Origin of the sequence: Phytopseudomonas straminea, assembly GCF_900112645.1 — a bacterium.
In the GTDB taxonomy this organism is placed as follows: domain Bacteria; phylum Pseudomonadota; class Gammaproteobacteria; order Pseudomonadales; family Pseudomonadaceae; genus Aquipseudomonas; species Aquipseudomonas straminea.
The window spans coordinates 385,926-438,077 of the sequence record NZ_FOMO01000005.1 but is presented as its reverse complement, the minus strand read 5'-3'; the positions used below and the strand labels follow the sequence as shown (position 1 = coordinate 438,077).

The 52,152-nt window shown below is 62.0% G+C and carries 67 protein-coding genes, 3 tRNA genes and 1 pseudogene; 24 read left to right on the top strand and 47 right to left on the bottom strand.

Features of this window, described 5'->3' with window-relative positions:
* The first annotated feature begins 26 nt into the window (after positions 1–26).
* Positions 27–404, top strand: coding sequence for a hypothetical protein (locus tag BM279_RS15190; RefSeq protein ID WP_093504998.1), 378 nt, complete (start codon positions 27–29; stop codon positions 402–404).
* 96 nt (positions 405–500) lie between these two features.
* A complete protein-coding gene (locus tag BM279_RS15185) occupies positions 501–1,007 on the top strand; it encodes a cupredoxin domain-containing protein (protein ID WP_093504996.1) in 507 nt (168 codons plus the stop codon).
* A 119-nt stretch (positions 1,008–1,126) separates the two neighbouring features.
* Here the strand turns inward: BM279_RS15185 and BM279_RS15180 are convergent, their stop codons facing one another.
* Entirely contained in the window at positions 1,127–1,495 is a 369-nt protein-coding gene (locus BM279_RS15180) for a glutaredoxin family protein (protein WP_013791333.1), read from the bottom strand.
* Positions 1,496–1,660: 165 nt separating this feature from the next.
* On the opposite strand from BM279_RS15180, the gene BM279_RS15175 reads away from it, so the two are divergent.
* On the top strand, positions 1,661–1,894 hold the full coding sequence (locus tag BM279_RS15175; protein WP_013791334.1) for a DUF3820 family protein: 234 nt from the start codon (positions 1,661–1,663) through the stop codon (positions 1,892–1,894).
* Here BM279_RS15175 and BM279_RS15170 read toward each other — a convergent pair whose 3' ends face one another.
* Positions 1,895–2,758: a universal stress protein gene (locus BM279_RS15170; RefSeq protein WP_093504994.1), complete on the bottom strand. Its 864-nt coding sequence runs from the start codon at positions 2,756–2,758 to the stop codon at positions 1,895–1,897.
* A 197-nt stretch (positions 2,759–2,955) separates the two neighbouring features.
* Between BM279_RS15170 and BM279_RS15165 the strand changes: the two genes are divergently transcribed.
* A complete protein-coding gene (locus BM279_RS15165) occupies positions 2,956–3,627 on the top strand; it encodes a MiaE family protein (RefSeq protein ID WP_013791336.1) in 672 nt (223 codons plus the stop codon).
* Positions 3,628–3,688: 61 nt separating this feature from the next.
* Here BM279_RS15165 and lpxH read toward each other — a convergent pair whose 3' ends face one another.
* Entirely contained in the window at positions 3,689–4,411 is a 723-nt protein-coding gene (gene lpxH / locus BM279_RS15160; protein WP_093504992.1) for a UDP-2,3-diacylglucosamine diphosphatase, read from the bottom strand.
* Complete coding sequence (locus BM279_RS15155) at positions 4,408–4,902, bottom strand: peptidylprolyl isomerase (protein ID WP_075930369.1); 495 nt, start codon at positions 4,900–4,902, stop codon at positions 4,408–4,410. The genes lpxH and BM279_RS15155 overlap by 4 nt, the downstream gene beginning before the upstream one ends.
* Before the next feature lie 179 nt (positions 4,903–5,081).
* Between BM279_RS15155 and BM279_RS15150 the strand changes: the two genes are divergently transcribed.
* From BM279_RS15150 to BM279_RS15140, 3 genes are all read left to right on the top strand, one after another.
* Positions 5,082–6,746, top strand: a complete 1,665-nt coding sequence (locus BM279_RS15150; protein ID WP_093504990.1) for a glutamine--tRNA ligase/YqeY domain fusion protein — start codon at positions 5,082–5,084, stop codon at positions 6,744–6,746.
* Positions 6,746–8,131 carry a cysteine--tRNA ligase gene (cysS, locus tag BM279_RS15145; protein WP_093504988.1) on the top strand — a complete coding sequence of 462 codons (1,386 nt, stop codon included), beginning with the start codon at positions 6,746–6,748 and terminating at the stop codon, positions 8,129–8,131. The genes BM279_RS15150 and cysS overlap by 1 nt, the downstream gene beginning before the upstream one ends.
* 67 nt (positions 8,132–8,198) lie before the next feature.
* Positions 8,199–10,124 carry a UvrD-helicase domain-containing protein gene (locus BM279_RS15140; protein WP_093504986.1) on the top strand — a complete coding sequence of 642 codons (1,926 nt, stop codon included), beginning with the start codon at positions 8,199–8,201 and terminating at the stop codon, positions 10,122–10,124.
* A 49-nt stretch (positions 10,125–10,173) separates the two neighbouring features.
* On the opposite strand, the gene folD is transcribed toward BM279_RS15140, so the two are convergent.
* Positions 10,174–11,028, bottom strand: a complete 855-nt coding sequence (folD, locus tag BM279_RS15135; RefSeq protein WP_093504984.1) for a bifunctional methylenetetrahydrofolate dehydrogenase/methenyltetrahydrofolate cyclohydrolase FolD — start codon at positions 11,026–11,028, stop codon at positions 10,174–10,176.
* A gap of 267 nt (positions 11,029–11,295) precedes the next feature.
* Between folD and BM279_RS15130 the strand changes: the two genes are divergently transcribed.
* From BM279_RS15130 to BM279_RS15120, 3 genes are all read left to right on the top strand, one after another.
* Positions 11,296–11,372, top strand: a tRNA-Arg gene (locus BM279_RS15130).
* Positions 11,373–11,410: 38 nt separating this feature from the next.
* Positions 11,411–11,486, top strand: a tRNA-His gene (locus BM279_RS15125).
* Between the two features lie 61 nt (positions 11,487–11,547).
* Positions 11,548–11,632 (top strand) — tRNA-Leu (locus tag BM279_RS15120).
* Between the two features lie 133 nt (positions 11,633–11,765).
* Here the strand turns inward: BM279_RS15120 and BM279_RS15115 are convergent.
* From BM279_RS15115 to BM279_RS15075, 9 genes are all read right to left on the bottom strand, one after another.
* Positions 11,766–12,932 (bottom strand): Arm DNA-binding domain-containing protein, encoded by a 1,167-nt coding sequence (locus tag BM279_RS15115; protein WP_093504982.1) that lies wholly within the window; start codon positions 12,930–12,932, stop codon positions 11,766–11,768.
* A 108-nt stretch (positions 12,933–13,040) separates the two neighbouring features.
* The gene (locus BM279_RS15110) at positions 13,041–13,295 is read right to left on the bottom strand and encodes a hypothetical protein (RefSeq protein WP_093504980.1); all 255 of its coding nucleotides are present in this window, start codon (positions 13,293–13,295) and stop codon (positions 13,041–13,043) included.
* A gap of 74 nt (positions 13,296–13,369) precedes the next feature.
* Positions 13,370–13,723, bottom strand: a complete 354-nt coding sequence (locus BM279_RS15105) for a hypothetical protein (protein ID WP_093504978.1) — start codon at positions 13,721–13,723, stop codon at positions 13,370–13,372.
* 175 nt (positions 13,724–13,898) lie between these two features.
* Positions 13,899–14,726 carry a hypothetical protein gene (locus BM279_RS15100; RefSeq protein WP_093504976.1) on the bottom strand — a complete coding sequence of 276 codons (828 nt, stop codon included), beginning with the start codon at positions 14,724–14,726 and terminating at the stop codon, positions 13,899–13,901.
* A 51-nt stretch (positions 14,727–14,777) separates the two neighbouring features.
* Positions 14,778–17,489: a toprim domain-containing protein gene (locus BM279_RS15095; RefSeq protein ID WP_093505117.1), complete on the bottom strand. Its 2,712-nt coding sequence runs from the start codon at positions 17,487–17,489 to the stop codon at positions 14,778–14,780.
* A 5-nt stretch (positions 17,490–17,494) separates the two neighbouring features.
* On the bottom strand, positions 17,495–17,725 hold the full coding sequence (locus BM279_RS15090; RefSeq protein WP_093504974.1) for a hypothetical protein: 231 nt from the start codon (positions 17,723–17,725) through the stop codon (positions 17,495–17,497).
* A gap of 57 nt (positions 17,726–17,782) precedes the next feature.
* Complete coding sequence (locus BM279_RS15085; RefSeq protein WP_093504972.1) at positions 17,783–17,995, bottom strand: hypothetical protein; 213 nt, start codon at positions 17,993–17,995, stop codon at positions 17,783–17,785.
* Positions 17,992–18,285, bottom strand: a complete 294-nt coding sequence (locus tag BM279_RS15080; RefSeq protein WP_093504970.1) for an Ogr/Delta-like zinc finger protein — start codon at positions 18,283–18,285, stop codon at positions 17,992–17,994. Before BM279_RS15080 ends, BM279_RS15085 begins: the two co-directional genes overlap by 4 nt.
* A 124-nt stretch (positions 18,286–18,409) precedes the next feature.
* Positions 18,410–18,604 (bottom strand): hypothetical protein, encoded by a 195-nt coding sequence (locus tag BM279_RS15075; RefSeq protein ID WP_093504968.1) that lies wholly within the window; start codon positions 18,602–18,604, stop codon positions 18,410–18,412.
* 76 nt (positions 18,605–18,680) lie between these two features.
* Between BM279_RS15075 and BM279_RS23395 the strand changes: the two genes are divergently transcribed.
* Positions 18,681–18,821: a hypothetical protein gene (locus BM279_RS23395; RefSeq protein ID WP_167363151.1), complete on the top strand. Its 141-nt coding sequence runs from the start codon at positions 18,681–18,683 to the stop codon at positions 18,819–18,821.
* 4 nt (positions 18,822–18,825) lie between these two features.
* Here BM279_RS23395 and BM279_RS15065 read toward each other — a convergent pair whose 3' ends face one another.
* Positions 18,826–19,332, bottom strand: a complete 507-nt coding sequence (locus BM279_RS15065; RefSeq protein WP_208604539.1) for a YmfL family putative regulatory protein — start codon at positions 19,330–19,332, stop codon at positions 18,826–18,828.
* Positions 19,332–19,532, bottom strand: coding sequence for a DNA-binding protein (locus BM279_RS15060; RefSeq protein WP_093504964.1), 201 nt, complete (start codon positions 19,530–19,532; stop codon positions 19,332–19,334). The genes BM279_RS15065 and BM279_RS15060 overlap by 1 nt, the downstream gene beginning before the upstream one ends.
* Before the next feature lie 84 nt (positions 19,533–19,616).
* On the opposite strand from BM279_RS15060, the gene BM279_RS15055 reads away from it, so the two are divergent.
* From BM279_RS15055 to BM279_RS15015, 9 genes are all read left to right on the top strand, one after another.
* Entirely contained in the window at positions 19,617–19,976 is a 360-nt protein-coding gene (locus tag BM279_RS15055) for a helix-turn-helix domain-containing protein (RefSeq protein ID WP_167363154.1), read from the top strand.
* Between the two features lie 68 nt (positions 19,977–20,044).
* Positions 20,045–20,419 carry a hypothetical protein gene (locus BM279_RS15050; RefSeq protein ID WP_093504960.1) on the top strand — a complete coding sequence of 125 codons (375 nt, stop codon included), beginning with the start codon at positions 20,045–20,047 and terminating at the stop codon, positions 20,417–20,419.
* Positions 20,420–20,530: 111 nt separating this feature from the next.
* The gene (locus BM279_RS15045; RefSeq protein ID WP_093504958.1) at positions 20,531–21,475 is read left to right on the top strand and encodes a hypothetical protein; all 945 of its coding nucleotides are present in this window, start codon (positions 20,531–20,533) and stop codon (positions 21,473–21,475) included.
* 3 nt (positions 21,476–21,478) lie between these two features.
* A complete protein-coding gene (locus tag BM279_RS15040; RefSeq protein ID WP_093504956.1) occupies positions 21,479–22,045 on the top strand; it encodes a hypothetical protein in 567 nt (188 codons plus the stop codon).
* A gap of 96 nt (positions 22,046–22,141) precedes the next feature.
* Positions 22,142–22,633 (top strand): hypothetical protein, encoded by a 492-nt coding sequence (locus BM279_RS15035; RefSeq protein ID WP_093504954.1) that lies wholly within the window; start codon positions 22,142–22,144, stop codon positions 22,631–22,633.
* Between the two features lie 125 nt (positions 22,634–22,758).
* On the top strand, positions 22,759–23,172 hold the full coding sequence (locus tag BM279_RS23770; RefSeq protein WP_093504952.1) for a DUF1761 domain-containing protein: 414 nt from the start codon (positions 22,759–22,761) through the stop codon (positions 23,170–23,172).
* Positions 23,173–23,177: 5 nt separating this feature from the next.
* The gene (locus BM279_RS15025; RefSeq protein WP_093504950.1) at positions 23,178–23,879 is read left to right on the top strand and encodes a helix-turn-helix transcriptional regulator; all 702 of its coding nucleotides are present in this window, start codon (positions 23,178–23,180) and stop codon (positions 23,877–23,879) included.
* 97 nt (positions 23,880–23,976) lie between these two features.
* Entirely contained in the window at positions 23,977–24,159 is a 183-nt protein-coding gene (locus BM279_RS15020) for a hypothetical protein (protein ID WP_093504948.1), read from the top strand.
* 161 nt (positions 24,160–24,320) lie between these two features.
* A complete protein-coding gene (locus BM279_RS15015) occupies positions 24,321–24,947 on the top strand; it encodes a LysE family translocator (protein ID WP_093504946.1) in 627 nt (208 codons plus the stop codon).
* 48 nt (positions 24,948–24,995) lie between these two features.
* Here BM279_RS15015 and BM279_RS15010 read toward each other — a convergent pair whose 3' ends face one another.
* Together BM279_RS15010 and BM279_RS15005 are read right to left on the bottom strand one after the other, a co-directional pair.
* Complete coding sequence (locus BM279_RS15010; protein WP_093504944.1) at positions 24,996–25,295, bottom strand: chorismate mutase; 300 nt, start codon at positions 25,293–25,295, stop codon at positions 24,996–24,998.
* A 153-nt stretch (positions 25,296–25,448) separates the two neighbouring features.
* The gene (locus BM279_RS15005) at positions 25,449–25,697 is read right to left on the bottom strand and encodes a DUF1654 domain-containing protein (protein WP_093504942.1); all 249 of its coding nucleotides are present in this window, start codon (positions 25,695–25,697) and stop codon (positions 25,449–25,451) included.
* Positions 25,698–25,751: 54 nt separating this feature from the next.
* On the opposite strand from BM279_RS15005, the gene BM279_RS15000 reads away from it, so the two are divergent.
* Together BM279_RS15000 and BM279_RS14995 are read left to right on the top strand one after the other, a co-directional pair.
* Complete coding sequence (locus BM279_RS15000; protein ID WP_027908751.1) at positions 25,752–26,189, top strand: LexA family protein; 438 nt, start codon at positions 25,752–25,754, stop codon at positions 26,187–26,189.
* Positions 26,190–26,191: 2 nt separating this feature from the next.
* Positions 26,192–27,457 (top strand): Y-family DNA polymerase, encoded by a 1,266-nt coding sequence (locus BM279_RS14995; protein WP_093504940.1) that lies wholly within the window; start codon positions 26,192–26,194, stop codon positions 27,455–27,457.
* Between the two features lie 3 nt (positions 27,458–27,460).
* Here BM279_RS14995 and BM279_RS14990 read toward each other — a convergent pair whose 3' ends face one another.
* The 28 genes and pseudogenes from BM279_RS14990 to BM279_RS14860 all read right to left on the bottom strand — a co-directional run bounded on the left by BM279_RS14990 (position 27,461) and on the right by BM279_RS14860 (position 47,820).
* Complete coding sequence (locus tag BM279_RS14990) at positions 27,461–28,138, bottom strand: hypothetical protein (RefSeq protein ID WP_093504938.1); 678 nt, start codon at positions 28,136–28,138, stop codon at positions 27,461–27,463.
* Between the two features lie 13 nt (positions 28,139–28,151).
* The gene (locus tag BM279_RS14985) at positions 28,152–28,868 is read right to left on the bottom strand and encodes a hypothetical protein (protein WP_093504936.1); all 717 of its coding nucleotides are present in this window, start codon (positions 28,866–28,868) and stop codon (positions 28,152–28,154) included.
* A gap of 38 nt (positions 28,869–28,906) precedes the next feature.
* Positions 28,907–30,172, bottom strand: a complete 1,266-nt coding sequence (locus BM279_RS14980; RefSeq protein WP_093504934.1) for a phage late control D family protein — start codon at positions 30,170–30,172, stop codon at positions 28,907–28,909.
* The gene (locus BM279_RS14975; protein WP_093504932.1) at positions 30,169–30,609 is read right to left on the bottom strand and encodes a phage tail protein; all 441 of its coding nucleotides are present in this window, start codon (positions 30,607–30,609) and stop codon (positions 30,169–30,171) included. The genes BM279_RS14980 and BM279_RS14975 overlap by 4 nt, the downstream gene beginning before the upstream one ends.
* Before the next feature lie 5 nt (positions 30,610–30,614).
* Positions 30,615–33,134, bottom strand: a complete 2,520-nt coding sequence (locus tag BM279_RS14970; RefSeq protein WP_093504930.1) for a phage tail tape measure protein — start codon at positions 33,132–33,134, stop codon at positions 30,615–30,617.
* The gene (locus tag BM279_RS14965) at positions 33,121–33,243 is read right to left on the bottom strand and encodes a GpE family phage tail protein (RefSeq protein WP_093504928.1); all 123 of its coding nucleotides are present in this window, start codon (positions 33,241–33,243) and stop codon (positions 33,121–33,123) included. The genes BM279_RS14970 and BM279_RS14965 overlap by 14 nt, the downstream gene beginning before the upstream one ends.
* Before the next feature lie 8 nt (positions 33,244–33,251).
* Positions 33,252–33,599: a phage tail assembly protein gene (locus BM279_RS14960; RefSeq protein ID WP_093504926.1), complete on the bottom strand. Its 348-nt coding sequence runs from the start codon at positions 33,597–33,599 to the stop codon at positions 33,252–33,254.
* Between the two features lie 63 nt (positions 33,600–33,662).
* On the bottom strand, positions 33,663–34,181 hold the full coding sequence (locus BM279_RS14955; protein ID WP_093504924.1) for a phage major tail tube protein: 519 nt from the start codon (positions 34,179–34,181) through the stop codon (positions 33,663–33,665).
* Positions 34,182–34,220: 39 nt separating this feature from the next.
* Positions 34,221–35,411 carry a phage tail sheath protein gene (locus BM279_RS14950; RefSeq protein ID WP_093504922.1) on the bottom strand — a complete coding sequence of 397 codons (1,191 nt, stop codon included), beginning with the start codon at positions 35,409–35,411 and terminating at the stop codon, positions 34,221–34,223.
* A 150-nt stretch (positions 35,412–35,561) separates the two neighbouring features.
* The gene (locus tag BM279_RS14945; RefSeq protein WP_093504920.1) at positions 35,562–36,296 is read right to left on the bottom strand and encodes a hypothetical protein; all 735 of its coding nucleotides are present in this window, start codon (positions 36,294–36,296) and stop codon (positions 35,562–35,564) included.
* Between the two features lie 10 nt (positions 36,297–36,306).
* Entirely contained in the window at positions 36,307–37,608 is a 1,302-nt protein-coding gene (locus BM279_RS14940) for a phage tail-collar fiber domain-containing protein (RefSeq protein ID WP_093504918.1), read from the bottom strand.
* Positions 37,605–38,222 carry a phage tail protein I gene (locus tag BM279_RS14935; RefSeq protein WP_093504916.1) on the bottom strand — a complete coding sequence of 206 codons (618 nt, stop codon included), beginning with the start codon at positions 38,220–38,222 and terminating at the stop codon, positions 37,605–37,607. Before BM279_RS14935 ends, BM279_RS14940 begins: the two co-directional genes overlap by 4 nt.
* The gene (locus BM279_RS14930; protein ID WP_093504914.1) at positions 38,219–39,121 is read right to left on the bottom strand and encodes a baseplate J/gp47 family protein; all 903 of its coding nucleotides are present in this window, start codon (positions 39,119–39,121) and stop codon (positions 38,219–38,221) included. Before BM279_RS14930 ends, BM279_RS14935 begins: the two co-directional genes overlap by 4 nt.
* Entirely contained in the window at positions 39,118–39,462 is a 345-nt protein-coding gene (locus tag BM279_RS14925; protein WP_093504912.1) for a GPW/gp25 family protein, read from the bottom strand. Before BM279_RS14925 ends, BM279_RS14930 begins: the two co-directional genes overlap by 4 nt.
* Positions 39,459–40,031 carry a phage baseplate assembly protein V gene (locus BM279_RS14920; protein ID WP_093504910.1) on the bottom strand — a complete coding sequence of 191 codons (573 nt, stop codon included), beginning with the start codon at positions 40,029–40,031 and terminating at the stop codon, positions 39,459–39,461. The genes BM279_RS14925 and BM279_RS14920 overlap by 4 nt, the downstream gene beginning before the upstream one ends.
* Before the next feature lie 68 nt (positions 40,032–40,099).
* Entirely contained in the window at positions 40,100–41,218 is a 1,119-nt protein-coding gene (locus BM279_RS14915; RefSeq protein ID WP_244154166.1) for a CBS domain-containing protein, read from the bottom strand.
* A 105-nt stretch (positions 41,219–41,323) separates the two neighbouring features.
* Positions 41,324–41,464, bottom strand: coding sequence for a hypothetical protein (locus tag BM279_RS23390; RefSeq protein WP_167363150.1), 141 nt, complete (start codon positions 41,462–41,464; stop codon positions 41,324–41,326).
* Between the two features lie 286 nt (positions 41,465–41,750).
* Entirely contained in the window at positions 41,751–42,209 is a 459-nt protein-coding gene (locus tag BM279_RS14910; RefSeq protein WP_093504908.1) for a phage virion morphogenesis protein, read from the bottom strand.
* Positions 42,202–42,681 (bottom strand): phage tail protein, encoded by a 480-nt coding sequence (locus BM279_RS14905; protein ID WP_093504906.1) that lies wholly within the window; start codon positions 42,679–42,681, stop codon positions 42,202–42,204. Before BM279_RS14905 ends, BM279_RS14910 begins: the two co-directional genes overlap by 8 nt.
* Positions 42,678–42,863, bottom strand: a pseudogene (lysC, locus tag BM279_RS23605) (Rz1-like lysis system protein LysC); the annotation flags it as partial. The gene BM279_RS14905 and the pseudogene lysC, both read right to left, overlap by 4 nt.
* Positions 42,784–43,227 carry a DUF2570 domain-containing protein gene (locus BM279_RS23765; protein WP_167363149.1) on the bottom strand — a complete coding sequence of 148 codons (444 nt, stop codon included), beginning with the start codon at positions 43,225–43,227 and terminating at the stop codon, positions 42,784–42,786. The gene BM279_RS23765 and the pseudogene lysC, both read right to left, overlap by 80 nt.
* Positions 43,224–44,069, bottom strand: coding sequence for an N-acetylmuramidase domain-containing protein (locus BM279_RS14890; RefSeq protein WP_093504900.1), 846 nt, complete (start codon positions 44,067–44,069; stop codon positions 43,224–43,226). Before BM279_RS14890 ends, BM279_RS23765 begins: the two co-directional genes overlap by 4 nt.
* Entirely contained in the window at positions 44,066–44,380 is a 315-nt protein-coding gene (locus BM279_RS14885) for a phage holin, lambda family (protein ID WP_084307422.1), read from the bottom strand. The genes BM279_RS14890 and BM279_RS14885 overlap by 4 nt, the downstream gene beginning before the upstream one ends.
* A gap of 30 nt (positions 44,381–44,410) precedes the next feature.
* Positions 44,411–44,617 carry a tail protein X gene (locus BM279_RS14880; RefSeq protein ID WP_093504898.1) on the bottom strand — a complete coding sequence of 69 codons (207 nt, stop codon included), beginning with the start codon at positions 44,615–44,617 and terminating at the stop codon, positions 44,411–44,413.
* Positions 44,617–45,078: a head completion/stabilization protein gene (locus BM279_RS14875; RefSeq protein ID WP_093504896.1), complete on the bottom strand. Its 462-nt coding sequence runs from the start codon at positions 45,076–45,078 to the stop codon at positions 44,617–44,619. Before BM279_RS14875 ends, BM279_RS14880 begins: the two co-directional genes overlap by 1 nt.
* Positions 45,079–45,179: 101 nt before the next feature.
* A complete protein-coding gene (gene gpM, locus BM279_RS14870) occupies positions 45,180–45,890 on the bottom strand; it encodes a phage terminase small subunit (protein ID WP_093504894.1) in 711 nt (236 codons plus the stop codon).
* A 3-nt stretch (positions 45,891–45,893) separates the two neighbouring features.
* Complete coding sequence (locus BM279_RS14865) at positions 45,894–46,946, bottom strand: phage major capsid protein, P2 family (RefSeq protein WP_093504892.1); 1,053 nt, start codon at positions 46,944–46,946, stop codon at positions 45,894–45,896.
* A gap of 28 nt (positions 46,947–46,974) precedes the next feature.
* Entirely contained in the window at positions 46,975–47,820 is an 846-nt protein-coding gene (locus BM279_RS14860; protein ID WP_093504890.1) for a GPO family capsid scaffolding protein, read from the bottom strand.
* A gap of 157 nt (positions 47,821–47,977) precedes the next feature.
* Here BM279_RS14860 and BM279_RS14855 point away from each other — a divergent pair, with 157 nt between their 5' ends.
* Positions 47,978–49,738, top strand: a complete 1,761-nt coding sequence (locus BM279_RS14855; protein ID WP_093504888.1) for a terminase ATPase subunit family protein — start codon at positions 47,978–47,980, stop codon at positions 49,736–49,738.
* Entirely contained in the window at positions 49,738–50,757 is a 1,020-nt protein-coding gene (locus BM279_RS14850; RefSeq protein WP_093504886.1) for a phage portal protein, read from the top strand. Before BM279_RS14855 ends, BM279_RS14850 begins: the two co-directional genes overlap by 1 nt.
* On the opposite strand, the gene BM279_RS14845 is transcribed toward BM279_RS14850, so the two are convergent.
* Complete coding sequence (locus tag BM279_RS14845) at positions 50,735–51,379, bottom strand: hypothetical protein (RefSeq protein WP_093504884.1); 645 nt, start codon at positions 51,377–51,379, stop codon at positions 50,735–50,737. The genes BM279_RS14850 and BM279_RS14845 overlap by 23 nt on opposite strands.
* Positions 51,380–52,152: the final 773 nt, after the last annotated feature.

Below are 52,152 nucleotides of genomic sequence, written 5' to 3'. Positions count from 1 at the left end.
GTCTGTCATTGCCTGCTCGGTATCCGATGTCTTGCCGTCCGCTTCGCATCCTGCTGCTCTGCCTGCTGGCGCTGGCCTTGCCCGCCCAGGGCATCGCCGCGGTCGGCATGCAGGCGGGCATGGCGCTTTCGATCGGCGGTCACGGTCATGCCATGCATCTCTCGGGTGATACGCATTCGTGCGACGCGGATTGTGCTCATCATCAGCAGCCCGCCAAGCAGAAGGCGCCCGGGCACGCGGCCTGCAGCCTTTGCGTGTTCTGCGTCGGCGTGGTCGCCTTGAGCCCTGGCGTGCTCTCGGCCACGCGGTTGCCGCTGTATCGGCCGCAGGCTGCCTGGCATCAACATTTCCTCGAGCACATTGCCGACACCCCGGATCGGCCCCCTCGCGCACTCATCGGCTGAATCATTTCCGCGAAACGCCACCTGCCGGCAATAACGCCCGTCAGGTGACCCGCGTGCTGTCGTGCACGCCGATGACGAGCCAACGAGGCAAACAAGATGCGCAAAACCACAACCCTTATCAGCAGCCTGGCGCTTGCCGCGCTGCTCCAAGCGCCAGTGCTCGACGCTGCCGAGCATGAGCATGCTGGCGGCCATGGTGCCGGCCACGCTACGCAAGACGCCGCACAGAAGCCCTGGGGAGTTCCTGCAGATGCTGCCAAGGCCACGCGCACCGTGCACATCCGCATGAACGATCAGATGCGTTTCGTGCCGGATCGGCTGGAGGTCAAGGCCGGGGAAACGGTGCGGCTGGTGCTGCACAACGACGGGCAACTGCTGCACGAGTTCGTGCTGGGCGACAAGGCGCAACTGGATGAGCACGCTGCCATGATGTTGCGGCAGCCGAACATGGCGCATACCGGCATGGACATGCTGCACGTGCAGCCAGGTGAGGAGGGTGAGGTGACCTGGACGTTCGACCGGGCGGGCACCTTCGACTTCGCTTGCCTGATCGCCGGGCATTACCAGGCCGGCATGGTCGGCAAGGTTGCGGTAATGCAGTAAGAGCAAGGCGCGGCTGGAGTGGTTTCCGGCTGCGCCTTTGTCTTTCCGATCAATGTCGCCGCGACGCTTGCGGGGCTTCCCCGGCTTTCGCTTCGCGGCGTAACGCCGGGCTACCGGCGTTACGCCGCGAAGCGCTGTTCCAGATAGGCTGCAATGGCCTTGGATTCGTACAGCCAGGTGCTCTGGCCGTTTTCTTCGATGCGCAAGCAAGGCACCTGGATCTTGCCACCCTGGCTCTCCAGATCGCTGCGGGCTGCGGCATCGTTCTTGGCATCGCGCAGCGCTACGGGTACGTTGAGGGCATGCAGCTTGCGGCGAATCTTCACGCAGAATGGGCAGGCCTTGAACTGATACAGCGCCAGGTTGCCGGCGGCCTGTTCGACCGCAGCCTGCGCCTCGGGCGCGCGCTTCATCTTGGCCGGGCGGGTGGCGATGTCGCCGAGGACGATCAGTTGGCCGAGGCCCAGGCGCAGTGCCTTGATAATCATGATGAGTACCTGCAGAAGTGAACGGCGCGCAGCTTACCTGAGTTGAGCCATCGGCCCAACCGGCAAGGGCCTGTTGCCGTTTCAGCGCGGCCGTGCGTGAAGCGGTAACAGACCCCAGCGCTTGCGGCATAATGTTGCGCCCAGTTGATCCTCACGGCCGATGCGATGAAACCCGAAGACCTGAAATTGTTGGTAAGCCGCGAGATGCCCTTCGGCAAGTACAAGGGGCGGCTGATTGCCGACCTGCCGGGCCACTACCTCAACTGGTTCGCCCGGGAAGGCTTTCCGAAAGGCGAGATCGGCCAGTTGTTGGCCTTGATGCAGGAGATCGACCACAACGGCCTGTCGGCACTGCTCGACCCCCTGCGCAGCAAACCGCGCCAGCCACCGCGCGGCTGATCAGCCTTCGACGAGGCGCTGCTCGAGATGCTCGACGATGCTGTCGGGCTTTAGCACCAGCACGTCGCTCTCCAGTGTGTCGAGAATCACCTCGGCGGTATTGCCGATCAGCGCGCCGCTGAAACCGGTGCGCGCCACCGTGCCAATCACCGTCACCGCTGCGTGCAGCTCGTGGGCGAGTTTGGGGATCAGCACATCGGCCGGGCCTTCGGCGATATGCAGGTGCTCGTCATCGATATCGTAGGTGTTCTGAAACGCCTCGCATTCCTGGCGATAGCGCTCCTCCACGGTATCGCGCAACTGGAAGGTCGGATCCGCGGCGGTCAGCATGGGCGATGGATGGGCGCTGAGCACGTGCAGCTCGGCCTTGGCCAGCTTGGCGATGTCGTAGCCATGCTCGATGATCAGGGTGTGCAGCGCGCGGTGCTCGCCGTCGATGTTGCCCACGTCGACCGCCGCCAGCACAGTGCCGCCGCTCCAGGGCGTCAGGGTTTTCACCAGTAGCACCGGGCAGGGGCAATAGCGCAGCAGCTTCCAGTCATCGGGCGTCAGCAGCGCTTTCTTGAGGGGATTGTCAGGGCGATGCTGCTTGATCACCAGGCCACAACCTTCGGTCTGCTGGGCATGGGCGATGGTGTCGTGCAGGCTGCCGCGCCAGGCCTGCTGGGCGCTGACACTGTAACCATCCTGCTGCAACGCATTGCATAGCTGACGCAGATGCCCGCTGTGATCCACCGACTCGTCGCAGATCAGCAGATGCAAGTGGGATTGCGTGACCCCGGCGATCAGTTTGGCGCGCTTGAGCGCCAGGGTGTCGGCGTGTTCCGGCTCGATGACCACGAGAATGCTGCGGATGGCTTGCATGGCGTGTTCCTCTGCGTGCGGCGATGGTTATCAATATAGAGGGTGCTTTCGCAGCAAGTTCTTGATCGGTATCAAACCCGGCGGCTGGTGGTTGCCGTCGGCGGCCTTATAATGGCCGGCTTGATGCCTGGCGCTGCCTGTACCGCCTCCTGGTGGGCAGGCGTTTCGGGCTTTTCTCTTTTCGTTGCTCATGGGCCATGCACGTGTCATCTCCCGTCACAGTTTCAGATCAGTCACCCGCTACCGGCCGCCGCAGCGCCACGCCGAGCCTGCCGGAAATCCATGAATTCCTCGGCTGCCGCACGCCCCAGGCCTGGGTCGAAGCAGCGCTGGCCAATCAGGACATCATGCTGATCGACCACAAGAATTGCGAATTCAAGGCGGCCAGTACAGCGCTGAGCCTGATGGCCAAGTACAGCTGCCATGTCGATCTGATCAACATGATGTCGCGCCTGGCCCGTGAGGAGCTGGTACATCACGAGCAGGTGCTGCGCATCATGAAGCGCCGCAAGATCGGCCTGCGTCCGGTATCCGCGGCACGCTACGCTTCGGGGCTGCGCAAGGTGACGCGTAATCATGAGCCGCAGAAGCTGGTCGACACCTTGGTGGTCGGCGCCTTCATCGAGGCGCGTAGCTGCGAGCGCTTCGAGGCGATCGTGCCGCATCTGGACGAAGAACTGGGCAAGTTCTACTACGGCCTGTTGAAAAGCGAGGCCCGGCATTTTCAGGGCTACCTGAAATTGGCGTACCAGTATGGCGATGCCGCCGACGTTGAACAGGTGATCGAGCGGGTGAGGGCGGTGGAGCAGGAACTGATCGAGTCGCCCGACAGCGAGTTTCGCTTCCACAGCGGTGTTCCGCAGGCGTAGGCGGGATTCATCGCAGAAAATCCCGGGTATCGCGTCGCTCAACGCCGGGCTACCTGTGATCTCAGTCCAGAGCGAAAGGGGTCTGGTTGAAGCCGTTCTCGTCGATCTGCAGCGCCCAGCCCTGCTTGTCCCAGTCGCCGAGCACGATGCGCCTGGCCGGCTGACCATCGACCTGTAGCTCATGCACGGCAGGGCGGTGGGTATGGCCGTGGATCAGCGTCTGCACACCGTATTGCGCCATCACCCGCTGTACTTCCTCGGGCGTGACGTCGACGATGTCGCTGGCCTTCATGCGTGTCTGCGAGCGGCTTTCCGAACGCAGTTTGCGCGCCAGCTTGTGGCGGCTGTTGAGCGGCAGATTGCGCAGGATGAACAGGCTCAGCGGGTTGCGCAGCAGGCGGCGCATCTTCTGGTAGCCCACATCCAGGGTGCACAGGCTGTCGCCATGCATCAGCAGGACCTTTTCGCCATTCAGGGTCACCATGTGGGGATCGCCGAGCAGGGTGCAGCCCGCCTCGCGGCAGAACGCCTTGCCAAGCAAAAAATCGCGGTTGCCGTGCATCAAGTAGATGCGCGTGCCGCCGTCGCCGAGGCGCTGCAGAGCCTCGGCGATACCTCGCTGGAACGGCGTCATGGCATCGTCGCCGATCCACACTTCGAAAAAATCGCCCAGGATGTACAGCGCCTCGGCCTGGCGCGCCCGGGTGTCGAGAAAATGCAAGAACGCCCGGCTGATGTCCGGGCGCTCCTCTTCAAGATGCAGGTCGGAGATCAGCAGGATCACTCGACGATCTCGGCCTTCTCGATGATCACGTCGTCGGCTGGAACGTCCTGGTGGCCGGACTTCATGGTGGTGGACACACCCTTGATGGCTTCGACCACGTCCAGGCCTTCGACCACTTCACCGAACACCGCGTAGCCCCAGCCCTGTACGGTCGGCGCGCTGTGGTCGAGGAAGGTGTTGTCGGCGACGTTGATGAAGAACTGCGCGCTGGCCGAGTGCGGTTCCATGGTACGGGCCATGGCCACGGTGCCGGTCTTGTTGGAGAGGCCATTGTTGGCTTCGTTCTTGATCGGCGAGCGAGTCGGCTTCTGCTTCATGCCCGGCTCGAAACCGCCGCCCTGGATCATGAAGTTGCCGATCACGCGGTGGAACACGGTGCCGTCGTAGTGGCCGCTCTTCACGTATTCCTTGAAGTTGGCGACGGTTTCCGGCGCCTTGTCTTCGAACAGTTTGAGGGTGATGACGCCGTGGTTGGTGTGCAGCTTGATCATGTGGTTAATCGCTCTGTCGAGAAAAACGCGGGCCGCTTCAGGCTGACCGGGGCTTTAAAGCTGCCCGAAGGTCAGTGAGCAGGCACCAAGGCCTGTCAGGGGGTTGACAGCTTGGGCTATGATAAGCGCTTTGTTTTAGTCGGCCTACCCTGTGCCGCAATCCACGCGCTAAGGACACCATGAGCAAGCCCACCGTCGAAAAAGCCGCCAACTTCCTGCTGCCCATCGTTCAGGCCGATCTGGACGCTGGCAAGCACACCAAGATCATCACCCGTTTCCCGCCGGAGCCCAACGGCTACCTGCACATCGGTCACGCCAAGTCGATCTGCCTGAACTTCGGCCTGGCCCAGGAATTCGGTGGCGCGTGCAACCTGCGTTTCGACGACACCAACCCGGCCAAGGAAGACCAGGAATACATCGACGCCATCAAGGACGACGTCCGCTGGCTGGGCTTCGAGTGGGCCGGTGAGGAGCGCTACGCGTCCAACTACTTCGACCAGTTGCACGACTGGGCCGTCGAGCTGATCAAGGCCGGCAAAGCCTATGTCGACGACCTGACCCCGGACGAGGCCCGCGAATACCGCGGCACCCTGAACACCCCCGGCAAGGACAGCCCGTACCGCGAGCGCAGCGTGGAAGAGAACCTCGACCTGTTCGCCCGCATGAAGGCCGGCGAGTTCCCGGATGGCGCCCGCTCGCTACGCGCCAAGATCGACATGGCCTCGCGCAACATGAACCTGCGCGACCCGATCCTCTATCGCATTCGCCATGCTCACCATCACCAGACCGGTGACAAGTGGTGCATCTACCCGAGCTACGATTTCACCCATGGCCAGTCCGATGCCATCGAAGGCGTGACCCACTCGATCTGCACCCTGGAGTTCGAGGATCACCGCCCGCTGTACGAATGGTTCCTGGCCAACCTGCCGGTGCCGGCGCAGCCGCGTCAGTACGAGTTCGCCCGGCTGAACCTGAACTACACCATCACCAGCAAGCGCAAGCTCAAGCAGCTGGTCGACGAGAAGCACGTCAACGGCTGGGACGACCCGCGCATGTCGACGCTCTCGGGCTACCGCCGCCGCGGCTATACGCCGGCATCGATCCGCACCTTCTGCGACATGATCGGCGTCAACCGCGCCGGCGGCCTGGTGGATATCGGCATGCTGGAATTCGCCATCCGCGAAGACCTGGATGCCAACGCCTCGCGCGCCATGTGCGTGCTCAAGCCGCTCAAGGTGGTGATCAGCAACTATCCGCAGGGCCAGGTCGAGAACCTGGAGCTGCCGCGTCATCCCAAGCAGGACATGGGCACCCGCGTGCTGCCGTTCTCCCGCGAGATCTACATCGACGCCAGCGACTTCGAAGAAACTCCGCCGGATGGCTACAAGCGCCTGATTCCCGGTGGTGAAGTGCGCCTGCGCGGCAGCTACGTGATTCGCGCCGACGAAGCCATCAAGGACGCCGCCGGCAACATCGTCGAGCTGCGTTGCTCCTATGACGAGAACACCCTGGGCAAGAACCCGGAAGGCCGCAAGGTCAAGGGCGTGATCCACTGGGTGCCGGCTGCCGAGAGCGTCGAGTGCGAAGTGCGCCTGTACGATCGTCTGTTCCGCTCGGCCAACCCGGAGAAGGCCGAAGAGGGCGGCAGCTTCCTCGACAACATCAACCCCGAATCCCTGGTGGTGCTCACCGGCTGCCGTGCCGAGCCGTCGCTGGCCCAGGCCGGCGCCGACGACCGCTTCCAGTTCGAGCGCGAAGGCTACTTCTGCCTCGACAAGGACTCCAAACCGGACGCATTGGTGTTCAACCGCACCGTCACCCTACGTGACTCCTGGGGTCAGTAATGGCGCTTTCCATCTACAACACCCTGAGCAAGGTCAAGGAACCGCTCAAGCCGCTGATCGGTAATCAGGTGCGTATGTACGTGTGCGGCATGACCGTGTACGACTTCTGCCACATCGGCCACGCCCGGGTGATGGTCGCATTCGACGTGGTCACTCGCTGGCTGCGCCATCGCGGCTATGACGTGACCTACGTGCGCAACATCACCGACATCGACGACAAGATCATCAAGCGTGCCAACGAAAACGGCGAGCCGTTCGAGGCGCTGGTCGAGCGTATGATCGCGGCGATGCACGAGGACGAAGGCCGCCTGAACGTGCTGCGCCCGGACATCGAGCCGCGCGCCACCGGGCATATCACCGGCATGCACCAGATGATCCAGACCCTGATCGACAAGGGCTACGCCTACGCGCCGGGCAATGGCGACGTGTATTACCGCGTCACCAAGTTCGAAACCTACGGCAAGCTGTCGCGTCGCAAGATCGACGAACTGAAGATCGGTGCGCGCATCGAGGTTGATGAAATCAAGGAAGACCCGCTGGACTTCGTGCTGTGGAAAGCCGCCAAGCCGGGCGAGCCGAGCTGGGAGTCGCCGTGGGGCAAGGGCCGGCCGGGCTGGCACATCGAGTGCTCGGTGATGTCCACCTGCTGCCTGGGCGAGACCTTCGACATTCATGGCGGCGGCCCGGATCTGGTGTTCCCGCACCACGAGAACGAAATCGCGCAGAGCGAGGCAGCCACCGGCAAGCAGTACGCCAATGCCTGGATGCATGCCGGCGCGGTGCGCGTGGATGGCGAGAAGATGTCCAAGAGCCTGGGCAACTTCTTCACCATTCGCGAGGTGCTGGAGAAGTACCACCCGGAGGTGGTGCGCTACCTGCTGGTATCCAGCCATTACCGCAGTCCGATCAACTACTCGGAAGAGAGCCTGCGTGAAGCCAAGGGCGCTCTGGAGCGTTTCTACAATGGCCTCAAAGGGTTGCCGAGTGCCGAAGCTGCTGGTGGCGAGGTGTTCGTCGAGCGCTTTGCCGCGGCTATGGACGACGACTTCAACTCGCCCGAAGCCTGCGCCGTGCTGTTCGAGATGATTCGCGAGATCAATCGCCTGCGCGAGTCGGATGTGCAGGCGGCTGCCGGTTTGGCGGCTCAGCTCAAGGCGCTGGCCGGCCTGCTCGGTGTGTTGCAAATGGAGCCGGATGCCTTCCTCAAGGCCGGTGCCGAAGGTAAGGTCGACGCTGCCGAGGTCGAGGCGCTGATCGCTGCGCGCCTGCAGGCCCGTGCCGACAAGAACTGGGCAGAGAGTGACCGCATCCGTGACCAGATCACTGCGCTCGGCGTGGTGCTCGAAGATGGCAAGGGCGGCACCACCTGGCGCCTCGCCGAATAATCGCCCGCAGCACCCAAAAGGCCGCTAACGCGGTCTTTTCATTTCCAGACATCACCACGGAAACCCCATGCTGACCCGCTACAAACTGCTGCTCTCCAGTGCCCTGACTCGCTACTTCCCGCGTACCGCCGCCTACCTCGAGGCCGAGAAGCAGGCTGCTTCCGAGCGCGCAAAGGTCGCGGCGAAGAAGCCGCTGGCGCAGAAGAAGAGCGCAGCAACAAAACGCGCTGCCAAGCGGGTGAGCGCTGACAAAGCCAAGGGAGAGCCGGCAACAAAAAAGCCGGTAAGGCGCGCTAGCGCCGGCATCTACTCGTCAGCGGCGATCAAGGTAACCGCAGCCCAGGAGCAGGCGATGCGCGAGACCTTGGCGCGGGCCGTCGCGGCGGGCGTTATCGGCGCGCCATCCGACGAGCAGTGGGCGATGATTCTCTGTCGCCAGCCGCTGACGCGGATCTTCGCCGGAGCGGGTTCAGGCAAGTCGACCACCCTGGTGCTGCGGGTGGTGTTCATGCTCTGTCACCTGAATGTCGAGCCTGAACGATTGACGGTGATTTCCTTTACCAACGCCTCCTGCGCCGAGCTGCGTGAACGACTGGTGAGCGTGCTCGGCTTCTGGCAGTTCTCGGCGGATGTCGGCCCGTGCGTCCGTACCTTTCATTCCGCGATGGGCGTGCTGGCGCGCCAGGTTCTGGGCAATCCCGCCTGGTTCGAGCAGTTGGGTGATAAACGCGCGTCGGCGAGCGAGCCGGACAACCCATTGGGGGGAGGGCGTCTGGGGTCTGCACAAACACGCCTGCTCAAGGATGCTTATCAGGCCTGCTATGCCGATGACCCGACTTTCCGCGGCTGGGTTCACGAGCTGCTCGGCTCCCCGCTGCCCGATCCGCAAAAGGCGTTGCCGAAGGCGCCCATGGACCCGTTCCGGCTGGCGGGTGAGCTGCATGCCGCGCCGCTGTTCGAGGTGTTCTACGCCCAGGCCGGTTTCATCGAGAGCATCGGCATACCCATCGAGCGGATGACGGTAGCCGCGCTGGCCTGCTCGCCAGCCGAGCGAACCTTTCTCCTGGCGTTGCAGGCATTCTGGAAGGCCTTTGGTGGCCAACTGAGCCAGCAAGGGCTGATGACCTTCAATGGCGCCTTCCAGCAGCTGACGCACATGCTCGATGAGGCTGATGGGCGTTTGAGTGCGGAGGCGCTGCAGGGCTTCTCCCATCTGCTGATCGATGAATTCCAGGACATCTCGCCGCAGATCGTGCAATGGCTGCAGGCACTGCACCGGCGCCTGGCCGGCACGGCCACGGCTGTCAGCCTGATGGCCATCGGTGATGACTGGCAGTCGATCTATGGTTGGCGGGGCAGTTCCCCGGAGCTGTTCATGGCCTTCGATCGGCACTTTCCGAGCAAAGGCAAGGGCAAGAGTGCGGTGCTGTTGCTGCAAGCCAATTATCGTTCCATCGAGCCGGTGATTCGCGACGCAGAGTCCATACTCGACGCCGTGGCCTTCAAGCAGGACAAGGTGACCACGCCGATCCGCCCCACACCGGCGGGCGGCCATGGCGTGAAGTTGATGACGCCGTTCGACCTGGCCCGTGACATGGGTGAGCTGCAGCGGGCCATCGCAGCGCAATGCGCCTATGCGCGTGACATCGGCTCCAGAGAGCGCACCGCGGTGCTGCTACTGGGGCGCCGCAATGACACCCTGAAGGACGTTCAGGCCGGTCTCGACCGCAAGTTGCCGGTAAAGGCCTATACCATTCACCGCGCCAAGGGGCTGCAGGCCGAGGTGGCGATCATCGTCGACGACTGCCTGCCGCCTACGCCTCATCCACTGCGTAACGCGCTATATGCCTACTGTGGCTTCTTCGCCAACAGCTACGACCAGGCGATAGCGGACGAAAGCCTGCGCCTGGGCTATGTGGCCGTTACCCGAGGCGTCAGCCGGGTGCTGTGGTTCGTGCGCAAACCCCAGGGCGCCACACGCTCACTGGGCTGAAATGAAAACGGCGCCACCTGGGCGCCGTTCTTGCAGCTAGCACAGAGCGTCAGGCGTGCAGGTGCTCCGCGGCGTGCAGGGTGTTTTCCAGCAGGCAGGCGCGGGTCATCGGGCCAACGCCGCCGGGCACCGGGGTGATCCAGCCGGCGCGGGGCAGGGCGGTCTCGTAGACCACGTCGCCGATCAGCTTGCCATCGGCCTGACGGTTGATGCCGACGTCGATGACGATCGCGCCTTCCTTGACCCACTCGCCCTTGACCAGGCCCGGCTTGCCTGCGGCGACCACGACGATATCGGCCTGTGCCACGTGGCCGGCCAGGTCCTTGGTGAAGCGATGGGTGACCGTCACCGTGCAGCCGCCCAGCAGCAGTTCCATGGCCATCGGGCGGCCGACGATGTTCGAGGCGCCTACCACCACCGCGTGCATGCCATAGAGATCCTGGCCGGTGCTGGCCAGCAGGGTCATGATGCCCTTCGGCGTACAGGGGCGCAGCAGTGGCATGCGCTGCGCCAGGCGGCCGATGTTGTAGGGATGGAAGCCGTCCACGTCCTTGTCCGGGCGAATACGCTCGAGCAGAAGCGAAGCATCCAGGTGGGCCGGCAGCGGCAACTGAAGCAGGATGCCGTCGATGCTGGCGTCTTCGTTGAGCGAGTCGATCAGGTCGCGCAATTCGTCCTGGCTGGTTTCGGCGCTCAGATCATAAGCGCGGGAGATGAAGCCGACTTCCTCGCAATCCTTGCGCTTGTGCGCGACATAAACCTGAGAGGCGGGGTCGCTGCCGACCAGGATCACTGCCAGGCCGGGTGCGCGCAGCCCCTGCTCGCGTCGTTCGGCGACGCGCTGGGCGATCTGCTGGCGGATATTGGCGGCAATCGCTTTGCCATCTATCAGTTGTGCGGTCATTGCGCTTGGTTAACCATCGAAAGGGAGAAAAAAGGACGCGCATTCTCGCATGGCATTAAGGAAGGGCAAAGGCGGCAGAACGCAGATTTGGTGTAACTCCTTTATCTAACTGAATTTTTTTCGATTTGGGTGTTGACGCCTTCAGGGTGCCTCTATAAGATGCGCACCACTTGGCGAGCACAGCACCTCACAGGGTGAGGCGGCAAGAGCAGCGACGAAAGTGGTTGCGCTGGTCGAAGCTTGAAGTCTGCTATGGTGGATGGATAAGTGCCCGTAGCTCAGCTGGATAGAGCATCCGCCTTCTAAGCGGATGGTCGCAGGTTCGAGTCCTGCCGGGTGCGCCACTAGGTGTGTCGGCACAAGTAAGCAGTAAAGCAATATGGTGGGCGTAGCTCAGTTGGTAGAGCACAGGATTGTGGCTCCTGGTGTCGAGGGTTCGATCCCCTTCGTCCACCCCATATTCTGAAAACGCCAGGCCCTAAAAAGCCTGGCGTTTTTGTTTGGAAAATGTATTACCACGCGGACGTGGTGGAATTGGTAGACACACTGGATTTAGGTTCCAGCGCCGCAAGGCGTGAGAGTTCGAGTCTCTCCGTCCGCACCATGTAAGTAGCTGATTTCAAAGGGCTGTAGACCGATCTACCCTAAATTGGGAACGGATTTGGGAACACTTTGGGAACAGCGAACGAAAAAGGCAGCCTGCGAAGGCTGCCTTTTGTCGTTTCTGGCGGGGCGATTTACAGCTCCAAGTCGCGCTCCAGAATGCCGATCATGTCGGCACCGTCGCGGTTGATCCATTTGCCGTAGTGGCGCCAGATCATGGCGGTAGAGGTGTGGCCCATCTGCTCGGCGATCCAGTCCACCGGCACCGCGCCGGTGCTCAGCAGTTGGCTCGCGTAGGTATGCCGGCAGTTGTTCGGCCCACGGTAGCGAACGCCCACCGCATGCAGGTGCGGCTTCCAGAAGCCTTTGAGCAGCATGTCTGAGCTTGAGTGAGCGGCGCCTGTGGTGGTGCAGTGGAAGACGAACCGCACCGCTTGTCGCTTCTTCGTCTTGTTGTCCCGGTCGGTGACCTCGATTTGCACCGGTCGGCACTTCTCCGTGAATCTCCGTTGGGCCAGCAGTGCCTCCAGCGCTGGCCGCAGCAGGCGCACCTCACGTGTTGATCGCCGGGTTTTCGTCACCTTGTAATGGCCGCGCACCTGTGAGCGCCGAAACTTCACCGTGCCGTTCTTCAAGTCCACGTCCTCCCAGGCGAGCGATATTGCCTCGGACACCCTTGGGCCTGCCCAGATCATGAATTGAGCCAGATTCAGTTCCTGCTGGCGTTCTGACGGGCCTTGCAGGATGTCCCGGATCTCATTGCGCGTAAATGGGTCTGCTTCGTCAGGGTCTGGCAGGCGAACGGTCAGACCCTCAGTTGGGTCGTGGGCTGATCGGTTACGGGTCCTGTAGATCACGTACACCTGCCGCATGATGTTCAGGATTTCGCGGACCGTCTTGTTGTGCAGCTTCGGAAGCAGTTCCTTTTGCAGCCAGGCTTGCAGGTCCAGGTGGTCGATCATGTCGGCCTGGTGTGAGCCCCAGCGTGGGCGGATATGGTTCTCCAGCTTGCTCTTGTAGGTGCGGAAGCCTGACGGCGCCATTTCGTTGCGCTTGATATCCAACCATAGGTCCATAAAGTGCCCCAAGGTATTACCTACCAGCCTGGGTGAGTTGGGGAAATGCCGGGCGTAGCTGAAGGTGCCCGATGCGATTTCGTAGTTGATGATGCCGACCAGACGTTCAGCGTTTGCTATCACTGCCTTGGTCGCGGTACCGGGGATTGGCTCACGGCAGAGCTCGCCCTCGTACCGAAAATACACACGCACGCGGTTGCCGCGTACTTCAACGCCGTCTGCCATTGGTGCCTCGGGAAAAGCCTAAAAGCCCAGTCTATGGGCCGCAAATGAGTGCGGCCCGTTGCCGGGCCTAGAATGAATTTGACGGTGTTCTAGCCGCCCTATGGATCGCTAGCGCGCATAACGGCGGCGCTCCTGCTTGGCCTGTTTCTTCGCGGCTTGCTCGGCCATGTGAGTTTGCCAGTAGGCGTCTTTCATCTTCTGGCGGATGCGGCTGCACTTGGCGTGTTTACGGGTGGAGCGGGCCTTGCCGCAGATGTCGCAGATGCTGGACATATCCAGGCGGCTGCCGGCGAGTGGGGGCCTGGTGCGGGCTGGCGGTGTGGTAGGCTCTGCGCCGCCGCCTTGGGGTTGATGTGCTTGCATGGTGCTTCTCCTTTGGGGTGGTTGGCGTCGGGGGTTGCAGCCCCCGGCGCCGCTCTTTTCCGGTCTGGCCGGTGTCAGCTGAGGCGGTATTGCTTGCCGTCCTCGATCACGTAGAAATCCACGTCCTTCTTGCGGTACACGCCGCCCACGCCGCCGTGCACGATGTAGTCGCCGTAGGGCGCCGCAGCCACGCGCACGGGAAATAACTTGTCGCCCTGGTGAGCGTACTGGCTGGACTTTTTGATCACCGCATACAGCTGCTGGCCATAGGGGCGGCAGCCGTCCGGGCCGTGTGCCGCTTCGAATCCGAGCCATGCAGCTCGTGTTTCGACGTTGTAAAACTGCTGGTCTGCAGGGTTACGCTGCATGTCGTAGCCGCGGGGCTTTGCCCAGTCTTCAAAGGCCATGGCCAGTTCCAGGTTGAGCATGGTGCTTCTCCTTCGGGTGTCGCCCAGGCGTTGCAGCGCCTGGGCGGTTGGGTCAGTGGGTGAGGGCCAGCAGCAGGTCGGGGGTGGCGTTGGCGCCGGCGGCGAGCAGCAGCAGGGCGATGCCGCTGCCGATCAGGGTGGCGATGACGCTGCTTGGGGTTTCGTCGTTCATGGCTCAGTCCTCGATCGGGCCGCGAGTGCGGCCAACGGTGTGCCAGGCCATCACGCGTACGTGAGCTTTCGCCGCTTCCAGGGCGGCGGCCGGGACGTGGAACAGGATGTCGAGGAAGTCGAGCAGGGCGATCAGTTGGGCGTGATTGCGGGCGTCGCGGATCTTGAGCTGCGCATTCACCTGGTCGGCCAGCTCGTAGGCCAGCGCTTCGGCCTTGCCCATGCAGAAGACGGCCATGTCCTGGTGCTGCTGCACCTTGGTCAGGAACTCAGCGAGGTCGCTGATGTGCAGCGCGTAGAGCGCCTGTACTGCGGCCTGGTTGTCAGCGGTGCGTGCCGAGCTATCCAGATCCAGCGCGATGGAGCGCGAGCGCAGCACCGGGTGATCGCCACCGACGATGGCGAGCGCGCCGCGAAAGCTGACCTCCCTTGACTCTGGTTCCCCCATGACCGCCCACCTGCGCAGTACGGTGCCCGCTTCATAGCAGGCTTCGAACGGTGGCTCGTATCCAGGGGCTGGGCGTTCGGACTCGTCGACGACGACAGGCCGGTTGACCGCCTTAGCCAGTTTGCTGATCAGTGCGGCAAAGGTCGCGTTGGTCTGAAAGACGGTGTCTGCGGGCTTGCCGGACAGCCGCCACAGGTTGTCGACCAGGGTCGTTTTGCCGCTGCCCGCGTCACCGTTGATCTGCAGGATGGGGTACGTGCCCTGCAGGTTGCGGATGCGCTCGGCGTGGTAGGCGCCGGCCCACCAGGCCAGGGCGACGAGGCCCTTGGCGCCGAACGCGGTGGTGAACAGCTCCAGCCATTTCGGGGTTTGTTGGTTTTGCATGGTGCTTCTCCTTTGGGGTTGTTGCCCGGGCGTTGCAGCGCCTGGGCGGTGTTACGCCTTGAACACCCAGCACTTCACGGTGGCTGGGCGTTGGGCGAGCGGGTTGCGCTGGTTGAAGGCGCTGCGCACGGCGCTGTCGACGGCGCGGTTGGTGTCCAGGCAAGGGCGTGAGCGGCTGAGCTTGAGCAGCGTGCGCAGGGTGGCCACGTCGGCCAGCTTCTGTTTGTGCTCGGCGGCGCGCTCGGCGAATTCGTTGAGGTTGATGGCGATCAGGTCCGGCTTCTTGCTGTGGTTCACCACCGGGTCATCGCTGAGCGACTGCAGGTACTCGTACACGTCCCAGAAGGTGCGCACTTCGTCCGGGTCCGCGTTGATGGCGCCCTGGCGGTCCAGTGCCATGGCCAGCAGCTCTTCGCGGGTGGTGCGCAGTTGCTCGTCGGTGATGGGCAGCACCAGGCGCAGCGCATCGAGCAGGGCGAGCATCTGCGCGTGGTTCTTGATGATTCGCTCCACGCGGATTTCGCGCATGGCGCGCAGCGTTTGCTCGTGCACCTTCACCTGCTCGCGGAACACCTCCAGCACCTTCTGTTCGGCCTTGGTGGCCAGCAGCAGGAAGTGGCTCACGTCGCTGGCCTGCAGGTGGTTGAGGTTGTCCGCCGCGGCGCGGCTGGCACTGGTGACGGTGGGGCGCATGAAGTGCAGCTTGACGATGCGCGTGAGGATTGCCTCGGAGGCTGCGACCGTAGCGTTCTGGCTGAACACCAGGGAAGCGCGGAAGGGCGGCGCGTTGGTGTCGTTGCCGCCGTTCTTCACCCCGGTCAGGCCCAGGCCGCGGCCGTTGTACAGCGGCTTGAACTGGTCGAAGTCGAAGGCCTTGCCTTGGCCACCCTCGGGGTCGCTACGGTCGGCCTCGAGCACCACCACCGGCATGTTGGCCGTCTGGCTCAGCCAGCGGCGCAGGCCGGCCTTGGTCATCTTGAGCGGGTCGTCGCCTTCTTCGTCCTGCCGGCCGAGCAGCTTCCAGAGGAACATCAGCAGTGTGGACTTGCCCGCGCCGGCCTCGCCGGTCACCTCCAGGAACGGGAAAGACTGAAATTCGGCGCGGATCTGCTCGGCGAACAGCGAGCCGAACCAGTAGGTCAGGGCCACCAGGCCCTGAGCGCCGAAGCATAGCCACAGCCAGTCGAGCCACTCCGTGCGGTAGTCGTGGGCGTCGCCGTTGATCTCCATGCGGATCGACTTCTGCAGCGTTTTCAGGCGCAGCTTCTTGAACTCGAAGTAATCCTCGGCGTTCACGCGCTCAAGCTGGCCATTGCGCACCGCCAGGTCGCCGAACACGTAGCAGCCGTGCTCGCGGCTGTAGCCCACGTAATCGATGGTTTGTACGGTTTTCAGGCCGAACAGCTGGTCGCGCATGATCTTGTCGAGCTGGGCGCCGCTGCCGGTGAACACCGCGCCGGCGGCCATGCCCAGCAGGCGCTTCTTGAACTCGCTGGCAGCCGCCACCTGGCCGCCGGTGAAGGTGTTGCGCACGGTGGGTTCGTCGTGCGGGAAGTCCACCCGGAAGTAATACCAGGATTCGTCCGTGACCTCGTTGCGCTGGAAGTACAGCGCCTCGGGGTAGCAGTTGGCGATCTCCACCACGCCGCCGCACTGGCGCAGCGCCTTTTCGCGGCGCTGCTTGTCGTCGAGCAACTGGTCTTCGTGGCGGTCTGAGCCCTCCAGCTGCTGCATGGCCTTGTTGAATTTCTCCAGGTCCATCTTGAACCAGTACAGGCGGTTCTCGAAGACGAAGTGAAATTCGTAGCGTTCGCGCCATTCGTACATGAGCACGCCTTTCTCGGCGGCGGTCTCGGCCAGTAGCAGGGAGCCGTGGTAGCGGGCTTCCTCGATATCGCGGTGGATGCGGTCCGCACGTTGCTCGGCGTTGTCGATGAATTGCCAGCGCTGGTGCAGGTCGTTCCAGTCCACCTTGCGGTCCCGCTGGGGGATCTGCGCCGCGTTGCAGTTGTAGCCCAGCTCGCGGGCCATGGCGGCATGCTTGCGAATGTAGCGGCGTGCGCCGGGCTCGTTATCCAGCGCCCACACCAGTGCCGGCAGCTTGCCGCCGCGGTTGCGGGCTAGTTCCTTGAGGGCTTCGAACGGGAAGGCGCCCGAGCTCATGGCCGACACGGCGGCGATGCCATGGTGGGTGAGGGCGATAGCGTCGAAGATACCCTCGACTATCCACAGCTCCTTTACCTCGGACAGGTCCACACACGGCGGGCACCACCAGTAGCCCTTGGGCGACTTGCCTGGGGCGAAGCGCGCCTTCTGCTTGCCAAAGCGGTGCGGGCGGTCAATCAGCCGTTCCCAGTAACCACCGTGCTCCAGGGCGAAGCGCACGGTTGCGCTACCGGCGCCGGCCTCGCGGCTCCAGAAGTTCTCCTGGGTGTACCAGCCCTTGATCAGCGCCAGGTCGAAGCCGCGAGCGAACTGCAGGTAGCTGTCGGCCGAGGCATTGGGCGCAGCATCGGTGGCCGGCGCGCGAGTGCTCCAGTCGTCGAACAGATCCTCGTACAGCTCCTTGATGTGCCACTGCTCGCCGCACTTGCTCTCGCGGCCGCACTTGATGAACCACGGCTCGTCGCTACGCGAATACAGCTCCCGCTTGCCGCAACTGGGGCACACGCCCTTGCGCAGGTACTTGGTGCCCTTGGTTGGCTGCAGGTTGTATTCGGTTTCCAGCCGGCGCAGCACCTCGGCGCGCACGGCGTTATCCATCGCCTTCACGTGCGTTGCTCCGCTTGTTTGAGCGCTACCTGCAGCACGCCGATGGTCTTCTTGTGGCCGGCGAGGGCGGGGTAGTCCTGCAGGATGCGCGCGCTACGCATGCCGACTGGCACGTCGCGGTATTTATCGTCATACCAATGCTGCTGGAAGCCCTCGCGCAGCTCGCTGCGCAGGCGCTGCAGCCAGGCCTCGGCGATGGGTTGGGTCAGCTCGATGTGTACGTGCATGGCGTGCTCCGGGCGCAACTTGCCCAAACCCACGGCGTGGGCTGGGTGAAAACGGGGTTATTGGGTGTGTTGGCTCAGGGCCAGGTGCGCCAGGCGCGGTGCCATGAACAAGGGCACCTCCAGGGCATGCACCAGGTGCAGGCAGGTGCGCTCGAACAACTGTGGGTCGCCGCTCAGGTGTTCGGCCTGGTGCTGCTCGATGAAGGCCTGGGCGCAGCCCTGCATGCGGGTGCGGTAGTCGGTGGCGTCGATGTAGTCGAGCTGGGTCATACCGCTTCCTCCAGTGCCGCAAGCAGGTCCATCTGGTCCGTGGCCTTGGCGTTGTCGCGCAGGGCCTTCATGCGCTCCACCGCCGGGGCGACCGGCAGCACCATCAGCGGCTGTGCAAGGCCGGACGGGCTGAGCTGATAATCGATCGTTACCGAGCCGCTGAACGTGGCGCCGCACGCCACGTTCTGGCACTGGTAATACGTGGAGCGGAAGCACGGTGTTTGCCCCACGCTGGTACGGATGCGCATGCTCCCGTGGCATGCCGGGCATACCAGTTTGTACGTACTCAAGCTGTCTCCCCGCCGCTAGTCGCGGCACCGGCTGGGCCGGTTAAATGGCGACGCATCCAGCGCCTAGATCATGTCCTGTGCCTGCCCTGGGTTCCCCAGGGTCAGGCGGGTGTTTCGTAGTGCCTTACGTCAACGGTTCTGCTATTTCCGCTGCGATCTGCAGAGGCGTCATCGCGTCCCCTATGGCGATGCGCAAGGCTGAACCGTTGTCGTCTGGATTGGTGGATGCAACGGTTTGCCGTAGGGTGTCCAGGCGCTGCTGGGCTCTATCCAGCACGCGCTCCAACTGTTTCCGTACATCGTCATTGAGGTAGGTCATGGGGTATCACACGCGAAAGGAAGTTGAGAGGCTGGTCGGGCGACTCGTGGAGCGGCACGACGTGTTGGTGAAGGCCATGAATGGACGCGAGGAAGAGCGCCTCACTGAGAACGGGTTGCAGCCCCGTATCACCGTGAATGCCGAAGACATCCGCTTCGCCGTCGAGGACGTGGCCACCGCGCTCAAGGAAATACGCTCGCGGCTCGGCAAGGGCTGACCCGTCACGACACCTCCCCACCTTTGCTGTGCAGCACGATCACGGCGGTGATTTCGCTGTGGCGCGCGGCGATGTGCTGGCGGTGGGCGGCGAGGATGGCTTGCACCTCGTCCGGGCTGATAACGCCGTCGTCGAGCGACTTGGCGATCAGCTGGTCGACCATGCCGCGCAGTTGGCTGGTGCTCAGGCCACGGGCGTACAGCTCCAGGTTGTCCAGCTCGCCTTGCTCTGGCATGGGCACGAACACGCCGCCGTAGAGGTGGCAGATGTAGTCCGCAAGAAAGGCGGTGCCGGCCTGTTGCTCGAGCTGGTGCACCTGGGCGTCGGTCAGCGGTTGGCTGCCGGCGTTCTCGTACAGGTGGTTGTCCAGCTTCTTGAGTGGCAGGCCCAGGCGGGCGGCGGCAGACTCACGGCCGCCCGGGAAGGCGGCAATCACCGCGCTCATGACCTGGCGGCGCGTTTCTAGAACGGCGGCGCTGCGCTTCTGGTTTTTACGGGGGGTGGTAGCCATTACTGTGTCACCACGCCGTCTTTGATGCCGAGCAGCACTGCAGCTCGGTGCGATTCGCCACGGCGCCCTTTCTTGCGACCGTTCAACAGGTCGCTGACCAGATTTCTGTTCAAGTCATGCTCGCGGCAAAAGGCGGCGAGGCTTTTCCCTTGGCGCTCAAGATTGGCGCGAGCTTGCTCGGGAGATAACGGGCCGTGCATAGTGTTCATCCGTGTTTAATCGTGTTTGCTAACAGGGATTCTTGGGCAGAAAACTGTTCAAGTCAAATTATTTTGATCAAAAAAATGCTCATCGCATCGGGTGTGGGTGAACGCCTGAGGGAAGAACGCGAGCGGCTGGGCCAAAACCAGACTGATTTTGGTCAGGCGGCAGGCGTCAGCCGTGGCACTCAAAAAGCCTACGAACTTGGAAGCAGCTCGCCGGATATCCGCTATCTGAGCGGGCTCCAAGCGCTGGGCGTTGATGTGACCTATGTGCTGACTGGCCTTCGTGAGGCGGCAGAGGTAGGCGACCTGTCGCCCGATGAATCGCACCTGTTGGCGGACTATCGCCGCCTGTCGGATGCCCAGCGCACCCACACCAGCCATATGGTTAATGCCCTCGCTGAGATGGCTGGGCGGTATGAAGTGAACGGCGACAAGTAGATCGCCGCACTGGATTTCGCTCGCCGGCCAAGGTGGCCGGCGTTTCATTGGAAGAAGGGGAGGAACCCATGAAAAAGATTATTGCCGCGCTAGCACTTACAAGCACAGCCGCAACGGCTGCTCCTGCACCTGACGTCATAACCCGCAACCTGCAAGCCTGGGCGCCTTTAGAGGTGACCCTATCGAACGGCACGCTGCAGATCATCACCGACGAGAATCGCGTAACCGATCAGATCTACCACGCTGTGCTTGGTAGCGGCGTGTGCGGCTCATTGTGGATGAATAAGGGCAGTTGGTCGGGCGTTAAGGAAGTGAAAGTGCTGAATCGCCACGGCCGCCAGGGATATGTATTCGAAGGTGGAGAGGTGGATTGTGTCGAGCTGGGGCAGCTCAAAGGTGATGCGTCGGGTGCATTTATCTTAGAGCGCACTCGCTGGAATTAGTCGTTCTACCAGCTTTGTTAACTGACAGATAATTAAAAAGCCAAGCAGCAAGGGGCGGGTGAGATGCATCGAACAGCGACTTTTTACGATTTGAGGATCACGGCAAGGGGGATGTCTCGTGCTGAAGGGAAGGAGGACGACTACGAAGCAGATCCTAAACCACTCCGTGAGTTGGTTGGGTATATAGAGCAGCTTTATAATGGCGGTGATCGTATTGTAAAGAAGGGGCAGTCTGATAAAACTGCCCGGATATATATATCAGATTTTAAGTATGAGGGCGAGCGAGCCGTTTTTCTGATCAATCGCAGCGACCCGAATGCGCCTGATGCCGTGTCCAGCGATCCCGATATTAAGAGCCGTGTAGTGCACGAAAAACCGCCAGGCCATGGCGGTGATTACTCGGCACACGTAGTAATTAATTTAGACCCTGTGAAGGGCGATAATTACTACCTTTGCGTTCTAGAGACTGTTTATGGCTCAGGCCTTCATGCCAGCAGTATGGCCGAGTACCTTCGATATTTGATTCGCCGCTGCCGCCTGGAATTTAAGGATAAGTTTAAAATTGCCCACAGTAGTAGAGCTAAGACTGCTAAGGGTGAAGAAATAATGGTTAATTGGAACCACTTTGTTGAGTTGCAAGGGCACCCTTCAGAGGATTTTGAGCGCGATATTAACGCGGGTACTTTATCTGGCATGGAGCTTGTCAGCTTTTCGGAGGTTGGCGCAGCTTGGGATGAGCGGGGCGGAATTGTTGAACACAAACGCTCTATTCAACTCAAACCGGCCCCTGATAAGTTAGGTGATATAGCGGCCGCCATCCGGCAGGTTCGTAATAAAGTTTATAAGAATGGTAAGGAATACGATCATATTCGTATTAGTTTCAAGAATGAGGCTGGTGAGCCTAGAGATGCAACTATTGCATCGGATACTGGCCAGCTGGTAGATTCGCATAAATATGTAAAGCGACATATTATTCACGCTCCGATGGTTAATACAACTAGTCTAGAGCGTGTGAGTCCGTTTATACTCAAAGAAGTTCTCGCGCTGATGGGGTAATTTATGCTCTTGGATCAGTTGTTGCGTCCATTTGGATACTTGGCCATTCGCCATCCTTATAAATGGATTGTGGATTGGCTCTATCCAGTTGTGTTTACGGTACTAATACTGTGGTTTATGGGTGCCTATAATGGCTTCAGAGGCGTTATGGGAAGTGGTGGCGTGATCTCTCTAGTGCTTTCTTTTATACAATCCCTGCCAGGGTTTTATATTGCGGCTCTGGCGGCAATTGCAACATTTGGGCGGGCGGATATAGACAGCGTGTTGCCTGAGCCTACGCCCAAGATATGGATTAAATTCCGTGGCTCAGAGAACTTGGTAAGTCTCACGCGTCGCCGGTTTCTCGCGATGCTGTTTGCGTTTTTAACAGCTGAAAGCTTACTGTTGATAGTCTATTCAATTTTTCTGATTTCTTACGGTACTGGCTTGGTAGGTACGTCGTTTTATCGTTTGAGTCTGGACTCCCTCATTGGTGTGTCTCTTATTGGGATTTATTTTTTGCTTTTATGTCAAATGGTGATTTCCACTTTTTGGGGGCTTTACTATTTAGGATATAAGCTGCACGAGTAGCGCAAACACCAAAGGCAGCTACTGCCCTGTGCAAAAAGGATTGCGGAATAAAGGGCGTGAGTGTCCGGCACTTATAACTATGGAAAGGGACTTCCTATGACATTGACCACCTTGTTCGCCTGCCTCCTCACCGCAGGTCTCACCGCCAGCCTGACCCTATGGCTGACCAGTGACAAGGCTCGCCCCGAACCCAATGTGTTCATTCCCGAACGACTGGCCGATCAGTCTGATGGCCATCTGTGGGTGATGGGCGGCTGGATCACCGAGGAGGGCTACCAGCCACCTGGCCGCAGTGCGGTGGAGATTCGCTGCTACCCCGAGCAGCAGCTCTGCACCGAAGCGTTGGCCACCATCTTCCACCACACCGAAGGTTCCGACCTTGAGGCGCAGACGTACCTGTACCAGGTTACGGATTGGACGGACGCGCGCGTGCAAGCCGTGGCCGTTGGTGCGATGGGCGGATGCCATGACCGGCGCCTGCACCTCTACCCACAAGACACCGATGCGCGCCTGGAGTGGGGCCCCGGCGAGGGCTGCGAAGGCGATAGCGGCTCAGCGGTGCTGATCGGAGAGGTGTGGGCCAATTAGCTCTCCGCGACGTAAGGGGGCAAACGCGTCTGGATACTTCACTCCCCGACGTTCATTATGCTGACACCACGCTGTCAGTAGGTCAGGTGTATATAGATCTCCCAAAACCACATGGAGAATCAACGATGCATCTAACCCTTTTATCGCAAGACTGGGTCGCGGTTGTAATTGCGAGTGTCGCTCACCTTATCCTAGGAGGCGTTTGGTATACCGTTCTCTTCCGTGTTCGCTATGCTCGCGTGATGGGATTGGACGAGTGGCCTGCGAAGGCACCAGCCCGCTTCATTGTGGGCCCGTTCGTTTGTAGCTTCGTCAGTATCGTTACCACTGCGATCTTACTCCGTGCCCTCGGTATCAATAGTCAGATTGATGGGCTGATGCTGGGCGCACTCGTCGGTGTTGGATATATAGGGGCTACGACTGCCAACATAGCGATCAATCCGCTATTTCCTCATCCTTATGCCTACGCGGCCTTAACCGTGCCGCTGTTCCTTATCGGTAGCCTAATGTCCAGCTCAATTCTTGTGGCCATGCAGTAAATCCAATGCGGCGAGCCGAGCGTCTCTTCGAGATTATCCAAATCCTTCGACAGTCGACCGCACCCCTTACGGCAGATGCGATCGCTACGGAATTAGAAATCGGAAAGCGAACAATCTATCGGGACATCGCGGCGCTCGTCGCTCGGCGCGTGCCGATTCGGGGTGAGGCTGGAATTGGCTATGTTCTGGAGCGAGGTTTCGATCTGCCTCCGTTGATGCTCAACGTCGATGAGGTAGAGGCGGTCACGTTAGGTGCCCAATGGGTGATCGCTAATGGCGATAGCGATCTGGCGCGCGCTGCAATGTCCGTTCTGGCCAAGGTAGCGGCAGTGGTACCGAAGGAGCTGATGCCTCTGGTCGATGACCCGTCTGTTGTTACGTTGCCCCGACAGAAGGCATGTCACAGCAATTTGGATTATCAAAGGCTGCGGCGCTGGTGCCGAGAGGGCCGCAAGATCGCCGTTCTCTACCGAGATAAAGCGGGGGCTGAGACGTACCGTACACTCTGGCCGTTCATGATGGGGTATGTGACGGGTGCGCAGGTTGTTATCGCTTGGTGTGAAATGCGTGAAGACTTCCGGGTATTTCGTGAGGATCGGATCAAGGCCATCGAGTTTTTTGAGGGACACTACACGGCCCGCGCGGCGACTCTACGCCGACAATGGATGCGATATCAAGCAAACCGGCAAATGGTCGAAACAACCTAAACGCCCGATCAGTGCGGCAATCTACGGCCACTTACGGAGAACCCAATGCCTGCCGATGTTCCTCAGCTCCACTGCACAACATGGAGCATGCAGAGCGATGAACAATGGGAAAGGGGCTGAGGGTCGTCAACCTGGCTGCGAGGTTGCCCAGCTCGATAAGGAACCGCTAACGCCGACCGAGCGGATGCTGATCCGCTTCTACCGGCAACTGGACGAAGGCGAGCAGGCTTTTATGCGCCGCGCGATCGAGGCGATGGCCGTCCGTAAGGCGGGGCGGTAATAGAAAACCCCGGCCAGGTGCCGGGGTTTTTGTTGCCTGCATCACAAGCCGGGTTCGTGCATGGCCGCTCGGCCCTGATGCTTTGACTTGAAAAAACAGGGCGCGCACAGTGGTTCGCTTCGAAGGCATCCGCCTTCTTACAACAAAAAAATGGAGGTGACATGTTTCCACTCAGCGTTTGGTTGGCTTACACCGCTGCATGCGTGCTACTCGTTCTTGCGCCCGGGCCTGACAACTTGTTAGCTATTGGCCGTGGGTTGAGCCAGGGCAAGCTGGCTGCCATTGTGTCGGGCACTGCATCCGGCGCGGGCATTCTGTTCCACGTAGCGGCTGCGTCCCTGGGGCTGACACTGCTCATGCAGACGTCCGAGGTGGCGTTTTGGGTGATCAAGTTGATCGGCGCGGGCTACTTGCTATGGCTGGGCATCAAGGTGTTGCGCTCGCGCAGCCTGATCAGTTTCAAGGAAGCGACCCGGCAATCACTGCGCAGCATCTTCCTGACGGGATTCCTGTCGGCTGCGCTGAATCCGAAGCCGGGCTTTTTCGTGCTCGCTTTCATTCCGCAGTTCGTTGACCCAGCGCGTGGCTCAGTGACCATGCAGATGGTGGTGTATGGCGTGTGGTTCGCGCTGCTGACGGCGGTAGGCTTTGCGCTGATGGGCGTGTTCGCCGGGGCACTGTCGAGCTTTCTGCGCTCACGGCCGCGGCTGGTCAATGGCTTGAACGTGGGGGCAGGTCTGACCTTCGTTGGGTCGGGTGTCTCTATTGCTGCGCTGAGCCAGAAGTAACGACAGGCCTGCAGGGCAGCCCGGCTGCCCTGCAGTGGCCACGCTATTTCAGACGTTGGCTTGCAGCGAAGAGTGAGTCTTGAGCTCTTCGTCGATGAACGCCGCGATCATGGCGCGGTACACGCTCTCCACAACATCCGGCGAGGCGCCGGTCTCTTCTGCGATACCTCGCACCTTGGCAATCACCTGTTCGACACGAGCCGGGGCCCGTACGTCGGTGGTGGTTTTCTTGAACGCAGCGGCTTGGGTAACGAAGCCACCGCGACGCGCCAAAAGCGCCACAATCTCCCGGTCGATGCCGTCAATCTGCTCACGGACTTCCTCGATCGATGTACACCGCACTTCCATAAAAAATCTTCCTCAGTTGGTTTAAAAGCCCCGCTTTTGAAAAGCGGACTACTGGGTCTAGCACAGATCGAGGTGCTTACCAGGCACGACTGTCGAGTTCCTCGGCACAACGTGACCCAATGCCCGATTTCGGCAGCTCGGCCAGTGCCGCGTTCAATCCTCCTTCGGCACCGTCCAGAACAACTGCACGCCATCGTCGCGCCAGGCGATGGTGACGTTGTCGTTCTCGCTGATCTCGTCGAGGATCCGCGACCAGTCGTCCGGGCTGTCGCCCTCGGCCCGCAGCAATACCGCTGATCGGGATTTTTGCGCGGCCGGGGAGTTGATAACCCGCTGAACTCGGGCTCCGAGCAGCTCGTAGGCGCTGGGAGCGGCTGCCGCCTGGGAATTGCCTTTTGCCATGATGCGAATGCCTCGATTACTGTATGTGCATACAGTAATTCGAGATTCGCCGTCATGTCACTCACCATTTTGGGCCGCAACCAGCGGCTCGCCCACCTGTTGCCCGAAGCCAAGGAACTGCGTATCACGGGCTTCCAGTCCCCCGCCGAAGACGAGAAGGAAGAGGGGCTTTCGCTCGACGCGCTTACCAGCCTGGGGGCGCCTCATGTATGGGTGGTGCGGGTTGAGGATGACAGCCTGATCGGCTTCGGCATGTACCCCGGCGACCGGCTGGTGGTGGACCGCGGCACCATGACCAAGCGCGAGCAATATGTAGTGGTCGACCTCGAGGACGACGGCTGCTACCGCGTGCGCCTGATGATCGAAGACGACGACGGCCGCCTGGTGCTGCGCGCTCCCAGCCGCTTCACTCCGGACATCAACCTCGAGTACGAAGAGTGCGTGCAGATCTGGGGTGTGGTGCGCTGGGTGATCAGCTACGTGGGGCGCTGAGCATGGACCAGGTATTCGCGTTGATCGACTGCAACAGCTTCTACTGCAGCTGCGAGCGCATCTGCCAGCCTGCGTTGAAAAAGCAGCCGGTGGTGGTGCTCTCGAACAACGATGGCTGCGTGATCGCCCGTACCTCGGAAGTGAAGGCCTTGGGCATTCCCATGGGGGCGGCCTACCACCTGGTGCGTGAGGACCTGCGCGCCGGCGGCGTTGTGGTGCGATCGAGCAACTACACGCTGTACGCGGACATCAGCAACCGCGTGATGCGCACCATCCGCGACATGGTGCCCGGCATTGAGGTGTATTCGGTCGATGAGTGTTGGGCTGACCTGACTGGTATCGCTGACCTCGATGGCCTCGGCCGGCGGGTGAGGGCACGGCTGCTGCGCGATATCGGCATGCCCGTAGGTGTGGGCATCAGCACCACCAAGACCCTCGCGAAACTCGCCAACTGGGCGGCAAAGAAGTGGCCGGCTACTGGCGGCGTTGTGGACCTGACAAGCCCGGAGCGGCAGGCCAAGCTGCTGCGCATCGCGCCGGTCGACGAGGTGTGGGGTATTGGCCGGCGCCTGGCGCCACAGCTGCAGGCCCTGGGCATCAAAACGGCCTGGGACTTGGCGCATTTCGATGTGGCCACCCTGCGCAAACAGTTCGGCGTGACGCTGGAGCGCACGGCGCGCGAGCTGCGCGGCGTGAGTTGCCTGGACTTCAACGACGGCCCACCGCCCAAGCAAGCCATCTGCTCAAGCAAAATGTTTGGCGAGAAGCTTGAAGACCTGGCGCCGATTCGTGAGGCCCTGGCCACGTACGTCACCCGCGCCTGCGAGAAGCTGCGCAGCCAGCGTTCGCTGTGCGGCGCCATCCAGGTGAGCATCAAGACGCAGATCCACAACCCCAAGCTGCCGCGTTACTCAAACGCGCAGACGGTTGCGCTGCCGATGCCGACCGACGACACGCGGGACATTCTTGCGCCGGCACTGCGCGCCCTGGATGCGATCTACCGCCAGGGCTTCAAATACTCGAAGTGCTCGATCTTGCTCATGGATCTGAGCCAGCGCGGCGAGGTGACGGCCGACCTGTTCGCGCCTGCCGCCCGAGCCGGCAGTGACCGGGTGATGGCGGCGCTGGATGCAGTCAACAAGCGGGAGGGCGCCGGCACCCTGCGGCTTGGCCGGGTGCCGGTGGATCCTTGGTGGGGCATGAAGCGGGAGATGAAGAGCCGGTGTTACACCACCAGGTGGGATGAGGTGATTGGGGTTAGAGGTTGAAAATCAGATCCTCTCACCATGACTATTGAAGTAACCATTTCCAAATGCGCTGGGGTCGTAAATTTTCTCAAAAAAATCTGGACTTAGATCAGCGCTTGGATGTGTTTTTATAGCTGTCGCTTCATCATAGACATCTTGGTAGTACTGAAGAAACTCTTGGTGTTTTTTATCTTTGTAACCCAGTGTCGGTTTCGATTGGTTGTTTAAGTGATATGAGATATGCCACTGAATAACTTTGCAAGCTAAAAAGCCCTCATGTGCGCTTTGCGCGTATTTCTCAAAATCTGCCTCTTCCGGTTTGCTTAGCACGGGTAGATTGGCAATAAACTCCCTGGCCTCAGCCAAGTGCTGATTCAATGAGTCAATCTGAGTGTGAATCATTTGATAGGAGATTCGCTGGTCGATATTTAATTCGGCCATTATATCGCTATAGTGGTGCGCATAAATTGGTGCTTTGATTGGTAGTGCGAATGACTGATTTATCCCGCCCAGACTTGCGATTTGCAGCTGGCGTTCGAATATCAAGGTAAGTCGATCTACTTCTAGTGATAGCTGCTTAAGCTCTTCGATGTGTAGCTTTATAATTTTATGGACTCTTCTTTTGCTAGCTAGATAGTTCACTGATTGCGCAACGAATACACCTAGCAATATAAGACCAGCTTGTTCAGCCCAGCTTTCCATACGCACTACTCCGTTAATTCGGCTGAGACATCCTTACCGGCCCCGATCCAGCGCCTTCTAATTCAGGCACAGTCGTCGGACGGTCGGAGTTTGATTGCTTGGTACTAGGGAGAGGGTGGTTGGTTAGGTAGAGCCGAATCTTCCTGGCTACACGATACCTGAGGAAGTCGCCTGAAAACAGGCGGCCAACAATTATGAAACAGCAGAACACTGCAGCCCCAATGAAGAAGCCAAGTTGGCCTAGGTTTAGGTAGAGCATTAGGAAATATAGAGTTCCAAGAAGCAGCAGAAGTAACCCCATGATGCAGCTAAGTACAGCGCCCACTCGATCAGACCAAGTGAACTCAAGGCCTGTAACGAGCGATCTCGTGTCTGTGACTAAAAACTTTGATGCGGCCTTGATATGCGCCCGCTCCCAAAGTCCTGTAGCGGCCAATTTTATTAGCCACTCTGCTTTCAGCTGGCTTACTGAAATACCCGAGCTGATACGAAATTTCTCCTGGTCTATGGAATCGTCTAGGTATCTAGCGAGGGCGCGATCAGCAGGCATATTTGCCCGCATGCTCTCGAGGCGGTCCAAGCGCTTACGCACGAAATTTTTGTCGTGCAGCTCCAAGGCCTGTCCGAAGGTTGTGATCACTTTTGCGAAGGCTACACCGACTACGCCTGCAACGACGTAGATGCTGTAGCCACTGTTATAGGCTTGCTTGATTACTTCAAGGAATTCCATTTGCAGTGTCCTCCATTGGTTAACCCGGGATTTTGCCATTACGCATCGGCGCTTTGCAGCTTCTTCCACTCCCGATCCACCGCCTTCTGCGCGTTCTTTTTGTTCGCATACAGCCGCGCCAGGCGCTTCAGCCGCTTGGGCTCGCCGGCGGTGACCTTCTCCTGCTTGCCATCCTTGGTGCGGTACCAGGCGACCACGCCGGTGTAGGTGCCGACCTCGCGCTCGGCCAGCTCGTCGATCAGTTCGTCCGGTAGTTGGCTTTCCAGCTCCAGGGCGGTGGTGAAGCCGCCGTCTGCGGTGAGGCTGTGCTGCACATTGCCGCCGTGCCAGATGGTGGCGGCGATTTCCTGTTTGATGCCCTCAAGCGTGTAGGTCAGTTCGGGGATCAGCTCCGGCCGGGCTTTGGCCAGGGTGTAGCTGAGCGTGGCGGTACCGCGCTGGATGCGGCGCCACTCGGCCCGGGCGGCGCGGATGGCGGATTGCTGGTCGGCGTAGGTGTGGCGCAGCTCTTTGATGTTGTCGCCGCCGCCGGCAATGGCTTCGCGCTTCTTGGCGCTGTTGACGTCGTAGTAGTAGGCCTTGGCGCCGGTGTAGGCGTCGCGGTCGGCCTGCAGATAGCGGTGGCCGTCGCCGTCCGCCCGGGCCAGCGTGACGTGGGGCAGGGCCAGGCCGTTGGCGGTGCGCCCGCCGATCATCGGGGTGAACAACAGCCGGCCAGCTTTGACGGTGGCCACCGCGTCGTGTTCGTCGCCCAGGCGGGTGAGCAGGTTGGCGTCGGATTCGCCGGCCTGGTCGACCTGCAGCAGGCGCAGCGCGCTGAGGGCCTGCTCGATGACGGGCGTGAGGCTGTAGGCGCTGGCGATGGCGCGCAGTACTTCGCCCAGGGTGGCGTTGCTCCAACTGCGTTCACGCTTGGCCTTGAAGCCCTTGCGCAGGTCGGCGCTGCGGGCACGGATGTTGAGCACGTCCGGCGAGCCGCTGTGCTCCAGCTCGTCGACGGTGTAGGTGCCCTTGTCGACCAGGCCGGTGTCGCTCCAGCCGAGCCACAGGCGCACGGTGGCGTCTTTCGGGGGGATGGCCAGCAGGCCGTCGTGGTCGCTGAGCTGGATGTCGAGCGTATCGGCCTCGATGCCGCGGTTGTCGGTGAGGGTGAGGCTGATCAGCCGCGGGGCGATGAGGTTGGCGATATCGGCGCCGTTCACGGTGAGGCGGAACGCCGGTACCGGGTAGCTGGCATCGCGGGCCATGCTCTCGGCCTGCTGGGTGATGAAGCCGGTAACGGCCTTGATGGCGGCCTCGATCAAAACAGCCTCCGCAGGATGTTGAGGCCGGTGGAGAGGATGTTGCCGAGCATATCGACGCGGCTGTCATCGATGCGCTTGAGGGTGATGCTGAACTCGATGCGGCGGGCGGCGCCGTCGCGAAAGAACAGGGTGCGGGTTTCGCTGATGCTCTCGATCACCCACACGCCCAAGATGCGGCCGGTGCCTTCCACCAGGGGGTAGGCCTTGCCGGTGTCGGCCATGGTGCGTAGGGCGTCGAGGGACATGGCCGAGCCGGCCAGCTCGGGCAGCAGGATGCCGGGCATTGTGATGGTGTCTTCACCCTTGCCAACGAATTGCCGCGCCGGGTTGGCGCCGACGCGGTTGGTGGTGGGGTGGCGCCAGTCGGTTTGCCGCTGCAGCTCCTGGTAGGCGAGGGTGCTGAGGCTGAATACGAACATGCCGAGGGACATCATCATGTGGGCTAGTCCTGGTCACTCATGCGCGAGCGGATGCGCGCGGCTTTGCCGCGCTCACGCTCGTCGAGCAGTTGGTTGATCATCTGGCGCAGGCCGGCGGTGTCGGTGCCGGGCGTGGCGTTGATGGTGAAGTGCACCGTGTCGCCCTGGATGACCATGCCACCGCCGCCGGCGGCCACGGGCGGGCGGCTGTCGAAGGTGATGCCGCCAGTCAGCAGGCTGGTACCGGCTTCGGTCATGGCGCGGGCGGTGCCGGCGATCTGCTTGAGCACGCCGCCTTCACCGTTGGCCAGGCCCTGGCCGAGGCCGGCCATGGTGAAGCCGCCGAGCTGGGCGAATACGCGCGATGGCGAGTGGATGCCGAGCTTTTCCTTGAACCAGTCGATGGTGGCGCCGCCGGCGCCGGTGATGGCTTCCTTCACGCGGCTCAGGCCGTTGGTGATGCCGTTCACCAGCCCATCCATCAGCATGCCGCCGAAGCCGGTGAACTTGCTGGGCAGCTCAACGCCCAGGTAGCTGAGCACGCCGGCGAAGGCGCGGTAGAGCAGGCCAATCGGGCTGAAGTTGTGCAGGGTGGCGATGATGCCGCCGATGCCACCGCTGAAGCCTTCCTGGATCTCTGCCCACAGGCCGACCATGTAGGCCTTCACGGCGTCCCAGTTCTGGTAGATCAGGTAGGCGCCGCCGGCGAGCACGGTGATGAGCAGGCCGATAGGGTTGGCCATGGCGAGGCGGGTGATCCAAAGCAGCGCGCTGGCCACGAACTTCAGCGCGGTAACCAGGCCCAGGCTCTTGATGCCGAGCAGCATCATGGCGAAGCGCACCATGGCGAAGGGGCCCAGGATGCTGGCCAGGGCCAGGGTGATGCCGCCCATGACGGCCATGATGATGCCCAGGCCGGCAGCCGTTTTGACGATTTGCGCCGCCAGGACAGGGTTCTCGATGATCCAGGCCTTCACGCCGCCCACGATGTTGGCGAGATTCTGGGTGATTTCACGCAGGGGGCCGTTCTGCTGTTCCTGGATCTGAATGCCGAGGTCTTCCCATGCTGATGACAGTTCGTCCAGGTCGCCGACCAGGTTGTCACCCATGGTCTTGGCAGTGGCTGCCGCTTCACCCTGGGTTTCGCGCAGGGTGGCGATAAACTTCTGCAGTTCGCCCTGGCCAGCCTGCTTGACCAGCACCTGCAGGGCGCTGACGGCTTCCTCGCCGGCGATGTGCTTGAGGACGCCGGCGCGGTCGGCGTCGCCCATTTTTTTGGTCTTGTTGTAGAGCTCGGTGAGGATGTCCGGCATGTCGCGCATGTTGCCCTGGGCGTCCTTGGCGCTGATGCCGAGCTTCTTGAGGGCTTTGGCTGCCGCGGCCGGTGGCGCGCTGAGGCGGTTGAGGATGGCGCGCAGTGCGGTACCGCCCATGCTGCCCTGGATGCCGGCGTCGCCCAGCTTGCCGGCCATGGCGGCAACGGTTTCGACATCCTGCCCGACGCTGGCGGCGACTGGGCCCACGTACTTCATGGTTTCGCCGAGCATCTGCAGGTTGGTGTTCGAGCGGGTAAAGGCGCCGACCAGCACGTCACCGAGGCGGGTCATGTCCTTGGCCTCGAGGCCCATGCTTGTGAGGATGTTCGAGGCGATATCGGCGGTTTCTGCCAGGCCACTGTCGCCCGCCTTTGCCAGGTCGAGCATGCCGGGCATTGCTTCGAGGATGGCCTTGGGCTTGAAGCCGGCCATGGCCAGAAAGCCCTGACCCTGGGCGGCGTCTGTAGCGCTGAACATGGTGTCGGCACCGAGCTGGCGAGACTGGGCACGCAGGGCGGCTAGCTGGGTGTCGTCTTTCTTCAGGCGGGTGAGGGCCTGTACCTTGCTCATGTCGGCGTCGAACTGCACACCTGGTGCAAGCATGCGTGCGCCGGCGTAGAGGATGCCGGTACCGGTGGCGAGCCCGCCGGCGCCGGTGGCAGCCATGCCGCCGGCGAGGGCCTGGGTTTTCTCGTACTGGGCTTTGTTGCGCGCCAGGCGCTGCTGCTGGGTAGTGACGCGCTTGAGGCGGTTTTCCTGCTTGAGCAGCTCGCTGTTGGTGGCGGCGATCTTGGCCTTGAGCGCCTGCTCGCCGGCGCCCAGGTTGCGGGTGCTGATGCCGGCGGCGTTGAGTTTGTTGCGCAGGCCCTGCAGCTGGATCTGGTTTTGCTGATGCTCGCGCTTGAGGCCCGTGGCTTCGCGGATGGCGGCCTTGAGGTCGCGGGCCATCTCGCGGGTGGGTACGCCGGTGGCCTTCATCTGCTGGCCAAGGGTGCGCACGCGCTCCCGGGCGGCGTCGAGGGCCGCTTCCGTCTGCTGGGCGGCGGTGCGCTGGGTACGCCAGGCGCTGATGTCCTTTTGCTGGGCGTTGAGATCCTTGAGCCGGTCGCGGGCTTCCTTGAGTGCGCGGCCGGCGCCGATGCCGCTGCCCTGCATCTTTTTCAGCGGGCCGGTGACTTTATCCAGGGTGGAGAGGATGAGCTGCAGTTTGAGGTTAGTTGCCGCCATCGCTCTGGCTCCGTACGCGGGCGCGCTCGCGCCATTGCATCAACTCGGTGAGGCTGAGGGCGTCCATGTGGCTGGGCGCCCAGTGAAAGACCACGGCCAGGTCGGCCATGGCGTCATCTACGCAGTGAGGAATGCTTCCGCCTTCACCGACTTCCTCAACAAAAAACCGGCCACCGTGGTGCCCAGCTCCACCAGGTCGGCTGGATCCATACGGCCGACTTCCACGTCGGTGAGCATGGGGGTGGTGATGCGTGGCAGCACCTTGCGCAGGGCGTTGACCTCGAGGTTGAGCAGGTCGGTCAGGGCGACGCCGCGCAGCTCGCCTGACATCGGCTTGCGCAGGCTGACGTCGGTGATGGTGGTGGTGCCGCGCTCGATCGGTGTGTCGAGGGTGACAGTGGCCTGGTTCGGGTTGGTGGCGGGGGCTGCTGCGGCCTTGGTGGCGGCTTCGTCTTTGGTTTCCATGGGGTGGCTCCTTTGGGAATGGGGCGGCGCGGATCAGCGCGCCGGGTGGCGTTGCGGTGGGGGTCAGATGAGGCCGAGGGCCTTGCGGTGCTCGGCGAGCAGATCCTTGCCGTCGACGAGCTCGATGAAGTTGAGGACGTCAATCTCGATCACTTCCTCGCCGTTCACGCTGAGCTTGTAGTAGGTGCAAACGGTGGTGACGCTGTGCTCGGTATCTTCACCTGGTGCGGCGTCGCCCATCTCGATGGTTTCGTGACGGCCGCGCACGATGATTTCCACGGCGACGACTTCGCCGGTGGCGTCATCCTGGTAGGCACCGGCGAAGCGCAGCATCACGCCATCGGCGCGGATGGCGCCCCACTGCTTGAGCACCTGCAGGTCGAGGCCGCCGAGCTTCCACTCGAACTTGATGCCGTCGTCGGACAGGCCCAGGTCAGCGAAGGCCGGGCCATTCATGCCGCCGCCGCGGAAGGCTTCCATCTTGCGGGCCAGGGGCGGCAGGGTGCAGGTCTTGATGACGCCCTGGTAGCTGCCGCCGTCGTTGAAAAGCAGCATGTTCTTGAGTTTGCGAGGCAGTGCCATGGGGCGTTGCTCCTGTGTGCGTTAGCGGCTTGGCCGGGCTTAGGCGGCGTTGATCTGCGCGGCGAAGTCGAGCAGGTAGCGGTCGGTGATGCGCTGCTTGAAGGTGAGGTCTTCAAGGGGCGGCACGGGGGTGTAGTCGTAATCGATGAACAACTTGCCGGCCTTGAGGGTGGTGGCGTCGTTGGCCTCTTCGTCGTACCAGCACTGGCCGTCGATGATGTAGCCAGCGGTTTTCAGCTCACGGAATTTGGCGTTGATGCCGGCGATGATGTCCTTGATCAGGCCCGGGTTCATGGGCTTGTCCACCGCCCAGAAGTGGGACTCGGCCATGGTGTCCGCCAGGATCTGGGCGGTTCGGGTGTAGTTCTCGAAGGCGAACAGCGGGTCCTCGCTGCAGGTGCGCGAGCCCCAGAAGCGGTAGCCGGTTTCGTTGATGAGCGTGGTGACTTCGTTGCCGTTGAGGTAGTTGGCATCGGTGGCGGGGTTTTGCAGATCGAACCACACGTCCGCGCTTATGCCGGTCACGCCGTTGGCGGTGACGTTGGAGATGGTTTTGTGCCAGCCGACCTCCTGGTCGATTTTGGCGCGAAGGCCGAGGGCGACTGCGACGGCCGGAGCGACTACGGTGGCGTTGGCGGTGGTGTCCCACTTCTCGAACGATGGCCAGATGACCATGACTTCACGGGCGCCGAAGCCGTTGCGGTAGGCGACGGCCTCTTCCTTGGTCTTGCAGCCCCAGCCGCTGACGTAGGCGAAGGCGCGCAGGTCCTGGGCGATGGCGACCAGGGCGGTGGCCACCGGTAGGCTGTCCAGCCCTGGTACGCCCAAGATGCGTGGCACGATGCCGAGCTTACCCTTGGCGGCCAGCAGGGCCTTCATGCCGGTGTATTTGCCTTGGGCGTTGGTGGTGCCGATCAGGTTGCTGACGGTGGCCGCTGCCTTCGCTTCATCGGTAGCGCCGTCGCCTTCGGCAACGCGCACGACGATGGTGAAGGGCTTGGTCTGGTCGGCGATGGCCTGAAGGCTCGCGCGCAAGGTGCCCTTGGTGCCGGCCTTGGCGATGGCGCTCTGCACGTTGGTGAGCAGCACGGGTGTGTCGAGCGGGAAGGCCAGCGGGTCGGCGTCTTCTGCAGTGCAGACCATGCCGACGACGGCGGTTGATACGGTGCGAATCGGGCGAATGCCATCGTTGGATTCGATGACGCGGACGCCGTGTAGGTAGTCGGCCATGGGTGGTTGCCTGCGCGGTGTGAAATGACAGTGCTGAGACTGACGCGCGCGCGGCAAACCGGCGAGGGGCGGGTGTTGTAGCGGGAGCGGCTACAACGTGCAGGCATAAAAAAGCCCCGCCGTAGCGGGGCTAACCCTCCCCAGGAAAAGTCAGGCGTTGCCTACACCCTGCACACATGCGGCAAGATCGGCGATGGTTTGCTCGGTAAGCTGGGCGGCCTGGTCGACATCGCCGGCGGCCATCAGCGCGCGGATCTGTTCTTTGGCTTGTAAGCGGATGGTGCGCACCTGCACCAGGGCATGTTCGTATTGGGCAGCCTCGCGGAGGATGTCTTCGGCTGCGGCTTGGGCGTTGCGCTCGCTGGTGACCCAGGCGGCGACCATGGGAGGGGCTTCGCCCTCGTAACCGGCAGCTCTGAATTGCTCGGCCTCAAGACGGGCGCGGTCGTATTCAACTGCGCGCATTGGGCTACCGATGACAGCGGCGCGCGCAGCGTCGGCGTCTGTGTCAATGGACTTGCAGAGTTTGGTGAGCAGGGCCTGCCGGTTGGCAGCCTGTAGCTCTGCATCGATGACCCATGTGGTGCCTTTCCACTTATGATCGAGTGACGGGCGTGGTTGCGCGGTCAGGCTTTCGGGCAGCGGGCCTAGTGAATCATGGTGCTGTGGCGCACCTGTTTCGGTGCTGTACACCTGACCGCGAAAATCTGCGATCTGGGCGGGCCTGCCGTCGACCAATGCCCAGGTTTTGCCTGCCATGGGCTTGGCCAGCTTGCTGGCCAGCTGGATACCGTTGCTCGGTAGCTGAATGCCGATACCTGGGGTTTCGGGGAGGTCGAGGGGGCCTGTAAGGGCACCCGCGTTGTCTTGGATGTAGATGTGCATGCGGACTTCCTCAGATGAATTTCGCGCGAGCTGGAAGGGCGATGCTGCGCGGCCGGGTTTCATCGCCACCCGTTTCACCGGATGTACCGGAGAAACTCATGTTGTCCCCGCCGTTACTGGATGTGGATGTGTTGGCCTGGGCGAGCCCTCTGAAAATCGTGTGCGAGTGCCGTTGGATCTCGCCGGCTTGCCAACTGCCGGCGACACGACCTGCGTTGACGCCGCGGCCCTCATCGAGCACCCGAATGAACTCACCGCGTAGGTCTGGAGCGCGGAACGTGGTCGAGCCATCTCCAGTGGTCCAGCCGCCTTCCATGCCTGCGCGAGCAGCCTCGCTGGTGAGCATTCCCGATTGCTGGGCGTGGTCCCATAGCCATGGCCAGTCGGCGCGTACCAGGACAGGCCCACTCAAGGCACCGTAGCCGCCGGCTGGAAAGGCGGTGGTGGTGTCGAACAGAGGGCGCCCCAGCGGCGTTGAGTCATGCCGTGCAATTGGCCACCAGCCACCCTCACCGTCACTGCGCAGATGCCACCAGTCACCAGCCCCCATCAGCACCAGGAACGGATAGCCGGCCGCATTGAGATGAGTGTGGAACTTGATTTTGTCCTGGCCTGATGCCTGGACTTTTGCGCGGTTGCCGGTGTTATCAGCGCGCCGGACAAGAAAGTCGCGCACGCCGAGTTCAGCATCGTTGAGTGGCAAAGTGAGCGTTCGGGCGCCGGCGGTGGCGTCCAAAATGATGACGCCCTCATGGCTGCTAGCTATTTGCGTATTGGCATTCAGGTATGTGAAGGCACCGCGCAGCTTGTACTGCTTGTGGGGGTCGGCGCCGGTCTGATGCACGGTGATGAGGCTTTCGACATAAGCGCGTGTGGCCAGCACCACACTCGGATCGATCTTGAGTTGCACTGCTGCCGTGCTGCTGACGATGAGCACCATGCGCAGCACTTGGGTTCGGCCCGAGCCCTCGGCCATCTGCGGCTTATAGCTTTCGGGGCAGTTGGCGACGGCGAACAGATCGCCTGCAGCATCGTAGATGCCCATCTCGCGCAGCCAGTAGCCGCCCTCAGTTTCCGGAATCACCATTTCGGCAATGATCTGGTTTGCGTTCATCGGGTCGGGGCTGAGCGTGTTCAGGTCCGCCCGGTAGGTTTCGCGCACCAGGGCAGTTTGGGTGCGGACCGGGTTGGGCAGGGCGCCGTTGCCGTCGCCGACGGCCATTTTGCTGAGCTGCAGCTTGGTGCCAAGGGCGGTTGCGTTGGCGAGTTTGGCTTCGCCAGTGGCGGTAAGGACGGCGTAGTAGGTGCTCATGGGTAGACGCTCATGATGTCGATAGTGTGTGCCGCAGCGCCCTGGAGAATCGCGGGTGTGCTGACCTCTATCAGGCCAGGTGCGTACGGGTAGACGGTTGTGGTGTCGCCATGCAGGGCCGTGGCGCCGATGAAGGTGCGGCCACGGGTTTCGAGCACGATGGCCAGCCCGGTGAGGTGGCGGCTGACGGGCTTGGCGTCGTCGATCAGCAGGGTGAGGGACTCGAACATCTCTTCGGTGATGCCGGACTCCAGCACGCCGATATCGAGGCGGAAGGTTCCGGGCACGCCTTCGGGTTTTTCCTGCCACCACTCGGTGACGCGGATCAGGTAGCCAAGCGGTTCGACCACGCGGCGCAGCGCGCCGATGGTGCCCTTGTGTGCGTGCACGTAGTACGCGCTGGCGATGACCTGGCGTTTGGTGGCTTCGCTCCAGCCACTCTCCCAGCGATCCACCGAGAAGGCCCAGGCCAGGTAGGGCAGCAGCTCGACCGGGCAGCGCGCGGGGCTGAGCAGGTCGCGGATCGGCACGGGCACGCGCTCGATCTGCGCGAGGGCCTGGGCGGCCAGGCGTTCGAGCTGGGTGCCGTTGGACGGCAGCAGGGCAGCGCTCATAGCTGCCCCGCGATACTGATGTGTGTGCCGGTGCAGTAAGCGGCCTGGGCTGGGGTAGGCTTGATGTCATCCCAGCCTTGCAGATCCACACGGCGCACGCCTTCAACGTGCAAGGCGGCGTGGATGGCCGAGGTGGACACCTCGACGCCCAGGCGGCGGCGGGTATTTACCAGGGCATCCAGCTGAGCCTGTGCGGCCGCAAGAATTGGCTCGGTCTCGGGGCCGGTGGTGGCCAGGTGCAGTTGGGCGGTGACCTGGTAGGGCAGTACCTGGGCCGATTGCACGGTGAGGCGGTCGGCAACCGGCCGGCGGTCATCATCGGACAGGTACTGGAGCACGACGGCCTGCAGGTCGGCCGGCACGGTGCCGTCGCCCAGGGCGTGCTGCACGGTGACGACCACGACGGCGGGTGACGGGCTTTCGGCTGTGGCGTCAGCGATGCGGCCGTCCGCGCTGCGAGCATGGAAGATGTAGGCGTTACGCGGGCCGGCGGTGCTGAGGCCTTCGAAGGCCATTTGCGTTCGCTCACGCAGCGCCTCGTCCGATTCCATCACGGCTGCGTCGGTTTCGGTGGCCGGGGTGATGACCAGGCGGCGCACGTTGTAGTTGCCGGCGATCTGCTCCAGGTCTGTGCCGCGGGCCTTGGCGAGCATGGTGGCCAGGGCCGCTTCGTTGACGCGCTGACGCAGCAGGGTTTCGCGGTAGGCGTTTTCCTGCACCAGCTTGGTAAGCGGCTCGGACTCCAGCGCCAGGCGGGCGGCGATGGTGGCTTGCTCGTCGGCCGGCCACAGGCTGACGGTGTAGGCCTTGCGCTCGGCGAGGATGGCTTCGTAGTCGAGCTGCTCGACGACTTGCGGGTCTGGCAGGGCGGCCAGGTCGATAGGCGTAAAGACGTTCATGCTGCGGCCCCCATGCGCAGGGGGATGACCAGGTTGGCGGCCTCGTTGGTGTCTACGCGGACGGCTTCCAGGGTGAGCACGAACTGGCCGGCCATGGTGCCGGCGTCCAGCTGCACGCGGCTGAGCCGTATGCGCGGCTCCCAGCGCATGACGGCCATGGCGATGGCGGCATAGCAGAGCAAGCGGGTGGTGTCGTTGCCGGGCTGGTCGATCAGGTCGACCAGCAGGCTGCCGTACTCGCGGCGCATCACGCGGGTACCCAGGCGGGTGGTGAGGATGTCGCCGATGCTCTGGCTGATGTGCTCCAGCTCGGTGATGGTGCTGCCGGTGTGGCGGTTCATTGCGGCTGCCCCGTGCTGCTGCCGCCCGACTGCACGCCGCCATGGCGGTGCTGGACCAGGCTGATGCCGGCTGCGACTACGTCTTCGCTGACCTCAACCGTGCCGGTGATGGTCTGGTTGCCGGTCTGGGTGTAGTCGCCGGTGTGGCGGATGTCGCCAGTGATATCGAGGCCGGCCGGGGCGGTGATTTCGATTCGGCCGCCGGCGGGCAGCTGGACGCGCAGCAGGTGGGCGATGCTGTCGTACTCGAGCACGGCGCCATCACGGTAGGTGGTGCGGTGCAGGCCTGCGCGGCCGCCGTTGGCCGGGTTGGCTTCGCTGAACAGGCCGGTGAGCACGATGCCCTGGGCAAGCTGGCCGGAGGGGCTCAGCAGCACAACCTGTTCGCCGTCGGTGGGCGGGTTCCAGGCTCGGTCGGCGCCGGCGCGCAGGGCCAGCCAAGGCAGCCAGGTGGTGAGCAGCTCGCCGGACTTCACGCGCACGCGGGCTTTCGACTCGTCCACCTCGGCGATGGTGCCGAGGCGGACAAGGTTTTCGATCAGGCGGGCAAGGGCGGCGATGGAAGTCATGCCGCGATGGTGGCGCCCTCGCGCGAGGGGCGCAGCAGGTGGGGGTTGTAGTGAAGCTTCTTACAAATTTAAGGAGAGGAATGTAACTTCTTTATCGCATGGATAAAGTGCACGAACTTGGTCAGCAGCTCATGTTTCTCTGGAGTCATTCCGTCAGGGTCGAAGTGCATAACATCGTTACGAATCACCCTAATTTTTTCTAGCTCAGAGATAAACGTGGCTCGGTCGATTTGGAGTTTTGTTTTGGCCCATGAAATGGGGTTCTCAAAAATTCGGATGTACTCACCGAAAGTTAGGTCGGCTACTGTTTCGATAAGCCTTTCATCGTCGCCAGGGGCTTTGAACTGGGCAAGCTCATGTTGGGTGAATTTTCCATCAATCAAAGCTCTCACATGATTTTCAATTTCGGCGAGAAGCAGGAAAGGCTCTGATAGCTGCTTAAACTGCAAGCTCAAGTCTGCGGTTGTGATAATGCCAGATATGGTTTTGTCAAGATCTCTTACTAGTATGTAAGAGTGCTGGACTATGTGTGGGATCGCAATAAATATTGAGCTGGCAGCTGGCATCTCATTGTGGCTTACCATACATTCACGAACGTACATAGGAGACTTTTCACTCTCAAAAAAAAGCGCTGTACCTATGGACTCCCAGCTAACGATACCTTTTACGTCTCGTTCATTGGTCATTACTGGCAGTTGTGAAAAGTCGTGGCGGAGCATCAAAGTCACGGCTTCTTTCAAACTACTGTCAGGTTTTACACAAACTGGTTTGTTATGGGCCGATACCAGGCGACTCAGCCTGAATGCTGGCTCGTGCAATGCACCGGTTACAAGTAGAGCTTGTGCTGTTTCAATATCGCCATCGGAAGCCGTGGCTTCAGGGTTAATGTCATCAAAGGACTCGCTAGTTTCGTCAGGAGTCTCCTCTGATTGATCATTGTCTTGATCTGGAGAGGTTATCAGCTTGAAACTGATTTTTGCGTCAAGAGGTACCGTGTCAAAATCCGGGAATGTTTCAAGTTCGAATTCCTTGAGAACTTTGCGGATAACATAAGAAACCATGTTGCCCCGGCGTTCAGCCCCGAACCAACTAATAAAGTCACGAACTGAGACGCCCGTAACTTCCCATCCGGTGTCCAAGCTTTCTTTGATTGCTTTCAGGCGCTTGTTACGCTCTTCACGGCTCATAGTGATCACTTCCTAATGATCGGTTTGATATTCAGCTGCAGGCAGTTTCAATCGAAGGACTGAGATGCTGCAAGTCGACACTGGCCCTAATCGAGCGCAGGCATTCTAGCGTGGCTGACGGTGAGCCATGGCGTCTATAGCGCGCTGGAAAAACTGCTGTTCATCCTTGTCGAGCTTGCGCAGGCTGGTAAGTAGAATGCGTTCGTCGGCGGTGAGAATCAGGCGAGCGAGGAGGTGCATGAGCATGGTGGAACTCCTTTTGCTATTTGGAGTTCGCCGCCTTTGCGACCAAACAAAGGGGTGGCGAACTGTGCGCAGGTTGGTCGACCGGGGCAAAAGGAACCCGGCAGGGCCGAAGCCCTCCCACGCACAGCCCGCCATAACACGGGCACAAAAAAACGCCTAATCGGCGTCGTGCGCCTTTTGCTTTAAACGGGCGACCAAACCCGTGTCGCTGATTTTGCAGCGACGGGCGAACGATAGCGCTGATGCCGGGGAGCGTCAACGGTGCAGTGATACTGCACCGTGTACCTCAGCCGGCGAGGTGCTCGAGCAGCAGGTCACTGAGCATGTCGCGGTCACCTGGTGCGAAGCCGAGCAGCTCGCGCTTGGCGTACTGCACGTCGGGCATGCCCTTTCCGGGGCGATCCCGCAGGCCGTACTGGTGAATGCGGGCGATACGGCTGATGCGCCCGGCAAAGCTGACGGTGGCCTCTGCAGCGCTGCCCCCGGCCTTGAGGTAGCGCGCGGTGCGCAGCTTGGTGAACATCTTGGCGCGGGCCTTGATGCGGCCCTGCTTGCTGCGCAGGGTACGTGCCTTGCGCGGGGTGAAGACGGTGCCGTCCGGGTTGCGCTGCACCAGGATGCGTTGCTGCTGGGTACGGCGCATGCGCTTGGCGGCCTCGCGGGCCAGCTTGGCGCGCTGGGCGGGCTGTAGGCGCATCAGCAGCGGAGTGAGCCAGCTAGACAGGTCGTCGAGGGTGTCAGCCATCTGGCAGGTACCACTCGCGCTGGCTGTCGCTGCCGGCTGGTGGCCAGGCGGGATCGGTGAAGGCCTGCATCGGCTGCGGCTCGGCCGGGTGTGTGAGGGTGGTGGCGCCGGCTTCGTCCTTGCCGACGACCACGCGCTCGGTCAGGGGCAGCTTGAGGGCCAGGTCGATGGTGTTGCCGTCGAGCACGTCGGCCTCGAAGGCGATGCCCTCGGCGGACTTGGTCAGGTTGGACAGCAGCTCGTTCTGGTGGACGATGAGCCAGCCGAGCAGGGGCAGCATGACGGTGTCCGGGTGGGCGGCGAAGTCGGTGACTATGACCTGCAGTGTGTAGCCGTATTCCCACGACAGGGACGCGGCCGAGGTGCAACGCAGGGTGCCTTCGTCGATGAAGATCAGCAGGCGATCCGGGTTCTGGGCGAGGCCTGGGACCTTGGCCAGCAGGTGCTCGCGCAGGCTGTTGGGTTTGTTCACGGTGCGGGCCTCTGCTGGTTGTGTTCGAACACGGCATCGACCTGGGCGGCGCAGTCGGCCCAGGCGGCGAGCAGGGCGTCGTTGTCGTCGCTGAGCTCGCCGTTATCGATCGGCGCCGCCGGCGGGAGGGTGCAGCGCGTTACGACTGGACTGGAATGCACGGTAACCAGCGGCTCCGGTGATGGCGGGGCGCTGGTGCAGGCGGCGAGTGAGAGCAGGCAGAGGCTGAGCAGCCCAGTTTTGTGCAGGCGGGTCATTGCGGACGGTCTCCTTTTTCTGCACCTGGTGCACGGCGTTGGCCTGCTGCAGGTCGGCGCGATTGTTCTGCAGGCCCTGCTGGGCCAGGCGCTGGGTGGCGATATCGGCGCCCAGGTTGATGATGGTCTGGGCCTGGCGGGCGCTGCGCTGTTCGAGCGTGGCAATGCGCTCGGCGTCGGCCTTGGCGCGGGCCTGGGCGGCCAGGCTCTGCTGATAGCCGCCCCAGATGAACAGGGCGATGGCCAGCAGCAGGGCGACGCCGTAAGCGGCCTGGCGCAGGGGGCTCACGCGGCGGCCTGCTGGCCGCAGCCACAGCCGGCATGGCGCTCGTAGGCGCGCTGCAGCTTCACGTCGTACAGGTTGCGGGCGTAGTTGGGGCCGTTGTACTTGGCGGCGAAGTCCTTCCACTTGCGGGCTTTCAGGGCCTTTTGCAGCACCGGGTCGGCTTCGATGAACGCCACGAAGGCATTGAACTGGGCGTTTTCATCCTGGGCCATGGCGGCGGCGAAGGCCTGCACGCTGGCATAGCCGAGACGGGTGGCGTGGAAGCCCATGATCTGGAAGGCGCCCCAACTGGCCGATTCGAGCGCGGCGGTGTCATCGAGCTGGCGAGCCTGGGCCAAGCGCTGGTGCTCGGCCACGCCGCCGGCGTAGCCACCGGGGCGAACATTGACCAGGTTGGGGAATTCGCTGGCCAGCAGATCGGCGCGGGCCTTGAGCTTGCCGGCGACCTGGTCCGGGCTCCGCGGGGTGCTCAACTGGCGATGCATGATGTGGCGCTCGAACAAAATGGCGGGCTTGCCGTTGCTCAGGAAGCCAGCGCCGGCGGATTCCACCTCGTTGACGGCGTAGACGCTGGCCAGCTCGACGCCGAGGCGCTCGGCAGCCGCCACCAGGGTGGCGTTGCTGAGCAGCTTGGAGCAGTCGGCACCGGCGAGTGCGGCCAGGGTTTTCGGGCCGGCGGCGCCGTCGACCACCAGGCCCACCTTGAGCTGGAAGGCACGGACGGCTTTCTCAGTTTCGTCGCCGAAGTCGCCATCCGGGTAGAGGTTGTAGCCGCGGGCGATCAGGGAGCGCTGCAGTTGCTGGACGGCCTGGGAGCGGTCGCCGTGGCGTAGGGTTTGGCTCATAGCGTTTCTACCTTGCGTTCGAAGAAGCGTTTGGCGGCAGCGCGCGTGCCTTCTACGCCCAGCAGACCGATGGCGCCGCCGAAGAAGGGGGCAGTGGTGGCAGGGATGCCGAGCAGCTCGATGCCGTGGCTGGTGGCCATGGCGAGGAAGCCGCACAGGGGCGCTTCGAGGGCGACGCGGCGCAGGTTGCCGCCGCCGTAGATGATGCGCAGCGCGGCGATGAAGAACGCCAGGCCACCGCTGTAGATGGCGGGCCAGTTGTGTTCGAGCCAGCTGGCGAGCCAGGCCCAGGTTTCGGGACGGTCAGGCATTTTCATGGTTCCTTTGCCCTGCGGTGGTGGTCAGTCCCATAGGGTTACCGCCTGCTGCTCGGGCTGCGGCGCGGACTCGGGCAGGGTGACGGTGTGGCCTTGTGGAAGGTTGGGGCCCAGGTCGGCTAGACCGGGGTTTGCCTCAAGCACGGCCTCGACGACGCCGGCGGTGCGGCCGTAGTGCCGCCAGCAGAGGGCGTCGAGGGTTTCGTTTTGGTTGGCGCGTAGGGTGGCCATCACAGCAGCTCGACGGTGGTGCGGCTGATGCCGAGCAGATCGCGGATGGCGAAACGGCTGTCGCGGCGGTAGTCGTCGACGGTGGGCTCTTCTTCCTCGGCTTTGGCGGCGCCGCTGTTGGTGGCATCGAAGCTGCGGTAGCGCTCGGCTACCTCGGCGCTGGCGGCGCTGTAGACGGCGCGCTGGTAGAGGATGGTGAGGACGCTGCGCTCGGCGATCTTGTCGGCGGGCACGGCGTCCAGGTGGGTGTGCCCCTCGGCCTGGTATCGCAGCTTGCGGGGGCTGAGCTCGCGGTTGACGCTGATCATGGCCGCCACCACGGCGGTTTCCAGTCGGCCATTGGTGACGCTGCTGGCGATGCGCTGGGCGTCGCGCAGGTCGGCAAGGTCGATGTCCGGCCAAAAGCCGTCGTTGGTGAGTGTGAGCGGCGCTGCAACGCCGCCCGCTACGAATGCGCTCATGGTCAGGGCCTCAAGTCGGCGGTGGTCGGGGTTTCACAGGGCAGGGAAGGAGTCACCCTGTCTGATTCACCCCGAGCCGCCGGGCGCGTGGGGACGCTCGGTTAGCCGGTGGTGCCGGCGTGTTTCTTCAGGAGGCGCTCGACGCGCTCCAGATCTTTTTTGCCGCCGCAGTTGGTGTGCAGCTCGATGGCGCGAGCCAGATCCTGCTTGGCCATGAGCAGCAGGGGCAGGGCCTCGACCGCCTCGGCGTCGTCCGGCACCAGGGCGGATGCCGCCTTGCCGATGGCCAGGTGCAGCTTGGCGCGGGCTTCGTCGGGCATATCCTCGTTGGCGGTAGCCGCCTCGGTGCGCAGCAGCAGGCCCAGGTCAAACGAGCCGCTGGCCTTCTGCAACTTGATGGCGACGTTGGCGATTTCCTCGGCCACGACGCAGCCCAGGGAGCGCTCGAACTTGTCGGGCATCTTGAGGCCGTAGGGCAGCGCGTATTCAGCGATGGCAAGGGCGCCGGCGTAGTCGCCCACGTCGATGCGCCACAGCATGATGGTGGTGAGCACGTCGTCCTGGGCGCCCTTGCCGGCGCTGAGCACGCCGTCGACGTAGGGGGCGTAGTCCGGCAGCAGCTTGCGCTTGGTGTCGGCCTTGCCTTCCTGGCTCTGGATCTTCTTGAGCTGCTGTTTGTGCTGGTGCAGTTGGGCCTGGTAAAGCTCATAGACGCTGGCACCGGCCATGGTGATGGCCGGGCCTACCGCTGCTGCCGCCTGGACAGCTGCGCGTTTGCGCAGCTGGGTGCGTTGGGCGAGGGTCAGTGCCATGACTTAGCCCTCAGCGGCTTCTGCGGCGGGCTCATCGTCGGGCTCCGGGGCACGCTCGATGTTCTCCACCAAGGCAACCAGGCCAAAGTCTTCAACGACGTATGCCTCATTGACCGATTGGTAGTCGGCAATGCGGTCGTAGTCCGGTTCGTCACGGACGAGGCGACGCCGGGTCTTTTCCTGCCAGTAGATAGACAGGTTGGCCAGGGTGGTGATGAGAATGGTGCCTTCCGGGAAGAACGGCGCATCCACGATCGGCAGACCACCCAGGCGAGCGCGGCTGACTACTTCCTGCGCTGCATTCTCTTCGACGTTGGAGTCGCCGCCTTTCTCGACAGCCTTGAGCAGCTTGGCGTGCAGCAGGCCGCGAGACACCAGTACCACCAGGTCGGGGTGGTTGCGGTGCCATGGTTCGAGCAGCTGCACGGCGTCGTAAACGATGCCATCCAGCGTTTTGTAATCGCCGCCTTTGCCTACTACGACCTTGCCGCTGCCTGCGACGCCTTCTTCGAGCAAGCGATCTGGCGCCTTGGTGCGGATCTTCTCCAGCCAGCCGATGTTGACGTCCTCAAGCATCGGGTTGGCTTCGATGTCGGTTTCCGCGGCTGCTTCTTTGCCATGGAAGCCGATGGTGATGCGGTCCAAGCCCTGTCGGGTAACGATGGCATTGCTCAGTCGCACCTGGAAGTCAGGGAATTTGGCCCACTGATCCACGGTGGCGTAGAGGAACGACGTGTCGAAGTTGGTCTGCACGCAGGCGTAGCTGTCTTTGGTCAGCTTATGGCGCTCGCCTGGGTTACGACGTTTGCCGGCTTTGGTGTTGGTACGGCTGGCCACCGGGCCGTTGACACCGATCTGCAGGGCTTCGCCGGTTTGCTCGTCGACGCCGATGATGTTGATGCGGCCGAGCAGGGCGTTCGACTCTTGAATAGCAGTCTCCAGCTTCTGGTGGACGCTGGGTTCAACGTTGAACTTCTCGGTGGCGTCGTCGGCACCGTTCAGCTTGGCGACTTGGGACTGATAGGCCCGGAAGGCCTGGCGGGTTTCTTTACGCATCGTGTTGCTCCGAAGCTGGGTGTGTTGATCAGAACTGGGCCAGTTGCTGTTTACCGTCGGCACCGGTTACCGGCGGGCGCTGGCTGTGCTGCTGGTCAGGGGTTTGTTCCAGGCGCTTGAGCAAGTCGGCGAAATCGCCGGCCAGCTTGGTGTGGTCGGCCTGGAGCTTTTCGTGGGCGGCGGTGGCGTTTGCGAAGGCCTCGGCCTGTTTGGCGCCGTGCTCGGCCAGGTCGCCGATCATTTCGCCCAGCTCGGCGAAGTGGGCGGCGTCCTTGCCTTCCTTGTCCTTGCTCAGTTTCAGCAGCTCGGTCATGCGCCCTTTCAGGGCGGCGAACATGCTTGGGGTGTCGTCGATTTCTTCGAAGTCGAGGGCGGTTTCGGCGGCAGCGGTGAACAGGTTGTCCGCGTGCTGCTTACGGCCGGCGAGGGTGCCGTGCTGGGCGCTGAAGCTAAGCGCCTCGGTACCCAGGCTGGCGGGAGTGTCGGTGACGGCCAGGCCGACCAGGTAAGCCTTGCCGGTGTCAGCGAACTCGGGCTGTACCTCGATGGAGGTGTAGATCTTCTGGCCCTTCTTGTTGAGGGCGAGCAGCGCTTCGTTGGGTTCCAGCTGGGCGAATAGGCCGAGCTTCTTCTCGCCGTTGAGTTCGACTTCTTCAGCCTTCAGCGCCACCACGTCGCCGTAGGCGCCGAACTCACTGCCCGGAAAGTACGATTTGATGTGCTCGCAGTTGATGCGGGCGCCGTAGGTGTTGCGGCTGTACTGGGCAGCCATCTGCTCGATCCATTTGCGCTCGATCTTGCGGCCGTCGGTGGTAGCGCCTTCGGTGGCGATGCGGGTCCATTTGGAACGGAGTTTTTTGGCGGTGGCGGACATGCTTGGGAATCCTCGGTGCGGTTCGCTGTTGGCGGGTTTCGCGTTGAGGGCATGGTCGGCAGTGGGCGAGGCGGCGGCAACGACGTGAGGTTGTAGGGCAGCGCGCTACAACGCCCGCCGGTAGGGGCTTACGCGCGCGGGCGGCAGCATCGGCGCCATGAACACTACCGCCCCTTACCAGCCAACTACCGACTCCCGCCGCCAGGCCAAATTCCTGTACTGGACGGGTTGGCGCATCACCGATATCGCCGACTACCTGGGCGAGAAAGAAAAGACCGTCCATAGCTGGAAGACCCGGGACGAGTGGGACAGGGCTGATAACGTCGAGCGCATCGGCGGGGCGCTCGAAGCGCGGCTGGTGCAGCTGATCCTGAAAGAGGGGAAGACGGGCGGCGACTTCAAGGAAATTGACCTGCTGCACCGTCAGCTCGAACGGCAGGCGCGCATCCAGCGCTTCCAGGGTGGCGGTACCGAGGGCGAGCTCAACCCGAACCTGGCCAAGCGCAACGAGGGGCCGAAAAAGCAGGCCGTCCGCAATGAGCTGAGCGAAGAGCAGATCGAGACGCTGGTCGAGGCGTTCAAGGATGGGTGCTTCGATTACCAGCTCGACTGGTACCGCGCTGGCAACCAGCGCACGCGGATGTTGCTCAAGTCCCGCCAGATCGGCGCCACGTACTATTTTGCGCGGGAGGCGTTGATCGACGCGATCACGACCGGGCGAAACCAGATCTTCCTGTCGGCCAGCAAGGCGCAGGCCCACCAGTTCAAGAACTACATGCAGTCGTTCATGAACGAGGTGCTGGGGGTAAAGCTGACAGGCGACCCCATCGTGCTGTGGAACAACGCTGAGCTGCACTTCCTTGGCACGAACTTTCGTACCGCCCAGGGGCGCAGCGGCAATTTCTACTTCGACGAATTCTTCTGGGTGCACGGCTTCGAGGAAATCAACAAGGTGGCGTCCGGCATGGCGCTGCACAAGCACTGGCGAAAAACGTACTTCTCGACGCCCTCGAGCATGGCCCACCCGGCCTACGTGTACTGGACGGGTGAGCGGCACAACAAGGGCAAGCCTACGGCCCAGCACCTGAACATCGACGTGAGCCACGACGCGCTGCAGCAGGGGCGCCGCTGTGAGGACGGGATCTGGCGGCAGATCGTGACCATCCTTGATGCGGAGTCGCGCGGCTGCGATCTGTTCGACCTGGACGAGCTGCGCCTCGAGTACGACGCGCAGGCCTTCGAAAACTTGCTGATGTGCCAGTTCGTCAACGATGGCGACAGCATCTTCCCGCTGACAATGCTGCAGCCGTGCATGGTCGACAGCTGGGAGGTGTGGGAGGACTACAAGCCCTTCGCGCCGCGGCCGCTGGGCGAGCGCCAGGTATGGGTGGGGTACGACCCGGCCGAGTCGGGCGACACGGCCGGCCTGGTGGTAGTGGCCCCGCCGCTGGTGCCGGGCGGCAAGTTCCGGCTGGTGGAAAAGCACCAGTTCCGCGGCATGGATTTCGAGGCCCAGGCGCGGATCATCCAGCAGATCACCCAGCGCTACTGGGTGACCTATATCGGCATCGATACCACGGGCATGGGTGCCGGCGTGGCGCAGCTGGTGAAGCAGTTTTTCCCTGGGTTGCGCACCTTCAGCTACAGCCCGGAGGTGAAAACCCGCCTGGTGATGAAGGCCTGGGACGTGATTCGCAAGGGCCGCTTCGAGTTCGACGCTGGCTGGACGGACGTTGCCCAGGCGCTGATGGCCATCCGCAAGACCATGACGCCCAGCGGGCGCCAATTCACCTACACGGCCGGGCGCAGCGATGCGACCGGGCATGCCGACCTAGCGTGGGCGCTGTTCCACGCATTGATTAATGAGCCGCTGGAAGGGCAGACCACCAGCAACACGGCCATCATGGAGTTCAGCTGATGAGCGATAACCAAGGGGCGCAGGCCCAGCAATTGAGTGGGCAGGGCGCGCGAGCCGAGGCGTTCACGTTCGGCGACCCGGTGCCAGTGCTCGATGGCCGAGAGATCCTGGATTACCTGGAGTGCTGGGCCAATGGGCGGTGGTATGAACCGCCGATGTCGTTGGATGGCCTGGCCCGGTCGACCCGGGCGAGCGTCTATCTGCAGTCTGGGCTGAATTTCCGCCGCAACATGCTGGTGCGTACCTTCAAGCCGCATCGGCTGTTGAGCCGCCAGGCGTTCGAGCAATTCGCCACGGACTGGGGCACCTTCGGCAACGCCTACCTGGAGAAGCACGACAACATGCTGCGCAGCACGCTGGGGCTGCGGCCGGTGCTGGCAAAGTACATGCGGCGCGGTATCGACCTGGACCAGTACTACCAGGTTCGCGGCTGGAAGGATGAGCACGAATTCCGGCGCGGCGCTGTGTGCCATGTGCGTGAGGCCGACATCAACCAGGAAATCTACGGGTTGCCAGAGTGGCTGGCGGCGCTGCAAAGCGCGCTGCTGAATGAGTCCGCGACGCTGTTCCGGCGCAAATACTACCAGAACGGGTCGCACGCGGGCTTCATTCTGTACATGCACGACGCGGTGCAGGATGAGAGCTTCGTCAAGGACCTGCGCCAGGCTATGAAGGACAGCAAGGGGCCGGGCAATTTCCGCAACCTGTTCATGTACGCACCTGGCGGGAAGAAGGACGGTATTCAGCTGATCCCGATCAGCGAGGTGTCGGCTAAGGATGACTTCGCGGCGATCAAGAACATCAGCCGTGATGACCTGCTGGCCTCGCTGCGCATTCCGCCGCAGCTGATGGGCATCGTGCCGCAGAACGCTGGCGGGTTCGGCTCGATCAGGGACGCCGCCCAGGTGTGGGCGATGAACGAGCTGGAGCCGATTCAGGCCAGGCTGCTGCAGGTTAATGAGTGGCTGGGGGAGGAGGTGGTGCGGTTTGATGAATTTATGCTGCCGGCGACCCTGTGAGCTCCTCAATTATGAGCATCACACCGGGGTAGATGAAGTCCGCCACGTTCTTCAACTGGCCGGATTCGAGCCTTGGGAAGTAGTAAGCACAGGATTCTAGGCTGCCTCCCAGGAGCTCCAATTGATTGCTCACCCAAGCAGTCAGGTCTGTATCGCCATCCTTTATATCGGACTCAGCAAAAAACGGGATAACGAACGTCGCCGCGAAAAGCCGATCTGTTGTGTGCGCGGGAATATCCAGCGCTGCATTTCTTGCGCCATTGCGTCCTTCGCTAACCTTGTCAACGCCGGGAAGCTTTTGCCAAACCTGCTTGGCCTCAAATGTCAGCTCTTCCCGGTCAGTTGATATGTAGAGGTCAATGCGACCGCGTCTAATGGGGCAATCTGCCTCGACTCCTGAATAGCTCGGCGGGTGCTTTTCCGTGGGGCATTCCTCTAGTGCTGCCCAGCCCAAGGTCCATGCGGCCCCGGCAAGTACGCTCACGCTTGTGCGTTCGTTGTACCACCAGCAGCAGTCTTCACTCTTAAACAGGTGGGTGTAGCGCTGAACTGCGCCCAGCCACGCACGAAGTAGCTGCTCAATCACCGGGTCATTCGCTATCACGTCAGACATCAATTCCATTTGCGACGGGCCTCCTAAGCCAGCTGCAAAGGGTAGCAGGGGCCGGCGCGCGCAGTCGTCCCCCCACCACACCTGGGCGCTAAACGTGTCGCTTTTTCTGCGTATCTGCATCTGTCCCCGTGCGGCGCGGCTGTTGAGCTGCCTCAAGGAGTGACGGTGAGGAAATACCTGCGGAACCCTGCGCCGTGCTCATAAAAAGCATGCATTGGGGCCCGTTTCAGGAGCGGTGTCGAAAAAAGGTAATAACGGTCAGGAAGGCGTCAAACGGGCCTGCAGGCCGCATGGACGCTGGATTTGAATCATTACCTTTGTGGGTAATTTGGGGTAATGGCTAAGGTAATAAAAATTTATCTTGCTGATTTATATAGGTTTTTTATTTGGCTCGAATTACACCTCTGATGGGTAATGAGCTTACCTAAAAATTACCAAATTATTACCTTTAGAAATCTGAGCTAAACCCTTGATCTGATTGGCTTTCGGGCATGATAGTTCGAAAAATTACCAAAATTACCTAAAAAATAGGGCTGAACTGAAAATTTGGTTGACCCCGCTGGGGACGCCTAATAAAGTGCCGCTCCCTTTCGTTCTTGGGAACGACTTGGGAACAAATTCAGGCTCACGCTCTGAGCGAGAGCCAGAGAGAATGCGGGTTTCACGTGTGGTGGAAGGGACTGCGATGAGTTCGAGTCTCTCCGTCCGCACCATGTAAGTAGCTGATTTCAAAGGGCTGTAGACCGATCTACCCTAAATTGGGAACGGATTTGGGAACACTT

Excerpts from the sequence above, each read along its gene's own strand:
- BM279_RS14960 (WP_093504926.1), bottom strand. The coding sequence starts at position 33,599 with ATGGAAACCAAAGACGAAGCCGCCACCAAGGCCGCAGCAGCCCCCGCC.
- BM279_RS23395 (WP_167363151.1), top strand. The coding sequence starts at position 18,681 with ATGAATGGACGCGAGGAAGAGCGCCTCACTGAGAACGGGTTGCAGCCC.
- BM279_RS14955 (WP_093504924.1), bottom strand. The coding sequence starts at position 34,181 with ATGGCACTGCCTCGCAAACTCAAGAACATGCTGCTTTTCAACGACGGC.
- BM279_RS15040 (WP_093504956.1), top strand. The coding sequence starts at position 21,479 with ATGCTCTTGGATCAGTTGTTGCGTCCATTTGGATACTTGGCCATTCGC.
- BM279_RS15095 (WP_093505117.1), bottom strand. The coding sequence starts at position 17,489 with ATGGATAACGCCGTGCGCGCCGAGGTGCTGCGCCGGCTGGAAACCGAA.
- BM279_RS14975 (WP_093504932.1), bottom strand. The coding sequence starts at position 30,609 with ATGATGATGTCCCTCGGCATGTTCGTATTCAGCCTCAGCACCCTCGCC.
- BM279_RS15165 (WP_013791336.1), top strand. The coding sequence starts at position 2,956 with ATGCACGTGTCATCTCCCGTCACAGTTTCAGATCAGTCACCCGCTACC.
- BM279_RS15155 (WP_075930369.1), bottom strand. The coding sequence starts at position 4,902 with ATGATCAAGCTGCACACCAACCACGGCGTCATCACCCTCAAACTGTTC.
- cysS (WP_093504988.1), top strand. The coding sequence starts at position 6,746 with ATGGCGCTTTCCATCTACAACACCCTGAGCAAGGTCAAGGAACCGCTC.
- BM279_RS14925 (WP_093504912.1), bottom strand. The coding sequence starts at position 39,462 with ATGAACCGCCACACCGGCAGCACCATCACCGAGCTGGAGCACATCAGC.
- BM279_RS15085 (WP_093504972.1), bottom strand. The coding sequence starts at position 17,995 with ATGACCCAGCTCGACTACATCGACGCCACCGACTACCGCACCCGCATG.
- gpM (WP_093504894.1), bottom strand. The coding sequence starts at position 45,890 with ATGGCACTGACCCTCGCCCAACGCACCCAGCTGCGCAAACGCGCAGCT.
- BM279_RS15110 (WP_093504980.1), bottom strand. The coding sequence starts at position 13,295 with ATGCAAGCACATCAACCCCAAGGCGGCGGCGCAGAGCCTACCACACCG.
- BM279_RS14865 (WP_093504892.1), bottom strand. The coding sequence starts at position 46,946 with ATGCGTAAAGAAACCCGCCAGGCCTTCCGGGCCTATCAGTCCCAAGTC.
- BM279_RS15190 (WP_093504998.1), top strand. The coding sequence starts at position 27 with ATGTCTTGCCGTCCGCTTCGCATCCTGCTGCTCTGCCTGCTGGCGCTG.
- BM279_RS14990 (WP_093504938.1), bottom strand. The coding sequence starts at position 28,138 with ATGGAAAGCTGGGCTGAACAAGCTGGTCTTATATTGCTAGGTGTATTC.
- BM279_RS14850 (WP_093504886.1), top strand. The coding sequence starts at position 49,738 with ATGAGCGATAACCAAGGGGCGCAGGCCCAGCAATTGAGTGGGCAGGGC.
- BM279_RS14855 (WP_093504888.1), top strand. The coding sequence starts at position 47,978 with ATGAACACTACCGCCCCTTACCAGCCAACTACCGACTCCCGCCGCCAG.
- BM279_RS14930 (WP_093504914.1), bottom strand. The coding sequence starts at position 39,121 with ATGAACGTCTTTACGCCTATCGACCTGGCCGCCCTGCCAGACCCGCAA.
- BM279_RS15090 (WP_093504974.1), bottom strand. The coding sequence starts at position 17,725 with ATGCACGTACACATCGAGCTGACCCAACCCATCGCCGAGGCCTGGCTG.
- BM279_RS14940 (WP_093504918.1), bottom strand. The coding sequence starts at position 37,608 with ATGAGCACCTACTACGCCGTCCTTACCGCCACTGGCGAAGCCAAACTC.
- BM279_RS14860 (WP_093504890.1), bottom strand. The coding sequence starts at position 47,820 with ATGTCCGCCACCGCCAAAAAACTCCGTTCCAAATGGACCCGCATCGCC.
- BM279_RS14845 (WP_093504884.1), bottom strand. The coding sequence starts at position 51,379 with ATGGAATTGATGTCTGACGTGATAGCGAATGACCCGGTGATTGAGCAG.
- BM279_RS14950 (WP_093504922.1), bottom strand. The coding sequence starts at position 35,411 with ATGGCCGACTACCTACACGGCGTCCGCGTCATCGAATCCAACGATGGC.
- folD (WP_093504984.1), bottom strand. The coding sequence starts at position 11,028 with ATGACCGCACAACTGATAGATGGCAAAGCGATTGCCGCCAATATCCGC.
- BM279_RS15075 (WP_093504968.1), bottom strand. The coding sequence starts at position 18,604 with ATGACCTACCTCAATGACGATGTACGGAAACAGTTGGAGCGCGTGCTG.
- BM279_RS15015 (WP_093504946.1), top strand. The coding sequence starts at position 24,321 with ATGTTTCCACTCAGCGTTTGGTTGGCTTACACCGCTGCATGCGTGCTA.
- BM279_RS15175 (WP_013791334.1), top strand. The coding sequence starts at position 1,661 with ATGAAACCCGAAGACCTGAAATTGTTGGTAAGCCGCGAGATGCCCTTC.
- BM279_RS14890 (WP_093504900.1), bottom strand. The coding sequence starts at position 44,069 with ATGAGCCAAACCCTACGCCACGGCGACCGCTCCCAGGCCGTCCAGCAA.
- BM279_RS14945 (WP_093504920.1), bottom strand. The coding sequence starts at position 36,296 with ATGCACATCTACATCCAAGACAACGCGGGTGCCCTTACAGGCCCCCTC.
- BM279_RS15005 (WP_093504942.1), bottom strand. The coding sequence starts at position 25,697 with ATGGCAAAAGGCAATTCCCAGGCGGCAGCCGCTCCCAGCGCCTACGAG.
- BM279_RS14915 (WP_244154166.1), bottom strand. The coding sequence starts at position 41,218 with ATGAGCCGTGAAGAGCGTAACAAGCGCCTGAAAGCAATCAAAGAAAGC.
- BM279_RS14965 (WP_093504928.1), bottom strand. The coding sequence starts at position 33,243 with ATGGCCGACCTGGCCGTGGTCTTTCACTGGGCGCCCAGCCACATGGAC.
- BM279_RS15050 (WP_093504960.1), top strand. The coding sequence starts at position 20,045 with ATGAAAAAGATTATTGCCGCGCTAGCACTTACAAGCACAGCCGCAACG.
- BM279_RS14985 (WP_093504936.1), bottom strand. The coding sequence starts at position 28,868 with ATGGAATTCCTTGAAGTAATCAAGCAAGCCTATAACAGTGGCTACAGC.
- BM279_RS15020 (WP_093504948.1), top strand. The coding sequence starts at position 23,977 with ATGAACAATGGGAAAGGGGCTGAGGGTCGTCAACCTGGCTGCGAGGTT.
- BM279_RS15025 (WP_093504950.1), top strand. The coding sequence starts at position 23,178 with ATGCGGCGAGCCGAGCGTCTCTTCGAGATTATCCAAATCCTTCGACAG.
- BM279_RS14910 (WP_093504908.1), bottom strand. The coding sequence starts at position 42,209 with ATGGCTGACACCCTCGACGACCTGTCTAGCTGGCTCACTCCGCTGCTG.
- BM279_RS15035 (WP_093504954.1), top strand. The coding sequence starts at position 22,142 with ATGACATTGACCACCTTGTTCGCCTGCCTCCTCACCGCAGGTCTCACC.
- BM279_RS15140 (WP_093504986.1), top strand. The coding sequence starts at position 8,199 with ATGCTGACCCGCTACAAACTGCTGCTCTCCAGTGCCCTGACTCGCTAC.
- BM279_RS23770 (WP_093504952.1), top strand. The coding sequence starts at position 22,759 with ATGCATCTAACCCTTTTATCGCAAGACTGGGTCGCGGTTGTAATTGCG.
- BM279_RS15170 (WP_093504994.1), bottom strand. The coding sequence starts at position 2,758 with ATGCAAGCCATCCGCAGCATTCTCGTGGTCATCGAGCCGGAACACGCC.
- BM279_RS15100 (WP_093504976.1), bottom strand. The coding sequence starts at position 14,726 with ATGCAAAACCAACAAACCCCGAAATGGCTGGAGCTGTTCACCACCGCG.
- BM279_RS14920 (WP_093504910.1), bottom strand. The coding sequence starts at position 40,031 with ATGACTTCCATCGCCGCCCTTGCCCGCCTGATCGAAAACCTTGTCCGC.
- BM279_RS15185 (WP_093504996.1), top strand. The coding sequence starts at position 501 with ATGCGCAAAACCACAACCCTTATCAGCAGCCTGGCGCTTGCCGCGCTG.
- BM279_RS15150 (WP_093504990.1), top strand. The coding sequence starts at position 5,082 with ATGAGCAAGCCCACCGTCGAAAAAGCCGCCAACTTCCTGCTGCCCATC.
- BM279_RS14935 (WP_093504916.1), bottom strand. The coding sequence starts at position 38,222 with ATGAGCGCTGCCCTGCTGCCGTCCAACGGCACCCAGCTCGAACGCCTG.
- BM279_RS15010 (WP_093504944.1), bottom strand. The coding sequence starts at position 25,295 with ATGGAAGTGCGGTGTACATCGATCGAGGAAGTCCGTGAGCAGATTGAC.
- BM279_RS15180 (WP_013791333.1), bottom strand. The coding sequence starts at position 1,495 with ATGATTATCAAGGCACTGCGCCTGGGCCTCGGCCAACTGATCGTCCTC.
- BM279_RS15115 (WP_093504982.1), bottom strand. The coding sequence starts at position 12,932 with ATGGCAGACGGCGTTGAAGTACGCGGCAACCGCGTGCGTGTGTATTTT.
- BM279_RS14885 (WP_084307422.1), bottom strand. The coding sequence starts at position 44,380 with ATGCCTGACCGTCCCGAAACCTGGGCCTGGCTCGCCAGCTGGCTCGAA.
- BM279_RS23390 (WP_167363150.1), bottom strand. The coding sequence starts at position 41,464 with ATGCTCATGCACCTCCTCGCTCGCCTGATTCTCACCGCCGACGAACGC.
- BM279_RS15055 (WP_167363154.1), top strand. The coding sequence starts at position 19,617 with ATGCTCATCGCATCGGGTGTGGGTGAACGCCTGAGGGAAGAACGCGAG.
- BM279_RS15060 (WP_093504964.1), bottom strand. The coding sequence starts at position 19,532 with ATGCACGGCCCGTTATCTCCCGAGCAAGCTCGCGCCAATCTTGAGCGC.
- BM279_RS14875 (WP_093504896.1), bottom strand. The coding sequence starts at position 45,078 with ATGAGCGCATTCGTAGCGGGCGGCGTTGCAGCGCCGCTCACACTCACC.
- BM279_RS14970 (WP_093504930.1), bottom strand. The coding sequence starts at position 33,134 with ATGGCGGCAACTAACCTCAAACTGCAGCTCATCCTCTCCACCCTGGAT.
- BM279_RS15105 (WP_093504978.1), bottom strand. The coding sequence starts at position 13,723 with ATGCTCAACCTGGAACTGGCCATGGCCTTTGAAGACTGGGCAAAGCCC.
- BM279_RS14880 (WP_093504898.1), bottom strand. The coding sequence starts at position 44,617 with ATGGCCACCCTACGCGCCAACCAAAACGAAACCCTCGACGCCCTCTGC.
- BM279_RS14995 (WP_093504940.1), top strand. The coding sequence starts at position 26,192 with ATGGACCAGGTATTCGCGTTGATCGACTGCAACAGCTTCTACTGCAGC.
- BM279_RS15065 (WP_208604539.1), bottom strand. The coding sequence starts at position 19,332 with ATGGCTACCACCCCCCGTAAAAACCAGAAGCGCAGCGCCGCCGTTCTA.
- BM279_RS15045 (WP_093504958.1), top strand. The coding sequence starts at position 20,531 with ATGTCTCGTGCTGAAGGGAAGGAGGACGACTACGAAGCAGATCCTAAA.
- BM279_RS15000 (WP_027908751.1), top strand. The coding sequence starts at position 25,752 with ATGTCACTCACCATTTTGGGCCGCAACCAGCGGCTCGCCCACCTGTTG.